We start from the raw sequence: 57,671 nt of genomic DNA on the forward strand, positions 1-57,671 counted from the left end.
GGGAAGATCTGATTAATTCACGTTTCCACTCGGCAATCTGTTTCTGGGGTGATCACCAGGGTGAATTCGGTGGGCATCCGCTGGCTCGGAAGCCTTTTTATCGGGCGCACCCACCGTCCGATGGCCCGCTGTCCGCCTCCGGACACACGTCTTCTACGTCCCCGCCATGAGCCGCCGTCGCGCTACGTACAGATTCGCCAACCCGCAGCTGATATGCAGCCAATGGGTATTCTTCGCCAACCCGCGATAGCGGACTTTGGCCCAGCCGAAGATGCGCTTGATCACCAAGAACGTATGCTCCACTTTGGCCCGCACTTTCGATTTCGTCCGGTTCCTGGCCCGCTCCTCCTCACTCAGCGGTCGATAGCGGTATGCTTTCGCCTGGATGAAACTCTTGGCCTTAGGCGCATGCTGCCGGATCACCTCGCGTTGCCCACTGTAGGCGGCATCGCCCCACACCCGAGTCTCCTGGCCATGCAGCAACTCCGGTAACATCTGACTGTCATGCACATTGGCAGCGGTCGCCGCGACCGAATGAATCAGTTTCGTCTGGCTGTCCACGCCGATATGGGCCTTCATACCGAAATACCACTGATTGCCCTTCTTGGTCTGATGCATCTCGGGATCCCGCTCCTTTGTCCGGTTCTTCGTCGAACTGGGCGCACTGATGATGGTCGCATCGACGATGGTGCCGCGGCTCACCTGGAGCCCTTGCTTCGTCAGATACGCACCGATCTGTGCAAAGAGCTGCTCACCCAACTGGTGGGCTTCCAGGAGGTGGCGAAACTTGCAGATCGTCGTCTCATCGGGTACGGGCTCACGGCCCAGATCAATCCCGACGAACTGTCGCATGGCCCGTGAGTCATACAGCGCTTCTTCCACAGCTGGGTCCGACAGGTTAAACCACTGTTGCAGGCAATGGAGGCGCAGCATGCGTTCGATCCCGACCGGTGGACGCCCCGGCCCATCGGCCTTGGGATAAACCGGCTCGATCACGGCCACTAATTCCGCCCATGGCACCACGCGATTCATCTCGTCGAGGAACTGCTCACGGCGGGTGGGCTTGCGATATTGCTCAAACGTGACCTCGGCAAACGTCGATTGCTGCATAGATGCGCCTCCTCATCAGGACTGCGTGTCCTTTAGCACATCCCGCGGGAAGAATAAATCAGACCTTCCCTAGGTGCATGGCGAACGAGGTGTGACATTCCCAAGGCGTCATCCACCTCCAGGCCACCGCTAAGGGTTAGTTTGAGATTAGGGCTACTTGGAAACGGTTTGTGGTGCGAGGATCGGCTCCCCGAGGCTGAAATGTGATTTCCGGCCGCAATCCGTTCGCCTCGGTTTTATGGCTGTCCTTACTTGCCGAGTCCGAGGGCCTTCACGGATGCGTATGCGGCTGTGCGAGCTTTGATGGCAGGATTGAGGAGCACTCCGGGATCCGCGTGGACACCGATTTCCGCGACCCGCTTACAGTGGCGGATGACGTCATTCAGGGAAGCGACACCCTCCCCTCGCCCTGGATGCGACGTGGAGAGCTGTTTAATGATCGATTCGGCATACCGCACCGTCTCAGCGCAATGGTGAATGATTGCCTTCGCATCACCCATTCCGCCATGGGCCACCATCACTTCGGCATTCGATCTCAGCCCGTCCGCCGCTTCCTTTAGGCTTTGATCCGGTTCACCGGCGAGCGCGATCGTGTGTGCGATCAGTGAAACAAGGATGGCGACCATGAGCCCGGAGATCATCGATGCGATGCTGGAGTATCCGGTTTGCAACCGTAAAGGCGCCATTAATAGCGCCCCTTGGGGACGATCACGGCAGATGTCAGCTCGTGATAAAGACGATGAAATGCTTCCGTCGTCAACTCAGGGTTCTGCAACCTCGTCAAGGTTGCTTGATCAATCGGATATTCCACGGTGTCATCATAATTTGACGACGCGATCGTGATAAACCTGGGGGGAAACAATCGTTCCGGCAGTAAGATGCCGACTCCTAGGTTGTACTTCAGCGCCAATCGGATCGCTTCCCTGGCCTTATCGGCTGGGACCTCTCGCCCCAATCCGATATTCTGCGGTGGTTGTCCCATCCGAGCAAACTGGAAATGCACGTTCAGAAATCCGGCTTGCGCGAATTCCTGTTTGAGTTCGGCTTCACGAGTTCGATACTGATTGGCAAGCACCACTTCGACACGGCTCACCGACTGCACCGCCGCAACCTCGCCGAACGCGGCCGGCGTCGTTATCTCACTCACCAGAAGGGTGAGGAGCAAACCGACCAATTGCCACCATACACGCATTGCTATTTCGCCTTAAACGTAAATTCCACCGAACTGCTTTCTCCGGCCGCCACGGTGAATTCCCGGTCCTGTTCCCCGAGAGTCGGATGCCAGGCTTTGATCCGGTAGGTGCCGGCCGGGAGGTCTCTGATGTCAAACATCCCCTCGCTCCCCGTCACGGCATAGTACGGATTATCGACAGCGAGACCATGTCCCTGCATATAGGGATGCATCCCGCATTGCATGATAACACCTCGCCGATCCCCGGTAAAACGAACAAAATCCTGGGTTCCCCCTTTGGTCAGCGCGGGACGGTGAAACATAATAAAGATATGTTCCCAATCCCGTTCATACACTTGAAGATCGTGCGCGACGGAATCCAGATTTTTCACGCTCAGAGGATGCTCGTTGCGCATGACCGAAACATAGGGCACGAACTGACAGATATTCGCTTCCAACGTGGTTTCTTCCAATTCGAACGGTTTACCGATTGTCACGCTCTCGATCGTGACAATCACGTCTTTGAGTCCGCCTTGTGGCCCCACCAAGACTTCGCGAAGCAGACGATAGCCGGATCCATCCGAAAGGGCACCGCAATAGCCCTGATCCGGATAGCGATGGAGTTTGAAGACAGCCGGGTCAGGCAAATCGCCGGTGAAGTGCACCATCCCCTTGACCGCGCCTCCGTTCACGACCGTCACTGACTCATAGGCCGATGCGAGTTCCATCGCTCCCGGACTCATCGTGAGTATCGTGAAAGTCAAGCCGATGAAACCAAGAACAAGAGCACGGGTGAAGCGTCTCATCATCACGCCCCTGTCAAAAAAACACTGGGGAGCCGTGGCTCCCCAGCAGTATCCAATCAGATGGATTCGGTAGGATGGCGGCGTTACCCGCTTTAATGCGGGTAACGCCGCCGATGTCCCTGCTTACTTCTTGCCTTTCAGCGAGGTCGGTGAGGCTTTGGCCTTACCGGACGGCTGCTCCGCAGTCCTTGTCGGTGGAACCTGCGGCATCAACGGCTTGATCCGTTGATCATCGACCGGAAGGACCTTGAACAGGCCCCACTGTCCGGCGTTGACAAAGGCCGGCCGTTGGTTCTTCCAGAGGTAGTCGCCCACGATCTTGTTCGGACCGCCGGCGCCTCCGGTGAGATAGGCATTGATGATTTCCGATCCACCGAACTCCATGGTGCTGACTTGGTCGGCGCCCTGCATATAGGGTTCATGCGGCCATTCATGCCCATCAATCGTGAACAGTTGCACCTGCTCACTGAACGCGCCCAACACGTGAACGGCCACGGGATCTCCAACGTGAGCCTGGAGCAACGGGGTCGAAGGCGTATCCCCGGCTTTCACGCAGCTGAAAATCTCGGACATGTCACAGCCCTTTTCCATTCGCCACGCCGTCGGCTCCGTGCGGTAGTTGACCGCCGTGATGCCGGCTACTTGTTGAATGTAGGGCATGAAGCTCACGCCCACGATATTGTCCTCGTCCTGGAACATCAACGAGAAGTCGCGATAGTTCTTCCGGCTTTCATTTCCCGGAAGCGTCCGGTCCACAAGGACATCGGCACGCCAGCTGCTCTTCATCGTAATATCGTCACCCGAGACTGGATCACGATACCGCGATCCCTTCGGACCAACGATGATAGAACCGAACAGGCCGTTTCGCGGATTTTCCACGACGTTCCCCCAATCCTGAATCAAGGCAGCAAGCTCCCCATATTCAGGATGGGCATAGTAGGTGTAGGTCTTGCTCTCGCCGGGACCGACCGTTTGATCACCGGGATTGTTGCCCACATTGGCGCCGAACGAATCCTTCGGGTTAAACGCCATCATGTCGACGTGGAACCCGGCTCGCTCCTTGGCCATCTCGTTTTTCAGATTGATTTTCACGCAATCACCGACGTTGACGTGCAGAGTCAACGGGCTCGGCCTGAGTTCTCCGGCCTTGACCCGTCCTCGATCTCCGTCGAGCACATACATCTTGCCCTGTTCATTGCCGAAGACCATCTTCCGCTCAAGATCGACTTCCATCACACCCGGCGCACCCTCGTGATACCGGATCTGTTGATCGATCGCCGAGACGTTGAACGACTTCACCGGCGCATCAGCCGGACACACCGACGGAGCGGACTTTTGAATCTGCTCACGTCCAGGCAACGGCTTCAGATCGCTTTGCATTTCATCAAACACGCGGAACAAGCCCCAACTGCCTTCCGCGAAATGCGACGCGCGGCCGCTATAGTAGAGATAGTCGCCCGCTTGTTTTTGCGGACCACCAGCCGCTGGAATAGCCGGATCATACCGCTCACCGATCACTAAATGGACCGTACTGCGCGGCATGGCATCCTTCCCGTACCGTTCCATCGGGAACCAATGCCCCGTGACGTGCCAGGTATGCACTTCATTGGCCGACCCAACGAGCGCCCGCACGAGAATGGGGTCGCCGAGGTACGCCCGCAACAACGGAGTGCCTGGATCACCATGGATACCGGAGACAAACAATTTGGACGGATCGGGGTTGTTCGCAAGCCGAACGCTCAACGGCTCCACACGCATGCTGTAGCCGCTACCCGTGGTGGCTTCGCCTCCGTTCAGGAACCACATCGCAGACTTGTTGATACGTTCAGGGAACTGATGCGACGGCGGCCCATCCACCGTCACCGCATTCATCTTCGCCTGAGGATTGTCCGTCGTGATCAGCTCCGCAGATCTGGCGTTGCTGTCCATGATATGCATCATGACTTCACGGAAACTGCCTCGGATGTGGGCCGAAACCGGCTCCAAGGTATGGATGTCCGCGATGGGACCGCTCCGGATTTCTTTGCCGGTTACCGGATCATGATAGGTCGACCGTGGTGGCTCCGTGATAAACGCTGAGAAGAGGCCATGCCCCCACGTGTCCGTACCGAACACGTGATCATGCCAGTACACCGTGCCGAGGTCCACGTCCACATACCAGCGCTCTCGGATGAATTCCACGCTGGCAATATCGTTCTTCTTGTGTCCGTACTTCAACGGAGCATCGAACGTGACGGTCTTGCCGTTAATAGACTTGATCCGCGCGACTTCGAAGAACTTCGGATCATCCATGCCCACGCCGAGTTCCGTATTCACATGGAACTTGGACGTGTCCGCCAGCGTGATACTCCTGGCGCCGGCTTTCGAATCCGCCGTCAACAGCGTATTGGCCGGTAACGGCATGCCCTTCGTCGGCTCGGGATCCTTCAACATCGTGAAGGCGCGCAACGACATATCATAAGAGAACCCGATCGTCGGACCATCCGACGCACTGGTGTCGAACTGGAAGAAATGCGGATGGAGGTTGATCTTGTTCGACCACCCGGTCCGCGCATCATCAGGAATTTCGTTCTTGAAGATGACATCCACGCAATCATACACGTTGCCGCGAATAACGAGCGGCACCTGCTTTTTAGGATCCTTACGAACTTCCGCCTCTTCCTCGTGCAACACATAGATCATGCCGATCGGATCAACGACCGCCGCCGTCTTTTCCGTCGCCGGTTTCAGTGTGATCGGCAGAATGATGGAGTGAGTGGTAAAGAACTTTCGTGGAGCATTTTCAGGACACAGACTCCATGGGCCTTGTTCTCCAGGCCTGGGCGGCTCGGTACTCTTGGTGCCGTCCTCCCTCACATGGAACGGTTCCAACCAGGGCGCACCGCCATGATTCGGCGCGAAGGGCGGCCGCTTCCCGAGATGCGGACGCAGCCATGGGAACGCCAACTTGCCCGTCTGAGGATCGAACGTGATGGGGAGACGTTTCAGTGGAGCAGGCGACACATAGTCGGCCCACTTGTGCGGGGTTTCCGGCTCATTGAGTGCCAATGCCCCTTCCCATTTCCAATTCACCACGGTTGCGTCATTTGCCTTGGCTTGCTGGACTTGATCCTCTGTTTTACCAGGCAATCCTTGCGGAGGCAGCATGTACTCCACCCAATCCTTGATGGAGACCTTCACCGGGTTGGCTTTCCAATCGGTCTTATCCTTCGTAATTTCATACTTCTTCCCGCCATACCAATCAACCGTGGTACCGACCAGCTTGTCGGAACTGATGGCGGCTTTGATCTTGCCTGCCCGATCCGGCAACTCCACAAGCGGCTTCATGACGTCGGTTTGGAAGCCCGGTTGCTGCAGTGTGTTGTAGACCCGCCAGAATCCCCACATGCCTGTGACATAGTGCTGCGGAATGTGGCAGTGAAAGACAAATTCTCCGGCCAACGCTTGCAACCCGCCTGATCCGCCCTCGATCACTTCATCATAAATCTCGGACGGTCCGATCGACTGCACATCCAACCGGTCAGAGGTATCATTGATCATCGGAAACTTGACCGGACCGTTCTTAGACAGAGTCGGATCCAGCTTGCTGGTCCCCGGCTGTCTCGCCCAACGGATCGATCCACCATGGAGGTGGTGAGAATGGACGATCTCTGATCCGCCGACCATCCGGAACTTCGCCGGGTCGCCCAGATAGGAACGTGGGATCGTCGTGGCAGGGTCACCGAATGTATAGGAGCCATAGCCCTGTGATTCATCGGCAAACCCAACCAGGTGCTCTTGCATCTCCAAACGCGTGCCATGCGGCTCGCTCCGGTAGTTGAGCAACCGGGCTGCCGGACGATAGGTGTCCGTATGGGCGTCGCGTTGAGGCAACATGTCACCCTTGCGGTTGAGCAGGCGGAATGTTTCATCGCCGGCCTCGTGATAGAAAATCACGAACTCACGGAAGTCAGATCCTTTGTCAAGATCGATCATAGCTTCCCAGCCGCTCTTCATCTCCTCGCCGGTAAACGGGCTGAGATACCGAGATCCGCGTGGCTCAACCACGAGCGACCCCAACAGACCCAGCGAGTACTGCTCTCTGGATGCGTGACTATGAAATGCATGTCCGCCTTCTTGTGTATCCGGCTGGATGTACCATTCGAACTCACCGGTCTTTCCTGACGCCACCAAGGCCTCAGGGTTATTGGCCGTCGCCGGCTTTCCGCTGTTGGCGACCAACATTTGCGAGCCATTGATGATCATGTTCGTGGGCTCGCCTTCGATCTGATTGCGCAGCGTGATCCTGAGACAATCACCCTGGTTGGCCCGAATGACCAGCGGCTGGATCAGATCCCCTTGCAACCCATTAGAGATAGCGCCCTCGGCGAAGGTCGGATCTTCACTCTCCCGCGCGGTCCTATTTTTTGTCTCTTCTTCCCGTACTCCGGCGACATTCTCCGTGAGGGCATACATGAAGCCCGGATAGAAGTCCCCGAACCGATTGACCGTAATCTCAATGTTCATCGCGGTCACGTCATAGGCACGCACCGGCGCACTTGCCGGGCATCGTCCGCCCTGCGTGACCTTCACCTTGTCCATATCATCCGCAACGAGCAGAACACCCTGCTGCATCGCGTGGGCACTCGCGCCCTGGAACGGTCCTTTTGAGTGGACCTGTCGCTCCACCTGCTCGACGGCTTTCGACATCTTGTCCATCAGCGCCGGACCTGCTTGTGCGTGGACTGGCTTCGCCAGATCCTGCGTCGCACCCTGCGCAACATGCCCATCGTGCGACATAATCGCACCAGCCGGCAGCGCCCCAGCCAATACCAGGCTGGCTGCGAACCCCCAAATTCCCGGCCCCATCCATTTCGTTAAATCACTCATACGTTCACCCTCCTCCAGAAAAATATTTCTCCGCACTAGCTGTGAACAGCGTCAGACAGATTTTCGTTCAAAAGAATACTCTCGTAGAGGTCACACTGAGTCGGAAGGATTGTTGCCACTGAATCACAACGCACACACAGCTATATAGCAGACAAACTTCGTACCATGATGACATATATATAGATTCCAAAGACCTTTTGCAACAGGCGCAACAGGGAATTTTAATCTCGCCGCCTCAACAGATGATATGAATGTTGTCGGTGGGACCAGCCGAGACGCTCGACGAATTTCGATAGCCCGTCGCACATATCACGGAACGCTACAGGAAGATCGAGTACCACGTCATGTCCCACGGTCGGAACGAAGGATGAGGGATCAGGATCAAAGTCTCGATTTGCGGGAGAGAACCAACTCATGCCAATGATTGAACAGATACTCGCGACCTACCAACCTGGACGAGATCAGAAGGCGGTCAGCCCGCTCGTACCGAACCTAAGCTACCAGTTGCGCTGCGATGAATATCAGGTAACGCCTCCCACCCTGTCCCATCATTTGGCTTCAAACGACAGATCGAATGACACCGTCTCATTGGGTTTTACGGTAAGGTCCCGCTCTTGGCTGCCGAGGATCGGATGCCAGGCCTTGATGTGATAGGTCCCGGCCGGGAGATCACCGATCGTAAACGAGCCGTTGAGATCGGTCACGGCATAATAGGGATTGTCGATCGCATAGCCCCAGTTCTGCATGTAAGGGTGCATGCCGCACTGCATGGTAAACACTTTCCGCCCTTTGACCAGCTGTACGACATCGGTGGTCCCGCTCACGTGCAGCGCGGGCCGATGGAGGACGATATCGACGCCGGCTTGGTCATATGCATAGCCTTGAATGTCGTGCGACACCGGATCCCGATTAAACACCGTGACGCGGCGCTTGTCGCTGACCACCGTGACGAAGGGTAGGAACTGGCAGAGACTCGCTTCCACTTCGGCATCGGTGAACGTGAACGGCTTGCCTTTCTGGATGCCTTCCACCACCACGACCACATCCTTGAGTCCCCCCTCAGGCCCGAGATTGACTTCCTTCAGGAGCCGATGCCCTTTGCCGTCCGATACCGTGCCGCAATACTCACGGTCATAATAGCGACGCAGCTCGAATTCTTTGGGTTCCGGAACAGTTCCGGTAAACGTGACTTTCCCCCGCACCGTCCCTCCGTCCACCACCGGTGCCGACTCATAGGCCCCGGCATCGGTTCGCAGCCCCGTTGTCAGGAAGACCGATACACAGCCCGCCGCCCATAATGCGCCCAATATCGCCGTTCTCATGTTTCCTCCGGTCATGCGACTACTGTTGCGTATCGGCGGATGGATTCGCGTTATCCAGCCGTCGTGGAAGCTCGAAGAGGAACGGAGATTGCTCCGTGAAGATCACCCGACGAAACTCCTCCGACCACTTCCCCTGCTTGCTCACCGTCTTCAGTGGAAACCGCTCGGCCTTGGTCACCCACCGATAATATTGACGCGTTTCACCCCGTTCGGCAACCGTCACTTCAAACAGTTCCGTGGGGTGACCATTCAGCGTCTCGTCGCCCACCAACTCGCGCGAGACCTCTCCGTCCATATTCTCGGCCACCGTCAATGCATGGTCGGCCGCGATCGGAACCTCGAGATACTGCCGCCGTTTCGAAAGGATGAGCCACGAATGCTGCTTATCCTTCCGAACGATCATGATATTGGCCCCTCGCTGGGGGTACGTGTATTCGAACCGCCAGCGATCGCCCTTGGCGTTGACATGGGCTGTGACGATCGACTCTCCGTTTTTTACGATCCGCTCAGCCGAAAAATCAAGTGCTGTAGCCGGCGCTGAGACACTCCCGGTGACCGCCGACACGAGCCCGATCAAGAGCAAACGAATCGAGAGAGGAAGATCTTGCGGTTCCATCAGTCTTTGTACCGTATGTTTGAGTTGGGTTCAAGACATCGTTCACCGTTCAAAAACAAACGGGGGAACCCGGCTCTCACATCGCCGGATTCCCCCGTCGGTTCGGTCTCCCGTGGGTCTACTTAGCCTTCGCCTTCGTCGACACCGGGAGAGATTTTGCCGGCGATGAACCCCCGGCCTGTTGTGTGGCCGGAGCTTTGCCGCTCAGCGGAAGGATCGCACGGTTGTCGCGATCCAAGACCTTCAGCATCCCCCAGTGCCCGGCATCGAGATAGCCCGGACGCTGATTGAGCCAGAGATAGTCACCAGGAATCCCGTTCGGTCCGCCGGCTCCGCCGTGCAACCAGGCATTGATGACTTCGGACCCACCGAATTCCATGGTGCTCACGAGGTCGGCCCCGCTCATGTACGGTTCGTGCTTCCATTCATGGCCCGACACGCTGAAGAGCTGCACCTGTTCGCTGAACGCCCCGAGAACGTGGATGACGACCAAATCGCCGACGTGCGCGGCGATGGTCGGCGTCACGGGGGTCTCACCCGCCTTCACGCAGGCGAACACTTCGCTGTAGGCGCAGCCTTTCTCCGTGCGGTAATCGGTCGGCTCCGACCGATAGTTCACCGCCGTCACGCCGGCCACCTTTTGGATGTACGGCATGAAGCTGGTTCCGATTTGGTTGTCTTCGTCCTGGAACAGAAGCGTGAACGAGCGGTAGTTCTGCCGTTTTTCGTTTCCTGATACGGTCTGATCGACAATCACATCCGCCCTCCACGAGCTCTTCTGGCCCAAGTCCTCGCCGGTCACCGGATCGCGATACTGCGATCCCTTCGGACCGATGATGACGGCACCAAAGAGTCCGTTCCGTGGATTCTCGATCACGTTCCCCCAGTCCTGAATGAGAGCCGAGTTCTCTCCGAACTCCGGATGGGCGTAGAACGTATAGGTCTTACTCTGGCCCGGCGCGATCGTCTGATCGCCGGGATTGTTGCCGGCGTTGATACCCATGGACTCTTTTGGATCATACGCCAGGTTGTCCACGTGGAACCCGGCTCGGTCCTTGGCCATCTCGTTCTTCAGATTGACCTTGATGCAGTCACCGACATTGACGTGCAACGTCAACGGGCTCGGCTCAAGGTTGCCCGACGCGACTTTGGTCTTCTCGCCTTCGAGCACATATATCTTACCCGTCTCATTGCCCAGCACCATTTTGCGCTCCAGGTCGACCTCCATCGTCCCAGGCGTCCCCTTGTTGTAGCGAATCGCCTTGTCGATGGCCGAGACGTTGAAGCTCTTCAGCGGCGCGCCGGCCGGACACACCGACTTGGCCGACTGTGGAATCTCGCTGCGCCCAGGGAGCGGCTTCAGCGTGGTCTCCGGTTTGTCAAGGACTCGGAAAATTCCCCAGCTGCCTTCGACGAAGTGCGACGCCCGACCACTATAGTACAGGTAGTCGCCGGCCATTTGCTGCGGTCCGCCGGCGGCCGGAATAGCCGCATCGTACCGTTCCCCGATCACCACGTGCAGCGAGCTCCGTGGAATGGAGTTCTTGCTGTAGCGCTCCATCGGGAACCAGTGCCCACTGATGTGCCAGGAATGCACTTCGTTTGCCGACGTTTCAAGCAGCCTGACCACCACCGGATCGCCCAGGTAGGCCCGCAACATCAGCGTGTCCGGATCTCCATGAACCCGGCTGCTGAACAACTGCGACGGATCGGGGTTGTTGGCTAAGCGGACAGACAAAGGCTCTATCCGCATGTTGTACCCGCCGCCGGTCGTGGCCTCGCCGCCGTTTAAGAACTTCATCGGCGAGAGGTTCAATCTGGCCGGATAGACCGCCGAAGGCGTCCCATCCACAGATATGGCATTGACCCTCGCCTGCGGATTGTCGGCCGTAATCAATTCCGCCGCCCGAGGGTTGGAATCCATGACATGTGTCACGATCTCACGGAAAGATCCCTTGATATGGGCGGACACCGGTTCGGTCGTGTGAATGTCTGCGACGGGGCCGCTCCTGATTTCCTTACCCGTGACCGGATCATGATAGGTCGATCGCGGCGGCTCCGTGATGAATGAGGCATATTGCCCGTGTCCCCACGAGTCGAGTCCATACACATGGTCATGCCAGAACGTGGTGCCGAAATCGGCGTCCACATACCAGCGCTCGCGGATCCACTCGACCGAGGCAATCTCACCCTTCTTATGGGCGTGCTGCAACGGCCGCTCAAAGGTGATCGTATTGCCGTCGATCTTGCTGATACGGGCTGACTCGAATCCATTCACTTCATCCATCCCCACGCCCAGCTCTGTCTTGACGTGGAACTTCGACGCATCCTTGACCTTGATGCTGGTCGCCCCCTTGGCGGCATCCGCCTCGATCGTGGTGTTCATCGGGACCGGCATGCCCTTGCCGGGATGCTCGTCTTTCAGAATCGTGAACGGCCGGAGCGACATCTCATACGAGAAGCCGATGATCGGACCGTCGGAGGCTTGCGTGTCGAACTGGAACATGTGCGGATGCAGGTTCGTCTTGCTGGAGAACCCTTGCCGTGCATCATCCTTCAGCTCGCTCTTATAGACCACGTCAACGCAGTCCTGCACGTTTCCGCGAATGACCAGCGGAAACTGCTTCGCTCGATTCTTTCGAACCTCAGCTTCCTCTTCATGCAACACATAGAGCAAGCCGTCCGGATCGACGATCGCCGGCGTCTTGGCCGTCGCCCCCTTCAAGGTAATCGGCAAGGTGATCGCATGGATATTGAATTTCTTGAGCGGCGCGCCTTCCGGACAGAGACTCCAGGGTCCGTTCTCGCCCGGCTTGGCAGGCTCGGTTGAATTGCTGCCGTCGTCACGCCGATGGATCGGCTCCAACCACGGCGCCCCGCTATGGCTCGGAGAGAAGGGCACCCGCCGCCCCAAATGCGGCCGTAACCACGGCCACGACAGTTTTCCGCTGCGAGGGTCGAAGAGAATCTCCTGCCGCTTGCCAGGAGTCGCCGACTTGTAGTTCACCCATTCGTACGAGGTTTCCGGCTCGGTCAGCGCCTTCGCCCCGTCCCACGCCCAATCATTGACCGTCGAGTCATAGGCCAGGGTCTGTTCCTTTTCCGTGTTCTTGTGCCCTGGCTTGCCCTGCGGCGGCACCTGCATCTCGACCCAATCCTTGATGGAGACCTTGGCCGGATTGGCTTTCCAATCCGTCTTGTCCTTGGTGATCTCGAATTTTTTGCCGCCGTACCAATCGACCATCGTGCCCACGAGCTTATCGCTTGCGACACCGGTCCTCATGCGGCCGGCGCGATCCGGCAACTCAACCAGGGGTTTCATCACATCGGTCTGGAACCCTGGCGCTTGCAGGGTGTTGTACACCCGCCAGAATCCCCACATGCCCGTCACATAGTGCTGCGGGATGTGGCAGTGGAACACGAACTCGCCGGCCAATGCCTGCAATCCTCCTGAACCGCCCTCGATCACTTGATCGTAGATCTCTGTCGGCCCAATGGACTGCACATCGAGACGATCTGAAGTATCGCTGATGAGCGGAAACTTCACCGGTCCATTGCTGGAAGCCGCGAAGTCCAGGTTGCTGATCCCCGGCTGGCGTGCCCAGCGAATGGACCCCCCATGGAGGTGATGCGAATGCACGATCTCCGATCCACCTGCCATCCGGAACTTGGCCGGATCGCCGAGATACGAGCGGGGGATGGTCGTGGCCGGATCGCCGAACGTATAGGACCCATAGGCCATGGACTCATCACCGTAGAACCCCATGTGTGCTTGAAGTTCGATGCGGGTACCGTGCGGCTCGCTGCGATAGTTCAGCAACCGTGCCCCAGGGCGATAGGAATCGGTATGCGGGTCGCGCTGCGGCAGCATCTCACCCTTCTTGTTCAAAATCCGGAAGGCCTCATCTCCTGCCTCATGATAAAAGATCGCGAATTCGCGGAAATCCGCCCCCTTCGGATCTTCAATCATGGCTTCCCAGCCGCTCGCCATCGGCTTGCCGTCGAAGGGGCTCAGATAGCGCGAGCCGCTCGGCTCCACCACGAGCATGCCGATCAGGCCCTGATTGAATTGCTCGCGCGAGGCGTGTGAGCGGAAAAACCGCGCGCCTTCCTGCGTGTCGGGTTTGATGTACCATTCAAAGTTTTGCTGCTTGCCCATCGCCACGGTCGTATCCGGATTCGACGGGGTTGCCGGCTTCCCGGTCGATGAGACCACCATCGACGACCCATTGATGACGAGGTTGGTCGGCTCATCGGTGATCTGGTTATGGAGTGTCATCTTGAGGCAGTCACCCTGATTCGCCCGGATGACGAGCGGTTGGATCACATCACCCTGCAGACCGTTCGACAGGGCACCGGGATCGTTTTCTTTTTCCCGCGCGTCCTTGTTCGCGGTCTCCTCGGCTCGTGCTTTATCCAGATTTTCGTTCAGGACGTACATATACCCGGGGAAGTAATCGAGAAAACGGCTCAGGGTAATTTCAATGTTGATCGCGGTGACATGATATTCCTTGACGGGTGCATTCGCCGGACACCGCTGCCCGCCGGTGACCGAGACTTTGTCCGAATCCTCCGCCACCAGCAACACGCCCTGTTGCATCATGTGGCTGTCGGCGCCCGTGCTGTACCCTCCCTTCTTCCCGATGAATTCCTGCTGCCGCTTGATCTCTTCCATCATGCGGTCGTGAAGGACTGACCCGCCTTCACGATAAATCACCTTTTTGGCGGACGCCGGCTCCACGCTACCGTGGTGACCATGTTGCTCCGCGGCCCACGCCATCGGCGTCACGGCGAGCCCGCTCGCCATGACCAGGCTCAGGAATCGCCGCATGATGCCGCCTCTCCTCGGCCTCCGGTGCTGTTTGGAAATGTTAACCTGCGTAGATCTCATAACTCGGCCTCCCCTCTAATGATTATTGATCGCCTAGTTACAGTAAGAACCTCTCCTCACATGATCTGAATCTGATCATCGCGTAATCGATGGAACGAGAACCGGCCTCCGAACCGCCCCTCGGCCTTGTCTCTCAGGAGGGATAAGAGCTGGTGAAGGGTTCCTTCTTACGAAGGAATGGGTCATTCGGAGGCCGGTCCAAAATCACCCAAACCTTCACCAGCACTTTCTTGAACAGCAATGACTGTGCCGAAAAACGGCAGCGAGCCCCTTCACTCAGAATATCTCGTCATAACGGATCGTTAGCGCGATTCAGGTGAAACATAATTCATCGTTCACTTTTGTCGTGTTTTTCTACACGCCAAGTCACGAGCGCACCGCATCCATCTCAATCTCAAGAAATAAGCCACGTTACGCTGTCTACTTACTTAGACAGCGCTGATCATGAAATTGGGGCACGAAGGGGCAATCGGAGCGCCATGTAGCGCCGAGGGCTTGTGTCTTTTGTATTTCGCGAGGAGGATCGCCGAAGGCTCGTCGCAGCAGCGAATTCGCGGTTGCAGCGGACCGTTCATGAAGAATGCGGCTAGCCACAAGAGACGAGGCACTGATCGGAGTCGATTGCACGAGATTCGAACGACATCGATCGTTGCTTACATGGCGGGGAACCGGTTGGACTTTTCTCGGGAGCGCAACCAGCTTCACAAGGACATTCAACGAATACGGTTAGAAGAACACGAGGCTGGCGTAGGTGACGGTGGAATTGTACTGATCGGTGATACCCCGATCGTAGCGAAGGACTTGGCCTTTTTCTGCTTGGACCAATCTCAGCAGACTGTAGATGGGTGAGAAGCCGGAGATACGCCGTTGATCGTTTTCCTTCTGGATGAATCGGGCGAATTCATCCGGCTTCAGCTCCTCGACCGGTTTTAACATTTCCAAATCGCGCTGCATGGAGCGATGAAAGGAAAAATCGGTCGGTGGCGCGCTGTCGCCATAGCGAAGACCAAGATGTGACAACTCCCCCGCCGCAATCACACATACGGTTTTTCCTGAATCTGTTATCGCTTCGCGGAGCACGGTAAGAAATCGGTCCACGGCGTTCCACACGGTTGAATCACTCAAACTTGTGGCGGCGAACGACGACAGAATCGGGACGATTGTGAAAGGCTTGTTGACGACGGTCTGAAGAAACGGCAGCTGAAACTCAATGGCATGTTCTGTTTGGTGAGCGATCTCTTCGTCAAAGAATTCCGGCACCGGCCCCTTCAGCCGATCCAAGATCGTTCGATCGGCCGGCACGACTCCCAACGGTGTTTCAAAATCCTTGTCGGTGATCGCAAAGAAGTTTTCCAGCCCCGCATGAGCGGTGCCGATGATCACATAGACATCCGGCTGTCGACATTCTTGTAGCTCTTTATATCCCCACGCATAGACCGGCCCTGCTTGTTTGAGATCATACGTGGGGGCGACCAGTCCCTTGATCAACTTGCTCCGGTTCTCCGACGGCTTAAAGTCAGGCCCCTCGCCAGATGTAAAAAACCCATCGATCTGCTTCCTCAGCTTGACACCGTCCGCCTCGTAACTCCGGCCTGCGATCGCCGCCCGCCGGATCGGCTGCTGCCGATACGCAATCCGCGCCTGTTGCCGAGCGGCCTCGGTGCGCTCCCCCTCCAGAAAGAGTTTCTGCTCCAGATCCGTCACAAGCTGTTCCACTTTATTCGGCATCAGAAACTCGCCGAACCGTTTCAGATACAGCGCGCCGATATCCTGAAGGGAATGCTCTCCATCGAAATGTTGCACAATGAAGAAGAAATTGAGCGGCAGGACCAGTTTCTCTTTGCTCAAGCCGCTGGGGTCCCACAGCACAATGAGCTGATCTTCTCCCTGTTTAATGGGAGAAAACTGCAGATGGCGCAGGACCGGGTATTGAGCAGAGTCTTTTGCGATACCAGAGGTCATCGTGGAGGCCATTGTAGGGGACGGACCGGAGCCGCTGCAAGCCGGACCATGACGAGTTTACTGTGTAGTCGGGGGATGTTCCTTGCCTCGCCACGCAAGCACAACCAACGCTCCGATGATGACAATGACCAACCAGATGGTAGGCCGACCGTACGAGGCATCGGAGAATTCGATCAAGTCCGTCAAGCGTCCGATCAACAGCGACATGCGCGCCATGACCGTGTAGCCGAACCCGGCGCCGAACGAAATCATCAGGAAGAGAATGCCGGTTCGCGCCACCGCCTTCCCCTCTCCGCTATGCTCGATCGAGAAAAAGAAGTAGAACAGCACCGAGCTCACCCCGATCAAGATGATGATCGCGTTGAGGTGGCTGGCTGGATTGAGCAGATTCATCGAGAACGTGAGGCCGTCCGGTCCGGTCACCGACAACAACGGTCGAATGGTATCCTCGACCTGTTTGAGGATGAAGGATGACACCGTTCTCGGAATCGCCAAGCCGGCGCCCATGCCGACAATGAAGGCGAACGCATACCGAGACATCCAAGCCGCCTTCGGCACATACCGAGCCAGCATCATCATCCCGATGGCGACGGGAATCAGCAGGGAGATTTCACCGTTCTCAACGATCGGCTTGACGACCAAATGCACGATGACCGTGTCGTAGGTCTTCACGATCACGTAGCCGACCGACACGCCGACATAGAGATGCTCCGCGAGTTTGAACAGCGGGTTGTCTTTGTAGAGAAAAGAAAAGATGAGCAGCGTCAACCCTGTCGCGACCCACGCGCCTACGATCATGTCAAACGGCATCGTCGTCACTCATGCCTTACCCTCGTTGTCGACGTAGTGAAAAATAGAACAAGTTGCACATGATCACCAGCACGATGATGGCAAGATGCGTGGCCGACTGGGCGTCCATCCCGGCCACGGCCTTGCCTTTCTGGCCGATCAAGCTTTCGTATTCCGCCGCGCCACGGAGACCCCCGATGAGGCCATTGATCTGCCCGCTTCGTAGCAACGGATATAAGCCGGGAGCCATGACTCCGGTACAACCGCCACCGAGCTCGAACTTATATTTATCCTTTCCAAAGACATACCACTCTTCCACCCCCGGCCGCCCGGCGCCCAAACTGACCATATATCCGACATCCTTCAAGCTCCGCACACCGTCCAACACCGGCAAGTCTTTCGTGGCCTTTCCACCATAATCGCTGGGAAAGGCTGAATAGAGATCCTGGCCCATATTGATGATCACAGCTTGCCCGCCCGGACTCCAACCGAGAAAGGCGTAGTCCGTGCCGTATTCCTTCCCCATCTCCTTGGCGACTTGTGTGACCAATTGGTCCGCCATGCCGGTGCCCGACACCCAGAGAGTCATCGTGACGACACGAAGGTGTTTCCGGAAGGCATGGCGCAACAGAGCGATCGCTTGCGGATAGAGCTCCGGTTTGGACGCCGGATCGAAATCGATCGAGAGAAGGAACACCGACCGTTCCGGCAACGATTCAATATGGTCATACACACCACGCACTTCCGATGAAATCTTGATCGGCAAGCCGACCGGATAGAGCAACGGCAAAAGTGTGCAGAGACCGATCACCAGGAAGATGATCCGCCGATCGATCTTGAGCATGCGCTCCGAGAGACTCATAGCCCGTTCCTCGTGAAGCGTGAAACGTATCGGCCGACGGTTTCAAGTTTCATATTTCAGGTTTGAGGTTTTGGCACAACGTGACACTGGGAACGTGAAACTTGGACTCATGAGCGAGATACGAGCGACGCTTCACGTTATTCCTTCCCGCCGCCGAGATACGACCGTTCCACACCGAAAATGATCTTGAACGACAACGCCACGGCCCCGAGACTCACCCCGATCAGAATGGCCCGGCGCACGGATGAATTCAGTACGTTCAAAATCCATGACGACACATCACCGCTGACGGGAATCAAATATTCACCCAGCGGCACACGCCCCATCATGACGATGACGGCCGCCACCAAGAGCACCGCCGCTTCACGACTCTTGGCCCTGAACGAGCGATAGGCCGCGGAGGCGATGAAGAAGGCCAGGATGGCAAACATCGTCCCTTGCAGCGGCACCATCATGTAGTTGTAGACCCAGCCGAATGCCGTCATGGCTCCTTCGACACTTTCCTTGCCGTTGGCCCAGAGCCCCACCGCGATGGTGCCGAGCATCCCGACGTACAGCACGAGACTATAACCCCAGCCCGCTTCTTGGCGTCTGATCTTCACCGCATGTTGATGGAACAGGCTGGTCACTCCCAGGATCAACGCGAACCCACCGATGATCTGCAGCCATTTCGTCGCGGAGGTGAGCATCTGTTCCGAAGCAGGATGCGGGACATAATACTGGCCGGCAAAGAGGAGACCGGTGACCAGGGTGATCAAGAGGGGCAGCTGTCGGCGGAGAAAGATCATTTTAAATCCCTCAAGAGATCGAGAAAGAGCTGGGGCCATTGCGCGCCGGTGACGGCTCCCAGCGTCGCCAACAGGATGCCGATACCGATGGCGCTCAAGACGACCGCCTTCCCGATATCCTGACCGCGCAGCGTCCCGATCTGCACCGGTTCTTTGGAGAGGTAGGCGCTGGCGGCATAGAGCTCCTCGCCGATCAGGGTATAGTCGCAGGTCGTCACAAAGAACGGAAGTTGGTGGTCCGAGTCGGTACCGGCGATCTGAATGGCTCCGGTACTCGCACCGGTCTCCGTCAACAGCAATGATTCGGCGAAGTACGCGCCCATGAAGAAGTTCGCGGCCGGCTTCTTCCGCAACATGATGCCGTCCACCGCCGCCGTGTAGCTGAACTGATCGGCCGTGATAAAAAAGTTGGCGTCTTCTTTGAAAAGATCCGGCTTGCCCGCTTCCAAATAGGCCTGCTTGGTAATTTCCTGGCAGACCGCCATCGTGATCGGCTCGCGATGCGGCACCAGCAGTTCCGTTTCGTAGAGCGCGGCCCGTTTGGCAACTTTCCCTAAAATGACTGCGGCGGCGATCGTCGAGGGATCATGCAGATCATGCGCGCCGGTCAGATAGAGGATCGGCTTGCCCAGCTCCGTCGCACGTCCGATCGCTTCATCAACCGCATCAAGACCTGGAATCCGCCGTAGGAAGATCTCGTGTTGCTTCGCGTAACCGATCGTATAGAAGACCAGTCCCCCGAACGACAACGCGATGATGAGATTATTGAGTTGATTCCAATTAAACCAGTCCGGTGAAGGACTGGCCACTAGGACTGGGCTGAAGACCCGCTGATCGCTTTGAACGGCTGCCACAACAACGGCATAGGATGTCCCATCCTTGACCTCGAATCCCTTCGCGCTTCTGATGAGGACGTGGTGCCACGTCTTGTCTACCTTCCTGGTCCACCAGGCTGTTTTTGCGTCTTTGACGTATTTCGTGTTCGCTGGGATTTCCGCGATAATCGTCAGTGCTGCCGGGTCAGTCACAGCCGCATCACCGGCCAAGACTTGATACCGTGCATCAGGACCATCCCATGACGAAGGAGCCCACTGCACCGTGAGGCTGCCTCCACCATCACTCGGCGTATCAAAGACCCGAACGTCTTGCGGTGCGCTGATCGATGTCTGTGCCAGCGTATCCAGTGGCACGAGGTTTGAGGCACACACGATCAACTGCAAGAAGAACCAGCCGAAACCGATGTAGAATCGTCTCAACCTGCTCCTCACACCTTCCCCCTTACGCCACTCATGCCCCTTCGATCACCTCGATGTTCGTCCGCGGGATAACGGCTTTCTTTCCATCGGCAAATTTCACTTCTAAGACTCGCACCTCACTCTCTGTGGGGATCTTGGTGAGCCCTGATGGAAGCGCCGATACTTCACCGATACGCCCAAACATCGGATCGCGGATGATCCGGACCGGGTCGCCGAGACGAATGCCCTCGCGTTGTGACTGAGCCGCCCCCTTTGTGCTGGTGTGTTCCTGAGGAACAATAATCTCAGGACGAATCACCCCGGCCCTGATCTGGGTGGCACCGGAAATCGACGCCTTCTGGCCAACATGGGAAGAGAGTAGCTTGAAGGTCTTGGCCGCCATCGGAATCGTCCCGAACCCCTCGGTCAGAATCAGCGTAAACCCCACCTGTTCGGTTCCGGTAATGGCCACACCGAGGTCATAGCCTAGCAAGGCGCGCAAATCTTCATCGTGAATCCCGCCGACCACCAAACCAGCGACACCCACCGCCTTGGCCTGCTTCATCGCCTCGGCTGAAAGGAAGGATCCTCCGACCACGACTTTGTCCTTCATGGCGCTAGTGAAGTGTCCCGGTGTCAACGCTTCATCAGGCCCCTTCACCGCCATGACAATCTCCCCGGACGTTTCTCCACCGATGCCGAAGATCCCCTGGACCAGGCTACAAGTCGTTTCGACCACAACACCCTGTTGTGGAATAGTTTCGATGATCGTGCCATTCACATAGGCGAGCAGCTGAAGCACGCGTGGCGGTTCGCGCAAGAGCACTTGTCCTGTCACGCTCGATACTGACTCGATCGTCCCCGCGACCGGCGAGCGAATCTCCGTCTTAAACCACTTGATCAACGGCTTGTTCTCAGCGATGATGTCGTCCTTTCCGACCACATCGCCTTCTTTTTTGATCAGATAGTCTTTGATCTCACCCGGAGCCACGCTGAGCTGATTGGCAAGATTGACCGGAAACACTTTCCCCGGCAACTCTGCACGCGCCACAACTTGATCGGAACGGACCAGATCGCTGATAGAGACCACGACCGTCCCCGGCAGCGGCAACATGCGCCGACGGTGGATGACCGTATGATCCGTGACAGTTAAGCCGGGGGTGTACGAATGAGCCATAGATCAGTTTTGAGTTGTACGTTTCACGTGACTGCCACCCACAACAAATCCACCGCTAGCCATTCGCCGTCGGGTACAACCCGACGGCATTGAACCATTTCGTCAGTGCCATGACACGGCCTGGTTGATCAGCTGGAAGTCGGAGCGGTCGCCCACGGCCATCGAGCAAGAGCCCGACGACACCCCCATGAACTTCCTTGGTCACGGCCACACCCACGCCTGACCCCATGTTGACTCCCTTGGCAGGTTGCACCTTGATCGTGGCCTGCTTACCGGACTCCAATGGAAACAATCTCAACTCGCCGAACTTCAATGGCTCCTTCGTAGTCTTCCCATCAGGCCAGGTGATTTCATAGTCGGCACAGAGATCGCCGTCCTTTCCCTGCCCAATTGGCGCCACACACGTCCCAAGATAGACCATGCAATCTCTAACGAACACGTCGGTCGCTGCCTTCTCATTGATCGTGGAGAGCACTCCAAGGTGGGGCATCATGAAGATGCTGTCGACGGACAATCGCGTACAGCCCATCGGCTCATAGGCATCGACCATCATCAACATCGATTGGATCCGGCGTGGAGCGTGCGAGAGAATTCCCCCGCTTCCGACGATCAAATCCAGCTTCAACATATCGATCAGCGTCTTGCCTGAGGTCTGTTGTTCGAAGACATCCGAAATCGTCCGTTCCTGCTGCACACCCTTCAGCCCTGTGGCTAACGATTTGTGATGGATCAAGGCCAGCCGCAACGCTTCCCGTGCGATCGCCTGTTCGATTTGCAGTTCATCGAGTGTCTGCGGAATGGTGGTGGGTCGGATCATTTTGTTTTTGATCCGGTTGCGCAACGTCTGCTCATCGATCGTAAACGGGACCCACCGCATGATATTGGCCAGTCCCGCTTCCGCGAGCACATTCGACACACTGTACGACATGCCGAGATTGGCGCTGACCGTCCGGTTGAAGAGGCCGTCGAAGACGGAAAATACGTCCGTGGTGGCCCCCCCGATATCCACACCGATCAGATTCAGATGTTCCCGTTTGGCGATCGCCTCCATGATGAGGCCGACCGCGGCGGGAGTCGGCATGATCGGCGCCCCGGCCATTTCCATGAGCTTCTTGTACCCAGGCGCCTGCTGCATCACATGCTCGAGAAACAGGTCGTGAATCTTGTTGCGCGCCGGCGCCAAGTTCTCTCGCTCCAGCACCGGCCTGATGTTCTCGGTGACGACCAGCGCCGACTTCTCTTCCAGGATTTTTCTCACTTGCGGTTGGGCTTCCTTGTTGCCCGCATAGATCAGCGGCAACTTGTAGGTCACGCCGAATCGTGGGCGTGGTTCCGCCGCGGCGATATATTCCGCCATCTCCACGACGTGGGTGACCGCCCCTCCATCGGTTCCGCCCGACATCAAGATCATGTCCGGCCTCATGGAACGGATCCGTTCGATCTTTTCATGCGGCAACCGGCCGTCGTTGGCGGCCAAGACATCGATGACGATGGCGCCGGCCCCCAGCGCCGCGCGCTGCGCGCTTTCACCCGTCATATTCTGCACCACACCGGTCACCATCATCTGCAACCCACCGCCGGCGCTGCTGGTCGAGATGTAGATATCGACGCCGGTCTTGTCGCCCCGGCAAGGCGCAATGATCTTGTCGCCGTTTAAAATCTTCCGCCCGGAGAGCTCTTCGATTTCCGCAATGGCATTCAATACTCCGCGCGTCACATCCTCAAACGGCGCTTCGACCGTCGTCGGGGCTTCCCCCCGATAGGTCTGTCGATATTCATCACCGACTTTTTCGATGAGAATGGCTTTCGTCGTGGTGCTGCCGCAATCGGTGGCGACGATCACGTTGAGGGGGTGGGCACTCTTAGCCGATTCGTCATATGCCATTAGCAACCACTCCGACTAAGAGTGAGTCGCTCGTCATACGTGAAGTGTGAAGCGCTAGAAATCTGAAACGTGACACGCTTCACGAGAGACGTTTCACGAGGATAGGTCATTGAGCCGTTGCTCCCTGTGGAGCAGACTTGGCTTCAATCATGGCAATCAGGCGAGTGACCGTATCCCGGCGCTCGAGCAATCGCGCGACCTGCTCAACTTCTTTGGCGCTCAACACGCAGTCAATGATCGGCGTGATGAAATGCAGGGCCTGACTGCCCAGAAAATTCATCGGCCCCATGGATTCCAAAAACATCGTCGCCGGAGCCGCCATGCCTCGTTTGACAACCATCTCGGCTATTCGTTCAAGCAATTGGACATCTTCAATGGCGAGGGACTCAGTCTCAGGTCGAACGGCAAACGCATGGCGCAGGCCGGTTCGCAAGTGAGCCAGTTTTTTGATGATGTGTTTCTTGGGGAGTGCCGGCATAAGTAATTGTCGGACAAGGAAAGTCACAAGCGAGTCGCATTATATGAATGGGACGGAGGCGAGTCAATTCAATGAGGCTATTGGAGGCTCTGGCATTATTTTGACTCAGGCGCAGATTCTATGTCCCGCTTGTACTGTTCGTAGGAGATAGACGAGTTGGACAGACATCGATTTCGTACTTGCATGTCATCGATCCTGAAACATTCGTTTTCCTGCCAGGCTTGACCAGTCTTATACAGCTGTTTCGACGAGCAGCCGGCTAACGCTGCCGTGCCAAGCATGAGAAACGAGATGAAGATTGTTCGCGTCACGCGCGCTATTCTTCTTGAACGTCCACACTGCGGCGGAGCTTTGGGTGATCGGTCCATCAATCACACATCTTCCATGGCAAGAGATTGCCAGTCTCAGGCCGACCGGCAAACGCATGGCACAGACCAGCTCGAACTTTTACCAGTTTGTCAGCAGCGTTTCGCTTGAAGAGTGATCGCATAAGTGCAGGACGGATAAGGCAAACCAAGAACGGATCGCATTATATGAAGGGGGTGAAGGAGAGTCAATTCGATGGCGTTTCCTTTTTAGATTTCTTGCAAGCCCGTTGCTGTTATGCGAGCATGGCACTAACTGGAGCGTAGCGACTGTCATGACCTGGCGCGATCACATTGTAGTAGACCCTGCAATCTGCCATGGCAAACCTTGCATCAAAGGAACGCGGGTGATGGTATCGGTTGTTTTGGACAATATTGCAGCGGGAGAAACTCCCGATCAGATCGCAACCGCCTATCATTTGGCGAAGGATGACGTTCAAGCTGCGTTGCGATATGCCGCAGAATTGACACGCGAACGGATTGTCCCTCTGGAATCCGGTGCAGCTTAGTGCGTTTCAAGCTTGACGAAAATCTCCCACCTGACGCCTCTACCCTTCTCATCAATAATGGGCATGATGCGTTGACCATCTGGGATCAGGGGCTTCAAGGCCGTCCCGATTCCCAGATTGCCTCAGTATGCCAGGAAGAACGGCGGACGCTCATTACACTCGACCTCGACTTCGCAGACATTCGCGCCTATCCGCCAGATCGATATGCGGGGATCGTCGTCATGCGCCTCAGCAATCAAAGTCGTGCGCACGTTTTAAGCACCTTGCAGCGTCTCTTACCCATTCTAAATAAAGAACGCATCGAAAACCGGTTGTGGATCATCGATGAAGCTACTGTCCGAATTCATGGTGAGGGCGAGGGGGGCATGTAAGGAACAACGAGAAACAGGTTTTATGGAACTTATTACTCGCGGAATTGTTGCTGGAAAATTCTCCGCATACCTGCACCATGAGTTGTCGCTGGACAGCCTGGTAGCCTGGGCAGAATCACCTTTGATGGACGGCGAATTCGACCCAGCTCATCTTCCGACCATTCGCGATGTCGTGGCCAGGATCGGCCTCGCCGATGTACGCGCCTTCAGCCTCACGTGGGACGACTGTGAGCAACTCCTCACCCAGCTCGGCTATTCCGCGCAAGTCAGCATCGTCGCCAGATGACAAGATTGCCGTTCAGGGAATGTCCCTTTTCTATCCCCATTATTTGCGAATCACAGCGCGTCGCTTTCTTAGCCTTGTTGGTCTATATGGTGCTGCCCGTACAACAGGATTTCGATCGAGAACATCAAGAGCTGATTTTGCCTGACTTAGATTCATCTCGATCAGTGACTCAAACAGCTTGAGTCCGGCCGCACGAAACTTTTCCTGCCGATGAAGAGTTAAAGCGATGCTCGTCAGATTTTCAGGGACTGTAGACCAGGCATATCGTTTGATCTCATTGCCGCCGAATCTCAAAAGAGCATTACTGATTTGAGCAAGGAGTTTCGGTTCCTGTGCTGTAACTGAGGTTAAAATGTCGAGTAAATCCTCTGCCGCTTCGAGAACAGCCAGCCGGTTATTTGTTAATCGTAAGATTAACAGTCGCATGGACTGATCTAACTCGACTTCGTCCCTGAGCAGTCGGAACAGATTGGTAACTGCCCGTACTATCAATGGATCATTTGACCAAACGAGATTCGAAAGTACCCTATTTGCGTGGACACGGCAGTCTGCATGCTTCACAGGTGACTTGCTCCATGAGCTAATCCCAGCAGAGTACGATTAGGTCTTTTCGTTCGAAGCAGTTTCCTGCATCTGGCTATTGACCAGGAGTCATGGTAGCAACAGTGATATAGAAAAAGGAATTCTCCGTATGCCTGCTGCGAAAAGTCAGTCCCCCGCAATCTGAGTATACTCATCCATTTCTGCGCGGTCGCCTTTGGCTCACACACCCGTATGACGTTAGCAATGGAGTAAAGCGCAAACGCGTGGTCAAGAACACTTGGAGAATCCTTGATCACCGAATCGAACAAGGCCGTTGCTCGCACTCTATCCCAATTGAAAAGTGAGGGCATTAGCATGAGAGTCTTCACCCACATCGCAGGATGCTTTTCTATCCCTATCCGTGATTCAATCACATTGACCCATCCCGCATAATTTGGAGGTCTCTGCTGCAGATAGCCTTCAGCAAGAGCCTCCAATATAGGCCCTCTCCCGTGAGGTGGGCTCCATGTCGAACTATGACCGAACAGTATCTCTTGTCCTTTCTTCACGTCGCCGTCATGCTGCCTTTCCTTGTACTCTCTTACATCTGGCTCCAGATGAATTGTGAGCCAACCTTTCAAGATCTCTAGAACGTTTTCCGGCAACCCATTCTCACGACTGGCCCTCAACTTTAGTGATGCAGCCGCGCCTTCACGGAATCTTCCGGACGAGAACCCTCTCTTGTCCAAAGAATTGATACCTGCAATGAGGGTTGCTGTTGGGACATTCGTGTCGGCAACTCCTTCCAACGCCTCCCCAGCATATGTTTCCTGATTCCCAGGATTAAGCTTGTCCAACAACTTGAGCACGCGCTCTGGCGCTTGTTTTGCTAGCGTTCCGAACTCCCTTGCCAACTGCCATGCACCACCAGCTCTACCAAAATCAAGCGACCATCGCATTTTAGGGTTATGGCTGCCGGTCTCATCAGGTAACTCGTTGAGCAGGTTCAACAGGTCATCATCAGAAGTCACGAAGTGCGCGCAATGATTCGGAGGTGCGATCAGGACGAAAAGCACGGAGGAGCCTAAGTCGATCTGCCCGTGCCCACATCGCTCGATCGCGTCGGTCCTTCACAGTCTAATCAGGCATGATCTTCTTATATTGCTTGAAATTGATAACCGCTTCTTCCAATGGTTTCAGCTCTGCTTTGCTTAGACGAGAGGATAATTGAGTGATAAGTGCTTTGGACTCCCTGTGACTGTCCGAATGGTCTCCTATCTCTAGTCGACGTGGATCTCCTAACAGGTATTCCAAAATGAACATTGGCTTATCGGTCGCGAGTATCACAAGGCCTCGTGACAGCAGCCGATGAACGATTAGCAAATCAGAATTCCAGTGAGCCTTGGCAAAGTCAGTAAACTGGTCTGGAATTTGTTGTGCATGCCGCGTCACAGCAACGAGAAGTGCTTTGACTATAGGCCCCTGGGATAGTTCACCGTCGAACTCATTGTAGGTTGCAGGATCATTGCGGTATCCAAGTAAAAACTCATGTTCATCATATGCGACTAGTGCGATTACCTTGATAAACCACGGCCAAATTTGGTCAAGGAAACTTTTTGGGCTCTCTTCAGCAAGCGCCTCTGCGTTATACCAATCTTCTTCCTTTTCAATGAGGTTGATCAGACTCCCCTGTTCGCCATTTAGACTCGATCCCTGCACTAGCCTCTCCTCAGGAGAAAGGTGACGTTTTTTCTTTATCTTGTCGACGATGGCTTCTGCCTGCAGCAGGCGTCCTTCCAAGGCAGCTCGTAGAAGCATCATTGCATGCTCTGGAGAGCATTTAGTAGCTTGATCCACTATGAGAGAAGCCGACCCATCTGCTTTTCTTCTCAGTACGATCGATGCCAAATCCACCGCACGAGTATTCCAATTGGAAATGTAGGAAAACACCCGCAAACTCAAGTCGTCATGGCTTTTCCGTGGAAGCCAATGTCGCTCAATCAGATTAAGCACACTATCCAAATCAAACTGCGAGGCCTGGCATAGAGCATTGAGGGCGTGCACTGCCTCATCGTGAGGTTTGCGCATCCAGTCCTGAAATGCTGAAGCCGTGCTCATGCGCCTGAACCAGCCAGGGCTTCCCACAATGGCAGCCAAAATACGAGGCCCCCTTTTTGCAGGTTTTAGTAGCGAAACAATAAGGGAAAACTCCTCATCGTCTGGCTCCTTTTGGCCACAAAGAAACTCAATAAGCAGAGCATGAATATGCAACCGAATGCTTCTCCCTAACAGCGCCTTAAGCTGACGATGATACTCGCTGGAATCCGTATCCCGCAGATACTGAAGTCCGTTCAGCAAGACTGGGCGAACAAAGAGGCCATCCTGTCTTTCTTTCACATAACGCGTGAGCGACAGTGAGCCTTTTGCGAATGCTCTGGCCAATGTGTAATCGTAATAAGTCTGATGTCGGAATCCATTCCTGAACGAGTCCTTGCAGTGCTTTTGGCCACCTATCTCCAAATGATGAAGGTACCCATAGAACTTCATCCTTGGACATCTTATTCGCTACAAATTCGAGCAGCTTCACCCGATCCTCTGCTTCTTCACCCACCAACACTTTCTTGGACCACAATGCTTCTAGCAGCGACTGAAGCGTCGAGAACACTGCGCCTGATTTGCCAACATCGAGAAAGACCTTCAAACATAAAGGAGACCTCAACAACTCTCGCGTCGAATCTCCAATCAAACCTGGGTCGCAACCTGCATTTGAGAGAATAGAAACAATTTTATCCCAAGAAGGTAGTGCTAAATCTAAACGATCGGCATCTAGACTATTGAGGCGAATATCATGGTGACATTCGAAAGCGCGTGAGCTTGCCACGATGTGCACATTCGGATGTCCAGAAAGACTTTGAATAAGATCCAGGAGGACATTGAGGCGGTCTGAATATCTGTCCACTAACTCTGAGACTGCATCAAGCTGGTCAAGAAGTAGGACAACGGGCTTTTCTGACGCTAGACGTTTGACGGCCTCCCGCGTGACCACCGTAAGTTGCAGGTGCTTGCGAAGAGCCTCGGCACTATCTATCCCCCTTCCAAGACGATCGGCCTTAATTCCTAAGACAGAAAATCCGTTACTTAGACAAACGTTCCCCAATGCAGCTAATAGGGCCGATTTTCCAGATCCAGGGGCACCAAGGATTAGAGTAGTAGACGCATTTGACGCTTGAATCTTCTCGATGATCTCCAAAAGCTCTGGCCTTTGGATTTCTTCCCCATTTCTAAGAGTCCTCGGCCAAGATAGCAATCCCTCAGAACACCATCTAAATTCTTGTTCCAGATCCAAGGCATTTTTACCTTTGGCAATTTCTACTAACCTCGCTGACAAATCAGAATGAAACTGCTCAGAAAATGTGCGACACCCTTTAAATGTGGTAGCAAAAGCCTGATACTCGCCAAAGACTGATGTTTTGAACTTCTTAAGCGCCTCTTCTTGAACGGAGTCCACATCGTATGGGTTACCTTCTGCTTCATTGAAGTACAAGCTAACCCGTGGATGCCCTCTTCCTTGTTTATTGAGGCTGATAGCGCGGTTCCATTCCTCCTCCATTCCTGTCATTCCTAAGCCTGCATTGCTGCCCATCCGTCGCCAAAAGATAAAGATAAACCAATCCGGCTTCCATCGATCCGCTGCTGAGTTAATCAGGGATTGTGGGCGACCAGCGTCGGAAGGAACGTCCTTAAAAATCAAAACAATCTAGGTTGACTTCGAGTTCTCTGCGGAGAGTTCTTATCGACTTGTCAGACTGGCATGTTTTGCGAATGATTTGCCGTTCACCTCCACAGTCGCTAGCGAAGGCGATGAATATTCGAAGTTGCTTCACAGAATTTTCCCTGAAAGCAGATCCGCAGCCTCACCTATCACTAACGCAATAACGGAAAAGTTACGTCTCCTGACAAGATACGTTAACCCAAGGAACAGATAAATTCTTGGACCTTGTAGGTGGCACGGCGAACGGGTGGATTGCACGGTGGAGCTCTTCGTCACGGGGGCCCATGATCTACACCTTTCGCTCCCCCATCTTACTCTCCGTCCCCTTCCACAATCGTTCAATATTCCCCTTGTGCTTGATCAGGATAAGGCCAGTCACCAGTACAGAAAATAAGATGAAGGCCGTACTTGGTCTAAGCAGCGCGGCGATGATGGGGAAAAGTCCAAAGGCGGTCAACGCACCACCAGAGGAGTAACGCCAGAGCGCGACCGCTCCCATCCAGGCCAGAAGAAGCAACAGCCCAATCAATGGCGCGACACCAAGGACGGACCCAAGCGCCGTCGCGACACCCTTGCCACCCTTGAATCCGAGAAACGGCGAAAAGAGATGGCCCAGAAATGGAGCGAGCGCGACGGCCAGAATCGCCCATTCGTCTTGCAGCAGCTGCGTCGCCGCAAACCCCAGCACCCAGCCTTTGCCCATATCCCCGACCAAGGTCAGGATGCCGGCCTTCTTGCCTGAGACCCGCAGGACATTCGTAAATCCGACGTTCTTGCTCCCGACCGTGCGCGGATCTGGCAGGCCCATCGCCTTCGAGATGATGACGCCAAATGGGACAGCGCCCAGGAGATATCCGATGATCGCGAGCCCGGCGATGAGTCCTTGATGGTCCATCCAAATAGAGTCCGAGAATTACAAGTCTACGCTGAGCCGATCGAAGGACTCAGGGCGAACGAATTATCATAGGAACGAAAGGGACACAAGACTAGATCCGAGTGATGAGAGCCTGCCGCACAGGCTTCACTGAAACTTTTCCGGATGCGCGAAGAACTCCAGCATCACTCGATTCAGATTCGGCCAATCGCGATGGCTGCCGATTCCTTCGCAGTAGAGCGTTGCACCGCCTGAAGCACAGCCTTGATACGCGCGACAGCCTCCCTCGACTGGTTTCGTCTTCGACACATCACAGTGATTACAGCTCGCCCACCAGGCCGACGTTTGGGCTCCCCAGCCGGGAAACAGCTTGTCGTTCTTGCCGTGCATGATCATGACCGGAATAGGCTCGCGGCATTGATAGGTTTCAAGATCTTTGCCGGTCACCCCAGCAGCGCTCGGCGCGACTGCGGCTGGAACCTTCTTCGTCTTGTCGAGTACGGTCAGCATCAAGGACGCGGTGCCCCCGTCTGAATGGCCGGTGACATAGACTCTGTGCTCATCGATGCACCACTCCTTTGCCACTAGACCAGGAATGGCTCCAAGCTGTTCAATGGTCGAAATATTCAACGGCTTGTGATCGGCATAGACGACGACAAACCCCGCGCCGGTCGCTGATGTCGTGATGCCTGTCAGACGCTCGGACATCCAGCGACTCTGCCCGGCCGGAGCGTAGACCATCACGAGCGGGTGTGCGAATGTGGGATCGTAGTTCGAAGGCGTCCGAACCATATACTGAATGCCGGACACAGAAACTTTTCCATCCGTTGCCCCTGCGGAACCTGGACGTGAGCCAGCAGGACAATGGCCTGTTGCATTTGAATAGGCGAAGGCTTCGAGCCGTGGGGGCGTCGTGTTTTCGCCGCAAGCGGTCAATGTGATGTGGATAGAGAGAACGGCGCAGGCGAGAATAAGAAATCTTGGGTTCCGTAGCACGCCGTGGTCGAACGAATTAGGTGTTTGGTTAGAGTCCCTTGGCGACGACTTGCCTCCAAAAACTCCACACATACTGCCCACCGGAGAGATAGCCCAATACCAGCGAGAGATACAACGTGACGGTGCCGGCCAAATGCATGTTGCCAAGTTCAGCGAGCCCGGTTCCTTCCAGGATCAGGAGAATGATCGCGACGACCTGCAGCGCCATCTTATACTTGCCGGTCGTCTCGGCGGCAATGATCATGCCTTCTCCCGCCGCTATGGCTCGGATTCCCGTCACCGCCACTTCCCGCCCGATGATCAGCAGCGCGACCAATGCGCTGACCCGATCCACGTTCATCAGGAGTATCAGCGCCGACAACACCAGGAGTTTGTCCGCGATCGGATCGAGCAGTTTGCCGAGCTTCGTCACCTGGCCGGTTCGGCGAGCGATGTAGCCGTCCAACATATCCGTCACCGCCGCGACCGTAAAGACAATCGCCGCCGCCAGCGACTGATCAGGCGTGGGATTGACGAAAAGAATGATGAAGACGGGAATCAAGAGAATGCGGACGAGCGTCAAGAGATTGGGCAGGTTGAGCGACTCCGCTCCTATCTCTCGCCACATTTCCAGCACGCGGTTCATGGCTCGATTCGTCTCCTACGCAGGCGACTAAAACACTGCTTTGACCTGATGGCACCCACAGGATGGTCAAAAAGGCCGTCCAGCAAGGCCGCAGCGAGCGAGGAGGCGAGGCGTACGCTTCGGTACGTTGAGCCTCTGAGCGATGCGAGAACGCCGCTGGCGGACTTTTTCAGCATCCTGCTACACGATACCGTTCTTTAACAAGTCATGTAAATGAATCACCCCGCGGATGTTCCGCCCATCCTCGGTGACCACCAACGTCGTGATCGAAAATCGCTCCATCATCTCCACGGCCTTGGCGGCGAGTTCGTCCGGCCCGATGGACTTGGGATTCGCGGTAGCCAGCTCTTGCGCCGTGGTATTGACCAGATCGATTCCCCGTTGGATAAACCGCCGCAAGTCGCCGTCGGTAATCACTCCGACGAGCAGCCCCTCCTGATCCACGACCGTGGTCATGCCGAGCTTTTTCGCCGTCATTTCCAGCATGGCTGCCATCCCGCCGACGGTGGCGTGAACCACCGGGATCTCGGACTCGGCATGCATGAGGTCCTTCACCTTCACCAATAACCGCCGCCCGAGCGTACCGCCTGGATGAAACCGGGCAAAATCCTCTTCCTTGAACTCCCGTTTCTGTAGCAGGGCCACGGCCAGCGCATCGCCCAACGCCAATGTGGCGGTGGTGCTGGCGGTCGGAGCCAATCCCATCGGGCAGGCCTCTTCCTGTACCGACACATCGAGCGCGACATCGGCATTTTTTGCCAGGGTCGAAGTCATCCGTCCCGTGAACGCAATCACCGGAATGCCGAGCCGTTTCACAAACGGCAGCAACTGTAGGAGTTCCTGCGTTTCGCCGCTGTTGGAAATCGCGATCAGCGCATCACGTCGCGCCAACATGCCCAGATCTCCGTGCACCCCTTCGGCGGGATGCAGAAAGAACGACGAGGTGCCGGTACTGGCGAGCGTCGCGGCGATTTTTTGACCGATCAAGCCGGACTTCCCCATGCCCGACACGACAACCTTTCCCTTGCACTGAACAAGGAGCTGCACGGCCTTTCCGAACTTGGCATCCAGCCGGTCCACAAGCGATTGGACGGCTCGCGCTTCGATTTCGAGCACACGCCGACCGTCGGCAAGGCTTTCTTCTATTTTTGTGGTTTTCGAATCTCGACCGGATGGCTTCATCGTCATCGTTTCGCTTCGCCTCTTCGCAACCTTCGCTACTCGACCAGCGACCTTCACCTTCGTGGACGGACCGCGCCGCGCGGAAGGTTTCAGCTCCTCGGCTTGGCTGCGTCGCATATGCGCAGGACCCGTTCCAGCAAGGACTTCAATTGATGCAACGGGACCATATTCGGCCCATCGGACAGCGCCTCGTCCGGATTCGGATGGACTTCCATGAAGAATCCATCGACGCCAGCTCCGGCCGCGGCGCAGGCCAACGGTTCGACAAATTCGCGCTGACCGCTGGATTTCGTCCCTCCACCGCCGGGCAACTGAACGCTGTGCGTCGCATCGAAGACGACAGGATACCCGAAACTTCTCATGAGAGGGAAGGATCTCATGTCCACGACAAGATTGTTGTAGCCGAATGACGACCCGCGCTCGGTGAGCAGAAGCCGGCGGCTTCCGCATTCTTCGACTTTTTTGACCGCATTGCCCATTTCTACCGGCGAGAGAAACTGCCCCTTCTTCACGTTCACGACTTTTCCTGTTTTTGCGGCGGCAATCAGCAAATCCGTCTGCCTGCAAAGAAAAGCCGGAATCTGCAGAACATCCACCACCTTCCCGGCTTCGGTCGCCTGCTCCTCCGTATGCACGTCGGTCAAGATAGGCAGAGCGAATCGGTCCTTTACCTGCTTTAGTATCGCCAGGCCCTTTTCAATCCCAGGACCACGAAACGAGGTAATCGATGTTCGGTTGGCCTTATCGAAGGATGACTTGAAGATATACGGGATTCCCAGTGACTTCGCAATGTCCGCGACATGGCCGGCCGTGTCCATCACGAGCTGCTCGCTCTCGATCACACAAGGCCCGGCAATCAGAAACGGACGCTGTCCCTGGCCGACCTTGAAGGAACCGATTTCGACGAGTTGTGCCATAGTTTTCAGGTTCGGTTCACGTGAAATGCTCAAACCGGCCTTCCAACAAGGCCGCAGGCAAATCAAAACCGGAGGCGTACCCTCGGGGGTACGTTGAGGATTTTGATGAGCCGAGAACGCAGTTGGAAGTCGGTTTCAGCATTTCACCTAGTGCCCAAGCTTTTTGCGGAGTGCCGCTCCCACGAATCCGCTGAACAAGGGATGTGGACGGTGCGGACGGGAACTGTACTCAGGATGAAACTGCGTCCCCAAGAACCAGGGATGATCCTTCAACTCGATGATTTCGACCAATCGCCCGTCCGGAGAGACGCCGCTCAGAACCAATCCCTTCGCAGTCAGTCGCTCCCGATAGGCATTGTTGAATTCGTAGCGATGGCGATGGCGTTCACGCACTTCGCTCACCCCGTACATTTTCTGCGCCAACGTCCCCTCGCCCAACTTGCAGAGATACGACCCCAGCCGCATGGTCCCACCCTTGTCGCTCACGCCATGCTGATCGAGCATGAGATTGATCACCGGGTGGGGCGTGCGCTCGTCAAACTCGGCGCTGTTGGCGCCGGCCAAGCCGGCTACATTTCTCGCAAACTCGATCGCGGCACATTGCATCCCTAAACACAGACCGAGGAACGGGACCTGACGTTCCCGCGCATACTTGATGGTCGTCACTTTCCCCTCGATCCCTCTTGTCCCAAATCCACCGGGGATCAAGATGCCGTCGGCCTCGCGCAGAATACGTTCCGTACCCTGCCGTTCGATATCTTCGGACTCGATCCAATTGATGTTGACCTTGGTTTCATGATCGATTCCGCCGTGAACCAGCGCCTCCCCCAGGCTCTTGTAACATTCCTTCAGCCCCACATACTTGCCCACCAGGGCGACGGAGATTTCATGCTTCGGCCGCTTGATCTTCTGGACCATGGCATCCCACTCGCGAAGATTGGGCTGGCCGGTCTCCACATGGAGCTGACGGACGATCAATTCGTCCAACCCTTCCTTTCGAAACACGATGGGCACTTCGTAGATGGTCTCGACATCTTTGGCCGTGATGACCGCATCCTTATCCACATTACAGAACATGGCGATCTTGCCCTTGAGCTCCGGGGGAATGTAGCGGTCGGTTCGACACAAGAGAATGTGGGGCTGAATACCGATCTCACGGAGCTTGTTGACTGAATGTTGCGTCGGCTTGGTCTTCAATTCACCGGCCGCCCCGATGTAGGGCACGAGGGTCAAGTGGACATACAACACGTTGTCGCGCCCGACGTCGTACGGCATCTGCCGAATGGCCTCGAGAAACGGCAAGCTTTCAATGTCGCCGACCGTACCGCCGATCTCGACGATCGTCACATCGACCCCTTTGGAGATGCGCATGATCGCCTGTTTGATCTCATCCGTCACATGCGGGACGACCTGGACCGTGCCACCAAGATAATCCCCGCGACGCTCTTTCGTAATGACCGAGTGATAGATTCGACCGGTCGTGTAATTGCTCTCTTTCGTCAGCGATAACGAGGTGAATCGCTCGTAATGCCCGAGGTCAAGATCCGTCTCGGCTCCGTCGTCCGTGACAAAGACCTCTCCGTGTTGATAGGGATTCATCGTGCCGGGGTCGACGTTGATGTAGGGATCCAACTTCAGAAAGGTGATTTTCAAGCCTCGACTTTCCAACAGATTTCCGATGGACGCCGAAGCCAGTCCTTTTCCAAGCGATGAGACCACGCCGCCGGTCACAAAAATAAACTTGCTCATGGCTGTCCCCTCTCGTGGACGTCAAACCGATCCGCTCTCGACAGGAATCTCATGACTTGAAAAACACCCCGCTGTTCCGTAACTCACGCCTGACGACCTCGTACTGCCGCAGGCGATCCGCGACATCGGGCACATCTTCAGGACGATCCACCCGTAACGAGGCATGTGTGGTTTCCCACACCCGGATGCGAATCCCCTGATCCAACGCGCGGAGTTGTTCAAGCTTTTCGGCGTCCTCCAAACGACTTGTCGGCAAGGCCGCGAGTCGCAGCAACGTGTCCTTCGTATACATGTACAAGCCCAGATGGACGTAGTGGAGTCCTCCGATCACCTGCCTTCCCGGCGCATCACGGACGAATGGGATCGGAGCTCGGGAAAAGTACAGGGCATCGCCTCGGGCATCGGTCACCACTTTGACCACGGCGGAATTGAGCAGGTCTTCCGTGGGGTCCATCACGCGCTTGAGCGTCCCCATGCCGACCCCGCTTTCCAGAAACGGCTCGATCAGGTCGGTCAATAACTCAGGATTCAAGGGAATTTCGTCCCCCTGCAAGTTCAAGAAGTAGTCCCCCGCAAACATCCGGGCCACGGCCGCGACCCGGTCCGTTCCCGTCCGATAATCACCGGTAACCATGATCACGCGCCCACCGAACCGCTCGACCGCTTGCTTGATGCGCTCATCATCGGTTGCGACCAACACCTCGGAAACAGCACGGCAAGCCCCCGCCTGTTCATAGACATGTTGAACCATCGGCTTCCCGTTCAGCTCGATGAGCGGCTTGCCCGGGAACCGCGACGAGCCATATCGGGCTGGAATCACAACCGTGACGGACCGTGAACCCTTATTCATCTCCAAACGCCTCGGACAACTGTTTCGGCGAGACCGTGGCGGTGCCGACCATGCCCACCACGATCCCGGCCGCATAGTTCGCCATGACCGCTCCGGTCTTGATACTGGCTCCGGCCGCCAGCGCCAGCGCCAAGGTTCCGATGACCGTATCTCCGGCGCCGGTGACGTCGTAGACCTGCCGCGCCTTCGTCGGCAAATGCCACGAGGCGCCGTTGCGCTCATACAAGCTCATGCCTTTTTCACCGCGCGTAATCAGGACGGACTGGCACCCAAGACGCTGCCGAATCATCGCGCCGGCTTCATCGATCGTCTGGTCACCGTCGCCGTGCAACCCTGAGGCTTGCGCCGCTTCCAGATGATTCGGCGTCAACACGGTGACGCCTTTGTAGTAGCTGAAATGTTCGACCTTCGGATCGACAATGACCGGAACCTTCCGCAACGCGGCCAGTCGTATAAGGTCCGACATAAGCGCCGACGACACGACTCCCTTGGCATAGTCCGACACCACGATGCAGGACAGTTCCCGCATCCGTAATTCCACATACCGGAGCAGTTTTTGCCGCAGCGCGACTTTCAGTTCGCTCCGCCCCTCGATGTCATACCGCACAATCTGCTGGTTATGCGCGATCACCCGACTTTTCCTGGTCGTCGGACGATCATGATCGATCACCACCCCCCCGCGGCTTGATCGTTTGTTGCCGAGTTCCTTCATCAACAGACGCCCGCTTTCATCCGATCCGATCACCCCGCAGAGATCGGGTTTTCCTCCGAGCGCCAGGATATTGTTGAAGACGTTCGCCGCCCCGCCAAGCCGGAGGGATTCCGACTCCACATGCACCACCGGAACCGGGGCTTCCGGGGAAATCCGGCTGACCCGTCCCATTACATAATGGTCGAGAATGAGGTCGCCGACGACAAGGATCGATGCTTGTGGAAATCGCTGAAGATACTGCCGGAGCGCTTTGGGCGACAACGCATCACCTTTCCCGTTCGAGTCTTCACTCGGAAGAGAAGCGGCGCCGCGTTTCGTTATTGAATCGCCTTTCCGAATCGTTCCCATCTGACCCACTCCGTCCAATTTCCCTGCCCGCTCCAGGACCAATAGATACGGAACGCTTTGCCGCGGATCTTTTCTTCGCGCACATAGCCCCAAAACCGACTGTCGAGACTTTGGTCGCGATTATCGCCCATCACGAAATACGACCCTTCAGGGACCGTCACCGGTCCGAAATTGTCGCGAGGATTGATCGTGCCGTCGATGACGCCGGGATCGATTCGTTGCGTAAAGGCTTTATCATCGAGCGGCTGGCCGTTCACGATCACGACCTTGTTTCGAAGCTGGACGGTATCCCCCGGCAGCCCGACGATGCGCTTGATGAAATCTTTCTCTTCATCCTCGGGAAACCGAAACACGATGATGTCGCCCCGCTGCGGCTTGCCGAACGCCACGACCGTTTCGGACGTGTAACAATTGATCGGGGGGAAACTCCATTGCAGCTTGCAGTCCGTCGGCCACTGCACGCCGTAGGAGAGCTTGCTGACCAAAATATGATCGCCGATCTGCAAGGTCGGAATCATCGATCCCGATGGAATTTTGAATGCTTGCACGACGAACACGCGAATGGCGAATGCCAGGAGCATCGCCACGATGATCGCTTCCGCATATTCCCGGACGAGAGACTTCCGTCCCGATCGGTCCGTGCTGTCCGTGAGCTTGGCCCCCGTGAGCGAGTCCCCTCCCCCACGCGACGCGCCCGACAACTTATCCACATTTCTCGGATTCTGATCGAGGCTCATTCGTCTCCAACCTTCAAGATCGCCAAGAACGCTTCCTGCGGGACCTCGACGCTGCCGACCGCTTTCATGCGCTTCTTCCCTTCCTTCTGTTTTTCCAGCAACTTCCGCTTCCGCGTGATGTCGCCGCCATAGCATTTCGCGAGCACGTTCTTCTTCATCGCGCCGATAGTCTCGCGGGCAACGATCTTACTGCCGATCGCCGCCTGAATGGCAATCTCGTACATCTGCCGTGGGATCAGCTCCTTCATTTTCTCGGCAAGCTGCCGTCCCCGCTGAACGGAACGATCTTTATGCGTGATAAACGACAAGGCATCGACCGCTTCCCCGTTCAAGAGAATATCCAGCCTGACAAGATCGGAGTTGCGGTAGCCGAGCACCTCATAGTCGAGCGACGCATACCCCTGTGTGCGCGACTTGAGCTTATCGTAAAAATCGAGGATGACCTCGTTGAGAGGCAGTTCGTAACTGATCACGACCCTGGTCGGGTCGAGAAAATGCAGGCCTTTCTGGATGCCTCGGCGTTCCTGACAGAGCTGGAGGATGGCCCCCATATACCGTTCGGGCGTGATGATCGAGGCCAAAATAAACGGCTCTTCGAATGAATCGATGCTGCTGGGAGGCGGGAGCTGCGACGGATTATTGACCTCCAGTACCTCGCCCTTGGTGGTGAGGACACGATAGACGACGGTCGGAGCGGTCGTAAGGAGCGTCAGATTGTATTCACGCTCGAGCCGTTCCTGAATGATTTCCATATGCAGGAGGCCCAAAAACCCGCAGCGAAAGCCGAATCCCAACGCGAGCGACGTCTCCGGCTCGTAGACGAACGAAGAGTCGTTCAATCGCAATTTGATCAATGCATCGCGTAAATCTTCATATCGACCGGTGTCGGTGGGATAGAGCCCGCAGAAAACCAGCGGCTTCACCTCTTTATAGCCGGGGAAAGGCGCGCTCGTGGGGAGGGCCGCATCCGTGAGGGTATCGCCGATTTTGACGTCGGCCACCTCTCTCATGTTGGCGCAGAGATAGCCGACCTCGCCCGTCAACAGCTCGGTCTTTTTTGTCCGTTTCGGGGTGAATTGGCCCACTTCCATGACTTCAAACGTCCGATTATTCGACATGACTTTGATCTTCATCCCTGGTCGGATGGACCCATCCACCAGTCTCGCCAGCACGATGACACCTTGGTAATTGTCGAACCACGAGTCGAAAATGAGCGCCTTGAACGGGGCTTGCGGATCGCCGGACGGAGGAGGAATCCGCGCGATGATCGCCTCCAATACTTCGGGAACGCCTTTGCCTTCTTTCGCGCTGATCGGCAGGGCATCGGCGGCATCAAGCTGCAGCACCTCCGAAATCGAATATTTCGTTCCCTCGATATCCGAACTCGCCAGATCGATCTTATTGATGACCGGGATAATGGTGAGGTTGTTGGCCATCGCCAAATTTACATTGGCGATCGTCTGCGCTTGCACCCCTTGCGTGGCATCGACCAGCAAGAGTGCCCCTTCGCAGGCCGCCAGACTCCTCGACACTTCATAGGTGAAATCGACGTGTCCCGGCGTATCGATCAAATGCAAGGCATACGTCTTCCCGTCCTGAGCCTTGTACCGGATGGCCACTGCATGGGCCTTGATCGTAATGCCACGTTCCCGTTCGAGGTCCATGGCATCAAGGATCTGGTCTTTCGCCTCTCGTGCAGTGACTGCGCCAGTAGCTTCCAGGAACCGGTCAGCGAGGGTTGATTTGCCGTGATCGATGTGAGCAATTATGGAAAAATTGCGTATAAGGCTTTGCAAATCCTAGCTCATTGGTAAAAATCGGTTCATTATAGTAACTGCTCCCTGGGTTGTCAAAGAGATCGCCTCCACCTATAATCACGCGCCTCGCGCAAGCGGTCATGAGTCGCTGGTCATCAGCCGATAGGCTAGAAATTTTTACCGACATGCATCATCAAGCATCGACCATTGACCATTGACTTCATGGCCCAGGGATATGGCCCGACAACCTTCTACCAAGCAACTCAGGGACTGGGACCATCGCTACCTCTGGCATCCGTTTACCCAGATGCAGGAGTGGGTACAGGAAGATCCGCTGATTATCGAGCGCGGGAAAGGTTCCTACCTCATCGATACGGAAGGAACACGCTATCTCGATGGCACATCGTCCATCTGGGTGAATCTCCACGGACATCGCCACCCTATCCTCAACCGCGCCTTAAAGCGACAACTCGACAACATCGCCCACTCCACCTTCCTTGGTCTCTCCAATCCACCGGCTATTGAGCTGGCCCGCGACTTGATCCGGATCGCGCCGAAGGGGCTCACGCGCGTCTTCTATTCGGACAACGGTTCTACCGCCGTGGAGATCGCGCTCAAAATGGCCGTCCAATACTGGCAGCAGCGTCGTCCTGAAGCCGGTCGAAAGAACACCTTTCTCCATCTCAAACTGGCCTATCATGGAGACACACTGGGCGCCGTGAGCGTCGGCAACATCGAGCTGTTCCACTCGAAATTCAAGCCGTTGCTGTTTCCGACCTTGGAGGCTGAACCGCCCCACTGCTATCGCTGTCCCTTGAACCTGACTCACCCCTCGTGTCGCCTGGCATGCATCGAGCCGATCGAACGGATCTTCAAGAGCCGCCATCGGGATCTCGCCGGATTCATTATCGAACCGGTGATGCAGGCGGCCGCCGGCATGATTCCTCAGCCGACCGGTTACCTGACGCGTATCCGCGAACTTTGCACGAAATACAAGGTTCTCTTGATCACCGATGAAGTCGCGACGGGTTTCGGGCGAACCGGCAAGATGTTCGCGTGCGAGCATGAAAAGATAACGCCGGATCTGATGGCCATCAGCAAGGGTCTCACAGGCGGGTATATGCCGCTCGCGGCGACCCTCGCGACCGATGAGATCTATCGAGGATTTTTGGGCGCCTACGCCGAGTTCAAGACCTTCTTTCATGGGCACAGTTTTACCGGAAACCCCATGGGCTGCGCCGTGGCCCTGGCCAATCTCCAAGTTTTCCGCCGGGAGAAAACACTGTCCCGACTGTCCTCAAAGATCAAGAGGTTGACCCAATGGCTGAAGTCGATGACTGATACTCCCCATGTCGGCGACGTGCGACAACGCGGGTTGATGGTTGGAATCGAGTTGGTCCGAGACAAGACAACCAAAGAGCCTTACCCGCTCAGCGTCAAAGCTGGTCACCGCGTGGCAGCCATGGCTCGATCGAAGGGGCTGATCTTAAGGCCCATCGGCAACGTGATTGTGCTCATGCCGCCCCTCTCGACAACCGCCGAGGAATTGAGCACAATGGTGAACATCATCAAGGAATCCATCGAGACGCTGCCCATCGATTGAGTATCACTGAGATGCTTCACGCCGGCGCCGGGAGAGCCACGACACGATATGCAAACCTGTGATTTTCTCGTCATCGGAGGCGGAGTCATCGGCCTCAGCATCGCGCGCGAACTCCGCAAACGCCGGACAGACGCCCGCGTGCTGTTGATCGAAAAGGAGCCTTCCTGCGGAGCCCATGCGAGCGGGCGCAACAGCGGAGTGCTCCACGCGGGATTCTACTATTCACCCGACAGCCTGAAAGCGAAGTTTACCCGTCTGGGGAACGAACGCCTGGCCGCGTACTGCGAGGAGAAACGAATCCCCCTCAATAAATGCGGCAAACTCGTCGTGGCGAAAGATGCGACGGACCTCCTCTCGCTGGACGAATTGCTCCGTCGCGGTCAAGCCAATAGGATCGAACTTCAGGCCATTACGGAAACAGACGCCAAGTCCATTGAGCCCCGAGTCAAGACCTATCAACGGGCGTTGTTTTCACCGCGCACCTCGACCGTAAGTCCGCTCCACGTCGTCAACGCGATGCAACAAGATGCGCTCCGCGAGGGGATTCAGATCCGGTGCGGCACCGCCTATCGACGGCGAGACGACACAAGAATTCACACGAACGGCGACAGCATCGAGGCCGGCTATGTCGTGAACGCCGCCGGTCTCTATGCCGACAAGATCGCGATGGACTACGGATTCTCGGAGACATATCGAATTCTGCCCTTCAAGGGTCTCTACCTGTATTCCGATGAGCCGCCTGGTTCGATTCGCACCAACATTTACCCTGTTCCGGATCTCAGAAACCCTTTCCTCGGCGTTCACTTTACGATCACGGCGGATGGAAAGGCCAAGATCGGTCCGACCGCCATTCCAGCCTTGTGGCGTGAGAATTATGCTGGGCTCGGCAACTTCAACTTCAGCGAGCTGATCGAAGTCGCCAGCCGAGGACTCGGGCTCTTGACCGGCGCCGGATTTGATTTCCGGCGCTTGGCGGTGGAGGAGATCGCCAAATACTCGCGGAGCAAGATGGTGGCGCTTGCCTCGGTCCTCGCCGAGGGCGTGGTCGAGCGGCACTACCGACAATGGGGCCGTCCCGGAATCAGAGCCCAGTTGCTCGACATCAAAAAGAAGAAGCTTGAGATGGATTTCGTGTTGGAAGGCGATCACCGCTCCATGCATGTCCTGAACGCGGTGTCTCCGGCCTTTACCTGTTCGCTCCCCTTCGCCGGCTATGTGTGCGATCACATCGACAAAACGATGGGCTGAGACGACTCAGCATAGACGGACCTCTTCCCCCACACCGACTTGCAGGCAGCGCGCTGCGCTGTCTTCCTGCAAAAAGATTTCCAAATTCTCACTGCTGTTGATCAACGCGGACGGGCTTTGCCGATTTCCTTGGCTGTAGCTCCCGACCAAATCATTGATGACATAGGCTCCGATATGGATCTCGAGCGATTGGCTCCCGATTGCCCGAAATTCCCGCACCTGCCTCGCGGTGATGTTGGAGATAAGATTTCCGAAACGATCGACGGAGACGATCCTGCCGATCAGCACTTCTTCATGCCATACCGGGGTCGCCACGGAACGATGAATCGGATCCCGGACCACCGGCCCGAAAAATGCCGGCGGCACGCCCTTGCTCAGCCATGCAGCGGCCGGCGCGAACACATCTCGCCCATCGAAAGTCGACCCTGCCGTTTCAAGACGATATTCCTGATTGGCGATCTGCCAGATCTTCGCCCCCTGCTCTTGCTCCAGAAGTTCACTGAATAACCCATTATCCGGTCCGACAAAAAATGAGCCGGCTGCGGAAACGAGCAACGCCCGTCGCTCGGTTCCGACTCCGGGATCGACCACGGCGACATGGATGGTTCCTGCCGGAAAATAGCGATAGCAGGACTTGAGAAAGTACCCGGCTTCCTGGATCTGATGGGAGGCGATTTGATGGGAGAGATCGACGACGGCAGCGGTGGAATTGATCGACAGAATCACCCCTTTCATGCTTGCCACGAAGCAATCCCGCTCGCCGAAATCGGTCAGCAGCGTGATGAGGGGGCGTGCATCCTGCACCTCAGAGTTCCTCGAATTTGATCTCCATGACCTCGTATTCGACCATCTTGACGGGTGTCTTCACTTCCACGAAATCTCCGACACGCTTGCCGATCAGCGCCCGTCCGACAGGGGACTGCACGGAGATCTTGTTGAATTTCATATCGGCTTCGTCCTGTCCCACCAGCGTATACTGTTTCTTGGCTTGAGACTCCTGTTCGACGACCAAGACCGTCGCACCGAAGACGACCGTCTCGCTGACGCGCCCTGCGATTTCCACCACGCGGGCATCGGCCAGCTTGGTTTCGAGTTCAGCGATGCGCGATTCGATGAAACCCTGGCGCTCTTTGGCGGCGTCATACTCGGCATTCTCGCTGAGATCGCCATGGGCTCTCGCTTCCGCGATGGCTTCGATGACTTTGAGCCGCTCGATCTTGCGCAAACGATCCAATTCTGCCTTTAACGCCTCGTAGCCTTTCTTCGTAATCGGTGTCGGCATGCTTCGGTCGCTCCTGAACTGTTTATGGCCGATGATACTCCTGCAAGGTGCGAATTGCTAAGCCCTTTTTGACGATCGCTTCGATGCCCATTACCGCGGCATGGGCTCCCCTCATCGTCGTGAAATAGGGAATGCTGCGATGAAGCGCTTCCCGCCGGATGGCCGACGAGTCCAGGTGGGCCGAGGCCGTTCGTACGGTATTCACGACGAGAGCGATCGAGCCATTCTTGATGTGATCGACGATGTGCGGCCTCCCCTCCGTCACCTTGTTCACCACTTCCACGGGAAGCCCATGTTCGCGCAAATACCCCGCTGTCCCGCTCGTTCCCTGGATACGCATGCCCAACCTGTTCAACGCCCTGCCCACTTCCAGCGCAGCGGGACGGTCGGAAGCTTTCACGCTGATAAAAGCGGTTCCGGACGTCGGCAACACCGCCCCCGCCCCGGCTTGCGATTTCGCGAACGCCCATCCGAAATCTCCGTCGATGCCCATCACTTCACCGGTTGATTTCATCTCCGGCCCCAGAAGCACATCGACACCGGGAAATTTATTGAATGGAAACACCGCTTCTTTGACCGAAAAATGCCGAGGGAGCGGAGCGCTCGTAAAGCCCAGTTCCTTCAGCGTTTTCCCCATCATCACTTTCATGGCCAACTTTGCGAGCGGGACGCCGATCGCCTTACTGACGAACGGCACGGTCCGAGATCCGCGTGGATTGACCTCGAGGACAAAGATCGTCTGCCCTTTGACGGCAAACTGCGCATTCATGAGTCCCACCACCCCCAACTCCAGCGCCAACATGCGCATTTGCCGCTCGATATCGCGCACAATGGCCTTGTCGAGCGTATAGGGGGGAAGCGAGCAGGCGGAATCGCCTGAATGGACACCGGCTTCCTCGATATGCTCCATGACGCCCGCTACGACCACGGTTTCGCCGTCCGAAATCGCATCGGCATCGACTTCGATGGCATCGGCGAGATACTTATCGATCAAGACCGGATGATCGGGCGATGCCTTGACCGCGGAGTGCATGTACTCCAGCAAGCCCGCTTCATCATAGACAATCTGCATCGACCGGCCACCCAACACATACGACGGACGGACCATGACCGGATAGCTGACCCGTCCGGCGATCTGCACCGCTTCCTCGATGGATCGCGCGATGCCGCTTTCCGCCTGCCGTAAGCCCAACCGATCAAGGAGTTCCCGGAACCGCTCCCGGTCTTCCGCCAAATCGATCGCATCGGGACTGGTTCCAAGAATCTTCACACCGGCTTTCGAGAGCGAAAGGGCGAGTTTCAACGGCGTCTGCCCCCCAAACTGCAAGACCACACCGAGCGGCTGCTCGCGATGCACGATATTGAGAACATCTTCGTGCGTCAGAGGCTCAAAGTACAGCCGATCAGAGGTATCGTAATCCGTGCTCACGGTTTCCGGATTGCAATTCACCATGATCGTGTCGATCGCTTCTTCTCGAAGCGCCATGGCCGCATGGACACAGCAGTAATCGAACTCAATCCCCTGCCCGATTCGATTCGGGCCTCCGCCAAGAATCACGACCTTTTGGCGATCCGACGGCCTGGCTTCGCACTCCATGCCGTAAGTGGAATAGAGATACGGCGTCTGCGCCTCGAACTCCGCGGCGCAGGTATCAACCCGTTTATAGGTAACCCCCCGTCCTCCTGGTTGCATACGCGCTTGCTGGACCGCGATCGTCTCGCATCCGAGCAATTGCGCGATCCGATCATCGGAAAACCCAAGCTCTTTTGCGTCCCAGAGCAATCCACCGGCCAAAACGGCCGCCGGGTTCGCGGCATGACCGGCAAGCATTCGTTCAACGTCCATCAGTTGCCTGACTTGTCCTAAAAACCAGGGATCTATTTGAGTCGTTACAAACAGTTCCTCGTCCGTGAATCCCAGGCGCATGGCGTCGGCTACATACCACAATCGTTCCGCCAACGGTGTCCGCAGCAGCCGGTTGAGCTTCTCGATCGCTTCAGGCCGGTTAAATTCGGCTGGAACACCACGATCAAGCCCAAACCGGGACGCCAAGCCATTGAGGTTTAACTCCAGCGAGCGAATGGCCTTCTGGAGAGACTCCTTGAAGGTGCGTCCGATCGCCATCACCTCTCCGACCGACTTCATCTGCGTCGTCAAGGTCGGATCGGCTCCCTTGAACTTCTGAAAAGCAAATCTCGGGATCTTCACCACCACGTAATCGATCGCCGGTTCAAAAGAAGCCTTCGTCACACCGGTGATGTCATTGGAGATCTCGTCCAGCGTGTATCCGACGGCCAGCTTGGCCGCGATCTTGGCGATCGGGAACCCTGTGGCCTTGGACGCCAACGCGGAGCTTCGAGAGACGCGAGGATTCATTTCAATGACGACCATCTCTCCGTCGACAGGGTTGATACCGAACTGAATATTTGACCCTCCCGTATCGACCCCGATCTCTCGGATGATACGAAGCGCCGCGTTCCGCATCCGTTGGTATTCTTTGTCGCTCAACGTCATGGCCGGCGCGACCGTGATACTGTCTCCTGTATGCACGCCCATCGGATCGAAATTTTCGATGGGGCAAACGATCACAACATTGTCCTTCAGATCGCGCATGACCTCCAATTCATATTCTTTCCATCCGATGACTGATTCTTCGATCAGCACTTGACCAACCGGACTCATCGCCAATGCCCATTCGATCAAGCGCTCGAACTCCTCGCGATTGTAAGCGATGTTCCCGCCGGTGCCCCCCATGGTAAACGATGGACGAATGATCGCGGGGAATCCGACGGTATCGAGAACGGTCAGTGCTTCCTGTCGCGTGTGCACCGTGCCGCTCTTCGGCACCCGCAAGCCGATGCGATGCATCGCCTGTTTGAACGCGTCCCGATCCTCCGCTTTGTGAATCGCTTCCGCGGAAGCGCCGATGAGAGCGACCCCGTATTTCTCGAGAACCCCTCGCTTCACCAATCCCATGGTGGTGTTCAGCGCCGTTTGTCCGCCCATGGTCGGAAGCAAGGCATCCGGGCGCTCTCGCTCGATCACCTTCTCAACCACATCCAGGGTAATCGGCTCGACATACGTCCGATCAGCCATCTCCGGATCCGTCATGATCGTCGCCGGATTGCTGTTGATGAGGATGACTTTGTATCCCTCCGCTTTCAGGGCTTTGCAGGCCTGTGTGCCGGAATAATCGAATTCACAGGCCTGGCCGATGACGATCGGACCGGAACCGATCATGAGAATGGACTGAATGTCTGTACGTTTTGGCATCGTGACGTGACGATCGATCAGCTGGACGGAAGCGCGGGACCGATCCGTGGGTGATAGGGGACCGGCGGCACGGACGGAGCATCGCCCTGCGCCGCATGATAATACCTCATGGCCTCCGGCAGCCATGTTTCAATCTGGTTGATCCGCGCCAGATCGGAAGGGTGCGTGGACAAAAACTCCGGGATGTTATGTTTCGATCGAAAACAAACCTTGTCGATCATTTGCCTGGGACACCCGCTCATGCGCTCCCAAAAGGGCACGGCCTCACGAGGGTCGTAGCCGGCCTGCGCCATCAACTTCAGCCCGATATAGTCGGCCTCCGATTCCTGCTTTCTTCCGAAGGGCAGCGAGACGCCGACCCCATAGGCACTCATCGCGGCCATCGCCGCATCCGGGCGTCCGACAGCAGCTCCTGCTGCCAACGCACCGACCTGCCCGATTGTTTCAAGGATGCTTCGGCTATAACGCTCCGCCCCATGGCGCTGGAGCGCGTGCGCCACTTCGTGGCCAATGACGGTCGCCAACCCGTCTTCGTTCTTCGTCAGCGTGAGAATGCCCGTGAACACGGCAACCTTCCCGCCCGGAAGCGCGAACGCGTTGATCATGCGGTCGTCCCTAATAATGGCGAACTCCCACTCGTACTCCGGCTTATTCGCCACCGCCGCAATCCGCTGACCGACTCGGTTGACCATCTCAGTTAGCTCGGGATCGTCACTGACGGGAGCTTTGCGCAGCAACTCACGATAGGCACCGACACCCATCGCGATTTCTTTCTCCTCAGAGATGTAGATGAATTGATCTCGCGCCGTTCCCGGCGCGCGGACACATCCCCCCAGAGTCGCAATCACGGCGGCCGCTGTTCCAAGACACGAAAGATACGTCAATCCCACCATCCCGCGAGCTCCGCTCACAAGCAAGTCACGACGCCGAACGGGCATTGAGAAGAGCAGGTCGATCTTCTGATTTTCCGGCTGTGTCATCTCGAATCTCACGATCAAAGCCGATCATCATGATCTTACCAGTCTCGATGCTCCCCGTCATGCAATAGGCGCCGTCGCCGACTACGGCATCCACATGTACATGAACTGGGGAGTTCCCCCACGCACAACCGTCATGAGATCGAGATCGGCAAGACCGGCGAGCCCGCTCGGCGCCACCAGCTTGGAATAGACGTTGTTCGAATATTCCCCGGGCCGTTGGTACGTCACGACTCGGGCTTCCGTCAGGCCGGCTTTTTTCTTGGCTAATTCAACCGCGTCTTCGAGATAGCCGATCTCGTCGACCAAGCCGGCCTCCTTCGCCTGTTCTCCCGTATAGATTCGTCCATCAGCCAAACGTTTGATCTGTTCCATCTGCAAATTGGAACGCCCTTCCTGCACGATATTCAAAAACCGCTGATAAAACGAATCGATCAGTCCTTGGAAGATGGCCCGTTCTTCGGTCGTCATGGTCCGAAACGGCGAACCCATATCTTTACGTGGCCCCGACGTCACAGCCGTCGCCTCCACGCCCACTTTCTCCAACAGCCCTCGCGCGTTCATGGTGAGCATGATCACACCGATACTGCCGGTCACGGATGAAGGATGCGCCAGCACCCTGTCCGCGGCGGCGGCGATATAGTAGCCCCCTGATGTGCCCAGGTCCATGATGGATGCCACGATGGGGACCTTGCGACTGGCTTTGAACGTTTTCAGTTCGTGATAAATAATGTCCGACGCCGTCACCGTTCCTCCCGGTGTATTGATGCGAAGCACGACCGCTTTGACGTTCTCATCCTTTGCCGCCCGGGTCAGCTGTTCTTTCACGCTTGCAATCATACTGGGCGCGGACCGAAGTCCCTCTTTTTCCTGAGAGCTGATCATCCCGGAAATTTCGATCAGCAGCACTTTTGCTTTGCCGGTCCCGTCGACCTGCGCTTCTTGCAGAGGCCCAGGCCCCGGAAACAGAGGAAAGTTAAACGTGCATCCAGACAGCGCCAGCCCGATTACCCCGATGAGAACACGATTATGCATGATGAGTCTCCATAAGATGCACGAATTCATCGAACAAATAGGCGGCATCATGAGGCCCCGGCGCAGCCTCCGGGTGGTACTGGACCGAGAAAACCGGATGATCCAAACTAGCCATCCCCTCAATCGAGTGGTCATTCAAGCTGACATGGGTGAGGGACAATTTTCCATAGCGCGTATCGATCATGGGCGCGACCTTCGGCACGTCATGAAAAAGCGTGGGACCCTGCACGGCGAAATTATGGTTCTGCGATGTCATTTCAACTTTTCTCGTCCGAAGATCCATCACGGGATGATTCGCTCCATGATGACCGAACTTCAGCTTATAGGTCTTGAGGCCGAAGGCCAAGCCGAGAATCTGATGGCCTAAACAGATGCCAAAGATCGGATAGCGTCCGATCAGTCGTTCCATTGCCTGTGCGGCATAGGGAAGGCCCTCCGGATCGCCAGGTCCATTCGAAAGGAAAATGCCGTCGGGCTTGAGCGCCTCGACTTCAGCAGCTGATGTCGCAGCAGGCACCACCGTAACCCGGCAACCGACATCCACTAATCGTCTCAGAATGTTGTGCTTGATGCCGAAATCATAGGCCACGACCCGCCAAGGCTTGGACGGTCTACGTTCCTTGCCGTTTGCCGACGGCGCCCAATCTCCGGTTCCCGTTGTCCAGTCATATGGATGTGCGCAAGTCACCTCGGCGGCCAAATCTCGACCGATGATGGCGGGAGCTTGCCGAGCTTGCCCCACAGCCCGATCGGGGTCGAGATCTAGATGGGTGATGGTTCCCTGTTGTGACCCATGCTCGCGCAAGTGCCTGGTCAAGGCTCTCGTATCGATACCCTCGATCGCCACAACCCTTGCTTCCACGAGTGATTCCTGAAGAGTCTGCCGGCTTCGCCAGTTACTGGCGAGACGGCTGGCTTCCATCACGACGAACCCTTCCGCCCATGACCGACCGGATTCCACATCTTCAGGTGTCGTCCCATAGTTCCCGATCTGGGGACAGGTCATCGTGATGATCTGCCCCTTATAGGAGGGATCGGTCAGAATTTCCTGATAACCGGTCATGGCCGTATTAAAGACAACTTCTCCAACCGTTTCACCCTCATAACCAAGGGCGCGGCCCTCGAACACAGTTCCGTCTGCCAATGCCAGCAATGCCTTTTTCACGACTGCCTTTTCTTCTGATCGAGTGAATGGGTCACCTTGATTCCGACAAGCACGATCCCCAGGACCAGGTTCGCCATGTACAACGACCGGGTCGGCAACAACACGCGAAAGAATGCCTCCAACGCCGCTTTCCTGGCCGTTTCATCTTTCGTCGCAAACGCCTGAGCCTGGAGCGCCACGGCATTCGGGTGCAAAACCATGATGATGAGCCCGGCTATGAGCACCATGACGGCCAGGACGATCATTTCACTCCGACCGACCTCCACCGCGGGATCCCCGCTCCACCGACGATACCACATGGCGGCGCTGAGGATCACACAAGCTCCAATGACGAAACGGTGGTAGCTTTCAAACGCTCGGGTCAAGAGCATTCCTCCGGCATCCTGCCCTCCAAATGTATTGAACACTGCCGGAATCACCGCTCCACTCAGCACGACCATGCCTCCGACCCAGACAGCCAGCGCGATCCACTCAAGCGTAAGACACCCGACCATCCTCCAACGGAGCAGCCGTCGCACAGCACTACCGCTCCGCCGAGGCGGTCTCGAACACGACCCTGCCACCTACGATGGTGGTATTCACTCGCCCTTTCACCTTCCATCCCACAAACGGTGTGTTACGGCTCTTGGATTGGAACTTGGACGGGTCAACTTCCCACGGTTCTTGCGGATCGATGAGGACGACATCGGCATCCGCGCCGACTGCCAACGTCCCTTTCTTGAGTCCGAATGCCGCAGCCGGAGCCGAGGTCAACTTCTGAATCGCTTGCTCCAGCGACAGGACCCCTTCCTCGACCAATCCCAAGGTCAGCGGCAGTGCCGTCTCGAGGCCGACGATTCCGAACGGGGCCTCGGTGAAATCCTGCTGTTTCTCCTGCGTCGCATGGGGAGCATGGTCGGTCGCAATCACATCGATCGTACCGTCCCGCAAGCCCTCCTTGATCGCCTGGACATCGGCCCAGGTACGCAGCGGGGGATTCATCTTGGCGTGGGTGTTATAGCCGCGCACCAGGTCTTCCGTAAGCGTAAAGTGATGGGGGCAGGCTTCGGCCGTCACGCGGATGCCCCTGGCTTTCGCCTCCCGCACCATGCGAACTGACCCGGTGGTGCTGATGTGGGCGAGATGTAGACGGGCTCCCGTCAGTTCCGAAAGGGAGAGGTTACGGGCCACCATCACATCTTCGGCCGCCGACGGGATCCCCGGCAACCCCAGTTCGGTCGAGATCAAGCCCTCATTCATGCAGCCGCCTTCCGCCAGATGCAGGTCCTCGCAATGGTCGACGACCGTCAGATCAAATGCCAAGGCATATTCCATCGCTCGCCGCATCACCAGGCTGTTCATGACCGGCTTGCCGTCGTCGGAAATCGCCACGCAGCCGGAGCGTCGTAAATCACCGATCTCCGCGAGTTCCTTCCCTTCCGATCCTTTGGTAATAGCCCCGATCGGCAACACATTGGCGAGGCCGGCCAACCTGGCTCGCTCCAGGATAAACTCCGTGACGGCTTGGTTGTCATTCACCGGGTTCGTATTCGGCATGCAACAGACCGTCGTAAATCCACCGGCAACCGCCGCGGCGCTGCCGCTCTGAATCGTTTCCTTATACTCGAATCCCGGTTCCCGAAAGTGGACGTGCACGTCAACGAATCCCGGCACCACCAGCTTTCCCTGGGCTTGAATGGTCCGGCCGCCGACCGGGGCTGAAAGATTCGATCCCAGCGCGGCAATCGTATCGTTCTCAATCAGGACATCAGCGATACCGTCAAACCTACCTGGGTCGATGACGCGACCACCCTTAATCAGAATCGACACGCAACGCTCCTCTCTCCTGAATCGTCGGATTACGAATTCGCTCCGGACATGAGGTACAGGATTCCCATACGCACCGCGACGCCGTTGGCCACCTGATCGAGAATCACCGAGGACAAACTATCGGCGACATCCGGCGCGATCTCCACTCCTCGGTTGATCGGTCCCGGATGCATCACGATCGCGCCGGCGTCGGCCAAACGTACCCGTTCAGCGGTCAAGCCGTAGAGCCGTGAGTACTCCCGGATCGTCGGAAACTGCGCGCGTCCCTGCCGCTCCAGCTGCAGCCGAAGCATCATGATGACGTGCACGCCGCGCAGACCCTCATCCATGTTGTAGTAGACTTTCGCGCCCAGTTTTTCCACATGGCTCGGCATCATCGTCGGCGGTCCCACCAGGTGCACCTCGGCGCCCAGCTTGATGAGCGCATAGATGTTCGATCGGGCTACGCGGCTATGCGACACATCTCCCACGATCGCGACGCGCAGCCCATTGAAATTCATCCCTCGTTGCCGAATCGTGTAGAGATCGAGCAACGCCTGCGTCGGGTGCTCATGCCATCCGTCGCCCGCGTTGATGACGGCTGACTTGACGCCATGCGCCAGCGTTTCGGCGGCACCGGCCGAGGAGTGGCGGAGGACGATGATGTCCGCTTGCATGGCTTCGATGTTCCGGGCGGTATCGAGCAGTGTTTCTCCCTTCACCACGCTGCTGGAGGAGGGAGAAAAGTTGATCACGTCGGCACTGAGCCGCTTGGCCGCCAATTCGAAGGACGTGCGCGTTCTGGTGCTCGGCTCAAAGAAGAGATTCACGACGGTCTTGCCTCGGAGAGCCGGCACTTTTTTGATTTCTCGCCCGGTCACTTCCTTGAAGGAATCCGCCGTCTCCAGGACGAGCATGATCTCATCCACAGACAACGGCGCGAGACTCAGCAGATCTTTGCGCTTGAGGCTCATGGGATCCTCCGCTTCAGGATTTCAAGATGACCACCCGGTCATCTTCCCCATCTTCGTCCAACAGCACCTGCACCTGCTCCTCTCGGGAGGTCGGGAGATTTTTCCCGATGTAATTCGCTTTAATCGGCAGCTGCCGATGACCACGATCGACCAGCACCGCCAGCTGGATCTCCTCCGGACGTCCCAGGTCCATCAGTCCATCCATCGCCGCCCGTATCGTTCGTCCGGTGAATAAGACATCGTCGACCAGCACGACGACTTTATTCGTCATATCGAACGGCACGGAGGTTCTTCTCAAGATCGGTTGATTTTTTCGCAACGCCAAATCGTCACGGTACAAGGTAATATCCAATTCACCGATGGGAACCTGCGCCCCCTCGATGCTCTGGATGCGCTTCACAAGCCGATGCGCGAGATACACGCCACCTGTCCGTATTCCCACCAGGGCCAGATCCCTCACGCCTTTATTCCGCTCCAAAATCTCGTGCGCGATACGCATCATGGCGCGGGAGATATCCCCGGCATCCATGATCAGCTTTTCATCTTTTCGCTCGGTCGGTTTGTTCGTAGGAGTCGTCATGCTCAGGCGATCTATGCGATCAGGTTCTTGTCGAGTCCGGGCATAAAAAAACCTCCTCACAGTACCAGTGTGAGAAGGTCAATTGATCACCGGCCGTGGCCGGACCGAAATTCATGATTGGCTCCTTGCTCACCTCACTGGATGAGCGTTAAAGGTTGTGTCATCCTACTGGAAGACCAAAAACCTGTCAAGGCATTCGAAGCCGGCGCAAGGCGTTTACGAGATCACATCCGAGTTATAGTTCACGAGCCCATGATCTCACTTGCCTATGCCATAGGCGGATGACTTTTGCCTTAGGAAGAACTCAACAACCATATCCAAATGGACGGCCTCACCCACTGGCACTGCAAGATTCTCCTCCTTGGCTTCTTGCTTGCGCTATCCGCCTGCACGCAAGCGGCATTCACAGCGGCCAATCTTCCCACCCGTTTGGTCGAGATGGCCGTCGAGCATGATCAGGTATATGGCCCTGAGCCATCGCAGAAGCTCGACATCTATGTTCCTGCCGATCCCAAGAACAAGCTCATGGATGTCATCGTCTTTTTTTATGGTGGGCGCTGGACCTATGGGGCCAAGGAAGATTATCGGTTTGTCGCTGCGACATTCGTACAGGAGGGCTTTGTTGTCGTCATTCCCGATTACAGAAAGTATCCCCAGGTACGCTTTCCGGTATTCGTCGAAGACGGAGCGAAGACTCTTGCCTGGGTTTCCGATCACATCGGCCGGTGGCACGGCAATCCCGCGCGGATCCATGTAGTGGGGCATTCCGCCGGGGCTCATATCAGCGCGTTGCTCGCGGCTGATCCTCACTACCTTGCCGACGTGGGAAAAGACCGCTCGCTCACCATTCGTTGTTTTGCCGGTCTCGCCGGTCCCTACGCCTTTACTCCGGATGAGCCGGATCTGGAAGATATGTTCGGCCCGCCGTCACATTATCCGAACATGCAGGTCACCACCTTCGTTGACGGCACACAACCACCGATGCTGCTCCTATACGGCGACCAGGATCGCGCGGTGAAGTACGCGAATCTCCAGAAGCTGGAGCAACGCATCATGCAACGAGGCGGCTGTGTGCGATCACGCGTCTATCCGGATACCGATCACACCGATCTAATCGGAGCCCTGTCATGGTGGAATCGACGGAGGATCCCGGTCGTGGATGACATCATACAATTCTTTGATTCATGTCACTCGGCGAGGTGAACACCGGATGGTTTACATTGAAACAGGTGGATTGATCTATCTGTCTATCGCGCAATGGAAATAGTTCTGGGAGCCTGAAGCAGGCTGATGCAGTCCGGCCAGAGTGTGGTTGGGTCCTTGTCGAAGATGTTGAGCGTGCCGGGCCGCAAGACAGCCCATGACCCCTGACGCATCTCATAATCGAGTTGCCCCGGAGCCCACCCGGCAAATCCGGCAAATGCGCGGAAGGCCTCGTTCGGTGTGGGGTTATTCATCACACGTTCCAACACTCTCGGTGTGCCCACATAGATTCCATCGACGATCGGTCGTGTATCGGGCAGGAGCTGCGCGAGTCGGAACAATAGGATCAGCTGTGTTGGCTCGACCGGCCCACCGACAAAGAGTCGATGGGTGGTTCCCTTGAGAATGACGAGATCCGGCAAGGCCTCCGACAAGAGCACATTCGTTGAACGGTTCAGCATGAGGCCGACTGTCCCGCCTCGCCCATGTTCGACAATGAGCAAGACGGTTTGATGGAAATTGGGGTCGTCCAACGAGGGACTCGCAACCAGAAGCACTCCCTTTTCGACCGACGTAACCGAAAACTCTTGCTGGGCCGAAGCCGACACCGCATGGAGGAGGAAGAGGAAGCAGGTCCCCACCAGGAAGGCAGTTCTCATGACGCTCCGCACAACAATAAGAGCCAAGGCTTCACTTAGTGCGCAGGCTAACAAATATCTTTTCTCTTTCGATGAAAGCAACCGGGAATGGAAGGACACAATCGTGATCGTGCGCCGGGTAGCTTTCTCGAGAACGAGATGTGCTAAAGTAGGCGGCTACTTGTCGGGTGGGAACCACCACAATCAGCTGCGGGGTCGTCTCGAAGGAGAAAGGATCATGAAGACCTGCTTGCGATCTATCGTTATAATGACCGCCCTCTGCGCCCTGCCCGGATGCATTGATCCGCCCAAATCTCCCTACGTCAATGTGCACGACACAGTGTCACGGATCGATGAGTTACAGGCGACTGCCGAACAGGGGAGCGCCGAGGATCAGTACCACCTGGGGCTGCGCTATGAGAACGCCTTGCCGAAAGACCACAGAGAAGCCGTTCGGTGGTACCGCATGGCGGCGGCCCAGCGACATGCCGGTGCCTTCTATCGGCTCTGCGTGCTGTCTGACATCGGTCGTGGAATGCCCCAGGATTATCAGGAAGCTCTGCGGTGGTGCCACCTTGCCGCGGACCAGGGGCATGGACCGGCGATGTTCCTAATCGCCACCTATCATGAAAAGGCGCGGGGCGTTCCCAAGGATGTCGTCCAAGCCTACCAGTGGTACAACTTGGCGGCGGCTAACGGGCAGGAAGATGGAGCGAAGTGGCGAGATCGTCTGGCCACGAACATGACACCGACCCAAATAGCCCAAGCACAATTCCTCGCACGGAACTGGAAGCCCAAGGTCCACCACTCAGTTCAGGAACAGTAAACCACGGGCGTCTCCAGCCTGCTCTCCGTATCTGAGACATTCGACCGAGCGGCACGTATTGAAGCTTTCTTATTCCTGCGGCAACGCTGCAATAGGCCACAGGGACGCCATCTGAACGCGTGATCGCCTTCAAGGCTCTCCATCAATCTACCCCTTGCCCATGAGCGGCCCCCTTGAAGTTGCGCCCTGCCGCTGCGTAGGATGTCGGCTTACGGTTCGTTAACCGGCCAGCAGATTGATCATATTCACCATCATTCAGAATGGCTCATCGGCTCCCCTACCAGTGCGTGACTCTCGTAGGATTTCTCTTGGTGTCCTTTCTGACATCAAGTTGCGCCGCCCCCCCCCTTCATCCGCCACAAGCACTCATTGCCGGACCGGCCGTCGGCGAAGTTCTCAAGCAGGCTCAAGCCGGTGATCCCAACGCTCAAAATGAAGTGGGCATACTGTACAGCGAAGGGCGAGGCCTTCCACAAAACTACCTTGAGGCAAAGGATTGGTTCAAAAAGGCCGCTGATCAGGGACATGCAGGCGCTCAAGTCAAC

General features: G+C 56.4%; 49 protein-coding genes (1 of these 49 running past the window's edge). 8 read left to right on the top strand and 41 right to left on the bottom strand.

Annotation, left to right across the window (positions count from 1 at the left end):
• Positions 1–153: 153 nt before the first annotated feature.
• The 16 genes from COMA2_RS04290 to COMA2_RS04365 form a co-directional block, all read right to left on the bottom strand.
• Positions 154–1,110, bottom strand: coding sequence for an IS5 family transposase (locus COMA2_RS04290; protein WP_090894682.1), 957 nt, complete (start codon positions 1,108–1,110; stop codon positions 154–156).
• Between the two features lie 248 nt (positions 1,111–1,358).
• Positions 1,359–1,796: a hypothetical protein gene (locus COMA2_RS04295; protein ID WP_090894994.1), complete on the bottom strand. Its 438-nt coding sequence runs from the start codon at positions 1,794–1,796 to the stop codon at positions 1,359–1,361.
• On the bottom strand, positions 1,796–2,302 hold the full coding sequence (locus tag COMA2_RS04300; RefSeq protein ID WP_090894996.1) for a hypothetical protein: 507 nt from the start codon (positions 2,300–2,302) through the stop codon (positions 1,796–1,798). Before COMA2_RS04300 ends, COMA2_RS04295 begins: the two co-directional genes overlap by 1 nt.
• 2 nt (positions 2,303–2,304) lie before the next feature.
• Entirely contained in the window at positions 2,305–3,009 is a 705-nt protein-coding gene (locus tag COMA2_RS04305; protein ID WP_090894997.1) for a carboxypeptidase-like regulatory domain-containing protein, read from the bottom strand.
• Between the two features lie 201 nt (positions 3,010–3,210).
• The gene (locus COMA2_RS04310) at positions 3,211–7,956 is read right to left on the bottom strand and encodes a multicopper oxidase domain-containing protein (RefSeq protein ID WP_090894999.1); all 4,746 of its coding nucleotides are present in this window, start codon (positions 7,954–7,956) and stop codon (positions 3,211–3,213) included.
• A gap of 548 nt (positions 7,957–8,504) precedes the next feature.
• Positions 8,505–9,278 carry a carboxypeptidase regulatory-like domain-containing protein gene (locus tag COMA2_RS04315; RefSeq protein WP_090895000.1) on the bottom strand — a complete coding sequence of 258 codons (774 nt, stop codon included), beginning with the start codon at positions 9,276–9,278 and terminating at the stop codon, positions 8,505–8,507.
• A 19-nt stretch (positions 9,279–9,297) separates the two neighbouring features.
• Positions 9,298–9,894, bottom strand: coding sequence for a hypothetical protein (locus COMA2_RS04320; RefSeq protein WP_090895002.1), 597 nt, complete (start codon positions 9,892–9,894; stop codon positions 9,298–9,300).
• Between the two features lie 118 nt (positions 9,895–10,012).
• Entirely contained in the window at positions 10,013–14,725 is a 4,713-nt protein-coding gene (locus COMA2_RS04325) for a multicopper oxidase domain-containing protein (RefSeq protein ID WP_175304386.1), read from the bottom strand.
• Positions 14,726–15,511: 786 nt separating this feature from the next.
• The gene (gene amrB / locus COMA2_RS04330) at positions 15,512–16,747 is read right to left on the bottom strand and encodes an AmmeMemoRadiSam system protein B (protein ID WP_175304387.1); all 1,236 of its coding nucleotides are present in this window, start codon (positions 16,745–16,747) and stop codon (positions 15,512–15,514) included.
• 57 nt (positions 16,748–16,804) lie between these two features.
• On the bottom strand, positions 16,805–17,557 hold the full coding sequence (locus COMA2_RS04335; RefSeq protein WP_090895007.1) for a hypothetical protein: 753 nt from the start codon (positions 17,555–17,557) through the stop codon (positions 16,805–16,807).
• 16 nt (positions 17,558–17,573) lie between these two features.
• Positions 17,574–18,398 carry a hypothetical protein gene (locus COMA2_RS04340; RefSeq protein ID WP_090895009.1) on the bottom strand — a complete coding sequence of 275 codons (825 nt, stop codon included), beginning with the start codon at positions 18,396–18,398 and terminating at the stop codon, positions 17,574–17,576.
• A 137-nt stretch (positions 18,399–18,535) separates the two neighbouring features.
• Entirely contained in the window at positions 18,536–19,186 is a 651-nt protein-coding gene (locus COMA2_RS04345; RefSeq protein ID WP_090895011.1) for a hypothetical protein, read from the bottom strand.
• Positions 19,183–20,442 carry a DUF6754 domain-containing protein gene (locus tag COMA2_RS04350; RefSeq protein WP_175304388.1) on the bottom strand — a complete coding sequence of 420 codons (1,260 nt, stop codon included), beginning with the start codon at positions 20,440–20,442 and terminating at the stop codon, positions 19,183–19,185. The genes COMA2_RS04345 and COMA2_RS04350 overlap by 4 nt, the downstream gene beginning before the upstream one ends.
• Positions 20,443–20,473: 31 nt before the next feature.
• Positions 20,474–21,598 (bottom strand): hypothetical protein, encoded by a 1,125-nt coding sequence (locus COMA2_RS04355; protein ID WP_090895013.1) that lies wholly within the window; start codon positions 21,596–21,598, stop codon positions 20,474–20,476.
• 55 nt (positions 21,599–21,653) lie between these two features.
• On the bottom strand, positions 21,654–23,483 hold the full coding sequence (locus COMA2_RS04360; protein ID WP_090895015.1) for a glutamate mutase L: 1,830 nt from the start codon (positions 23,481–23,483) through the stop codon (positions 21,654–21,656).
• Positions 23,484–23,589: 106 nt separating this feature from the next.
• Positions 23,590–23,988, bottom strand: a complete 399-nt coding sequence (locus COMA2_RS04365) for a hypothetical protein (RefSeq protein WP_139077060.1) — start codon at positions 23,986–23,988, stop codon at positions 23,590–23,592.
• 613 nt (positions 23,989–24,601) lie between these two features.
• Between COMA2_RS04365 and COMA2_RS04375 the strand changes: the two genes are divergently transcribed.
• Genes COMA2_RS04375 through COMA2_RS04385 form a run of 3 tightly spaced genes read left to right on the top strand, consistent with a single transcriptional unit; the run spans position 24,602 to position 25,492 of the window.
• The gene (locus COMA2_RS04375) at positions 24,602–24,835 is read left to right on the top strand and encodes a DUF433 domain-containing protein (RefSeq protein ID WP_090895018.1); all 234 of its coding nucleotides are present in this window, start codon (positions 24,602–24,604) and stop codon (positions 24,833–24,835) included.
• Entirely contained in the window at positions 24,835–25,206 is a 372-nt protein-coding gene (locus tag COMA2_RS04380; RefSeq protein WP_090895020.1) for a DUF5615 family PIN-like protein, read from the top strand. Before COMA2_RS04375 ends, COMA2_RS04380 begins: the two co-directional genes overlap by 1 nt.
• Before the next feature lie 22 nt (positions 25,207–25,228).
• Complete coding sequence (locus COMA2_RS04385; RefSeq protein ID WP_090895022.1) at positions 25,229–25,492, top strand: hypothetical protein; 264 nt, start codon at positions 25,229–25,231, stop codon at positions 25,490–25,492.
• Between the two features lie 39 nt (positions 25,493–25,531).
• On the opposite strand, the gene COMA2_RS04390 is transcribed toward COMA2_RS04385, so the two are convergent.
• From COMA2_RS04390 to lepA, 14 genes are all read right to left on the bottom strand, one after another.
• Complete coding sequence (locus COMA2_RS04390) at positions 25,532–25,918, bottom strand: hypothetical protein (protein WP_139077062.1); 387 nt, start codon at positions 25,916–25,918, stop codon at positions 25,532–25,534.
• Between the two features lie 131 nt (positions 25,919–26,049).
• Positions 26,050–27,045: a hypothetical protein gene (locus COMA2_RS04395; RefSeq protein ID WP_139077064.1), complete on the bottom strand. Its 996-nt coding sequence runs from the start codon at positions 27,043–27,045 to the stop codon at positions 26,050–26,052.
• 106 nt (positions 27,046–27,151) lie between these two features.
• Positions 27,152–28,411 (bottom strand): hypothetical protein, encoded by a 1,260-nt coding sequence (locus tag COMA2_RS04400; RefSeq protein ID WP_139077066.1) that lies wholly within the window; start codon positions 28,409–28,411, stop codon positions 27,152–27,154.
• Entirely contained in the window at positions 28,311–29,765 is a 1,455-nt protein-coding gene (locus COMA2_RS04405; protein WP_139077068.1) for an ATP-binding protein, read from the bottom strand. Before COMA2_RS04405 ends, COMA2_RS04400 begins: the two co-directional genes overlap by 101 nt.
• Positions 29,766–30,075: 310 nt before the next feature.
• A complete protein-coding gene (gene plsY / locus COMA2_RS04410) occupies positions 30,076–30,681 on the bottom strand; it encodes a glycerol-3-phosphate 1-O-acyltransferase PlsY (RefSeq protein WP_090895030.1) in 606 nt (201 codons plus the stop codon).
• A gap of 126 nt (positions 30,682–30,807) precedes the next feature.
• A complete protein-coding gene (locus COMA2_RS04415; protein WP_090895032.1) occupies positions 30,808–31,470 on the bottom strand; it encodes an alpha/beta hydrolase family protein in 663 nt (220 codons plus the stop codon).
• A 214-nt stretch (positions 31,471–31,684) separates the two neighbouring features.
• Complete coding sequence (pgsA, locus tag COMA2_RS04420) at positions 31,685–32,281, bottom strand: CDP-diacylglycerol--glycerol-3-phosphate 3-phosphatidyltransferase (protein WP_217490620.1); 597 nt, start codon at positions 32,279–32,281, stop codon at positions 31,685–31,687.
• A 180-nt stretch (positions 32,282–32,461) separates the two neighbouring features.
• The gene (locus COMA2_RS04425; RefSeq protein ID WP_090895211.1) at positions 32,462–33,463 is read right to left on the bottom strand and encodes a KpsF/GutQ family sugar-phosphate isomerase; all 1,002 of its coding nucleotides are present in this window, start codon (positions 33,461–33,463) and stop codon (positions 32,462–32,464) included.
• A gap of 89 nt (positions 33,464–33,552) precedes the next feature.
• Positions 33,553–34,380 carry a 3-deoxy-8-phosphooctulonate synthase gene (gene kdsA, locus COMA2_RS04430; RefSeq protein ID WP_090895033.1) on the bottom strand — a complete coding sequence of 276 codons (828 nt, stop codon included), beginning with the start codon at positions 34,378–34,380 and terminating at the stop codon, positions 33,553–33,555.
• Between the two features lie 147 nt (positions 34,381–34,527).
• Positions 34,528–36,129: a CTP synthase gene (locus COMA2_RS04435; protein WP_090895035.1), complete on the bottom strand. Its 1,602-nt coding sequence runs from the start codon at positions 36,127–36,129 to the stop codon at positions 34,528–34,530.
• Positions 36,130–36,178: 49 nt separating this feature from the next.
• Positions 36,179–36,979 carry a 3-deoxy-manno-octulosonate cytidylyltransferase gene (gene kdsB / locus COMA2_RS04440; RefSeq protein WP_090895037.1) on the bottom strand — a complete coding sequence of 267 codons (801 nt, stop codon included), beginning with the start codon at positions 36,977–36,979 and terminating at the stop codon, positions 36,179–36,181.
• Positions 36,972–38,039: a D-glycero-beta-D-manno-heptose-7-phosphate kinase gene (rfaE1, locus tag COMA2_RS04445; RefSeq protein WP_090895039.1), complete on the bottom strand. Its 1,068-nt coding sequence runs from the start codon at positions 38,037–38,039 to the stop codon at positions 36,972–36,974. The genes kdsB and rfaE1 overlap by 8 nt, the downstream gene beginning before the upstream one ends.
• Positions 38,009–38,620 (bottom strand): signal peptidase I, encoded by a 612-nt coding sequence (gene lepB / locus COMA2_RS04450; RefSeq protein ID WP_407919005.1) that lies wholly within the window; start codon positions 38,618–38,620, stop codon positions 38,009–38,011. Before lepB ends, rfaE1 begins: the two co-directional genes overlap by 31 nt.
• Positions 38,621–38,772: 152 nt before the next feature.
• Positions 38,773–40,572, bottom strand: coding sequence for a translation elongation factor 4 (gene lepA / locus COMA2_RS04455; RefSeq protein ID WP_090895042.1), 1,800 nt, complete (start codon positions 40,570–40,572; stop codon positions 38,773–38,775).
• Between the two features lie 196 nt (positions 40,573–40,768).
• Between lepA and bioA the strand changes: the two genes are divergently transcribed.
• Both bioA and lhgO read left to right on the top strand, forming a co-directional pair.
• Positions 40,769–42,136, top strand: a complete 1,368-nt coding sequence (gene bioA / locus COMA2_RS04460) for an adenosylmethionine--8-amino-7-oxononanoate transaminase (protein ID WP_090895043.1) — start codon at positions 40,769–40,771, stop codon at positions 42,134–42,136.
• Between the two features lie 48 nt (positions 42,137–42,184).
• Positions 42,185–43,384 (top strand): L-2-hydroxyglutarate oxidase, encoded by a 1,200-nt coding sequence (lhgO, locus tag COMA2_RS04465; RefSeq protein WP_090895045.1) that lies wholly within the window; start codon positions 42,185–42,187, stop codon positions 43,382–43,384.
• Between the two features lie 6 nt (positions 43,385–43,390).
• Here the strand turns inward: lhgO and COMA2_RS04470 are convergent, their stop codons facing one another.
• The 10 genes from COMA2_RS04470 to pyrR form a co-directional block, all read right to left on the bottom strand.
• Complete coding sequence (locus COMA2_RS04470; RefSeq protein ID WP_090895047.1) at positions 43,391–44,188, bottom strand: SAM hydrolase/SAM-dependent halogenase family protein; 798 nt, start codon at positions 44,186–44,188, stop codon at positions 43,391–43,393.
• Between the two features lies 1 nt (position 44,189).
• Positions 44,190–44,666 (bottom strand): transcription elongation factor GreA, encoded by a 477-nt coding sequence (gene greA / locus COMA2_RS04475; protein ID WP_090895049.1) that lies wholly within the window; start codon positions 44,664–44,666, stop codon positions 44,190–44,192.
• 22 nt (positions 44,667–44,688) lie between these two features.
• The gene (gene carB / locus COMA2_RS04480) at positions 44,689–47,940 is read right to left on the bottom strand and encodes a carbamoyl-phosphate synthase large subunit (protein ID WP_090895051.1); all 3,252 of its coding nucleotides are present in this window, start codon (positions 47,938–47,940) and stop codon (positions 44,689–44,691) included.
• A 17-nt stretch (positions 47,941–47,957) separates the two neighbouring features.
• Positions 47,958–48,920 (bottom strand): M48 family metallopeptidase, encoded by a 963-nt coding sequence (locus COMA2_RS04485; RefSeq protein WP_217490621.1) that lies wholly within the window; start codon positions 48,918–48,920, stop codon positions 47,958–47,960.
• Between the two features lie 81 nt (positions 48,921–49,001).
• Positions 49,002–49,952, bottom strand: coding sequence for a signal peptide peptidase SppA (gene sppA, locus COMA2_RS04490; protein ID WP_090895053.1), 951 nt, complete (start codon positions 49,950–49,952; stop codon positions 49,002–49,004).
• Entirely contained in the window at positions 49,945–51,117 is a 1,173-nt protein-coding gene (gene carA, locus COMA2_RS04495; protein WP_090895054.1) for a glutamine-hydrolyzing carbamoyl-phosphate synthase small subunit, read from the bottom strand. Before carA ends, sppA begins: the two co-directional genes overlap by 8 nt.
• Positions 51,114–51,635, bottom strand: a complete 522-nt coding sequence (locus tag COMA2_RS04500; RefSeq protein WP_139077070.1) for a DUF4149 domain-containing protein — start codon at positions 51,633–51,635, stop codon at positions 51,114–51,116. The genes carA and COMA2_RS04500 overlap by 4 nt, the downstream gene beginning before the upstream one ends.
• Before the next feature lie 4 nt (positions 51,636–51,639).
• The gene (locus COMA2_RS04505) at positions 51,640–52,926 is read right to left on the bottom strand and encodes a dihydroorotase (RefSeq protein ID WP_090895058.1); all 1,287 of its coding nucleotides are present in this window, start codon (positions 52,924–52,926) and stop codon (positions 51,640–51,642) included.
• A gap of 29 nt (positions 52,927–52,955) precedes the next feature.
• Positions 52,956–53,879 carry an aspartate carbamoyltransferase catalytic subunit gene (locus COMA2_RS04510; protein ID WP_090895059.1) on the bottom strand — a complete coding sequence of 308 codons (924 nt, stop codon included), beginning with the start codon at positions 53,877–53,879 and terminating at the stop codon, positions 52,956–52,958.
• Positions 53,880–53,892: 13 nt separating this feature from the next.
• Positions 53,893–54,459, bottom strand: a complete 567-nt coding sequence (gene pyrR / locus COMA2_RS04515; protein WP_090895061.1) for a bifunctional pyr operon transcriptional regulator/uracil phosphoribosyltransferase PyrR — start codon at positions 54,457–54,459, stop codon at positions 53,893–53,895.
• Positions 54,460–54,780: 321 nt separating this feature from the next.
• On the opposite strand from pyrR, the gene COMA2_RS04520 reads away from it, so the two are divergent.
• Positions 54,781–55,662, top strand: coding sequence for an alpha/beta hydrolase (locus tag COMA2_RS04520; RefSeq protein ID WP_090895063.1), 882 nt, complete (start codon positions 54,781–54,783; stop codon positions 55,660–55,662).
• Between the two features lie 44 nt (positions 55,663–55,706).
• On the opposite strand, the gene COMA2_RS04525 is transcribed toward COMA2_RS04520, so the two are convergent.
• Positions 55,707–56,321 carry a YqgE/AlgH family protein gene (locus COMA2_RS04525; RefSeq protein ID WP_090895065.1) on the bottom strand — a complete coding sequence of 205 codons (615 nt, stop codon included), beginning with the start codon at positions 56,319–56,321 and terminating at the stop codon, positions 55,707–55,709.
• Positions 56,322–56,538: 217 nt separating this feature from the next.
• Here COMA2_RS04525 and COMA2_RS04530 point away from each other — a divergent pair, with 217 nt between their 5' ends.
• Entirely contained in the window at positions 56,539–57,126 is a 588-nt protein-coding gene (locus tag COMA2_RS04530; protein ID WP_175304389.1) for a tetratricopeptide repeat protein, read from the top strand.
• A gap of 311 nt (positions 57,127–57,437) precedes the next feature.
• Positions 57,438–57,671, top strand: the beginning of a protein-coding gene (locus tag COMA2_RS04535) for a tetratricopeptide repeat protein (protein WP_175304390.1). 303 nt of this gene lie beyond the right edge of the window; 234 of the gene's 537 nt are visible here — the first part of the coding sequence; the start codon lies at positions 57,438–57,440; its stop codon lies beyond the right edge, outside the window.

Origin of the sequence: Candidatus Nitrospira nitrificans (assembly GCF_001458775.1) — a bacterium.
GTDB classification, from domain to species: domain Bacteria; phylum Nitrospirota; class Nitrospiria; order Nitrospirales; family Nitrospiraceae; genus Nitrospira_D; species Nitrospira_D nitrificans.

What these genes read in the sequence shown, in the direction of transcription:
- sppA (WP_090895053.1), bottom strand. Translation starts at nt 49,952, where the DNA reads ATGCATAATCGTGTTCTCATCGGGGTAATCGGGCTGGCGCTGTCTGGA.
- plsY (WP_090895030.1), bottom strand. Translation starts at nt 30,681, where the DNA reads ATGGACCATCAAGGACTCATCGCCGGGCTCGCGATCATCGGATATCTC.
- COMA2_RS04520 (WP_090895063.1), top strand. Translation starts at nt 54,781, where the DNA reads ATGGACGGCCTCACCCACTGGCACTGCAAGATTCTCCTCCTTGGCTTC.
- amrB (WP_175304387.1), bottom strand. Translation starts at nt 16,747, where the DNA reads ATGACCTCTGGTATCGCAAAAGACTCTGCTCAATACCCGGTCCTGCGC.
- COMA2_RS04530 (WP_175304389.1), top strand. Translation starts at nt 56,539, where the DNA reads ATGAAGACCTGCTTGCGATCTATCGTTATAATGACCGCCCTCTGCGCC.
- COMA2_RS04375 (WP_090895018.1), top strand. Translation starts at nt 24,602, where the DNA reads ATGACCTGGCGCGATCACATTGTAGTAGACCCTGCAATCTGCCATGGC.
- COMA2_RS04385 (WP_090895022.1), top strand. Translation starts at nt 25,229, where the DNA reads ATGGAACTTATTACTCGCGGAATTGTTGCTGGAAAATTCTCCGCATAC.
- COMA2_RS04295 (WP_090894994.1), bottom strand. Translation starts at nt 1,796, where the DNA reads ATGGCGCCTTTACGGTTGCAAACCGGATACTCCAGCATCGCATCGATG.
- COMA2_RS04315 (WP_090895000.1), bottom strand. Translation starts at nt 9,278, where the DNA reads ATGAGAACGGCGATATTGGGCGCATTATGGGCGGCGGGCTGTGTATCG.
- COMA2_RS04320 (WP_090895002.1), bottom strand. Translation starts at nt 9,894, where the DNA reads ATGGAACCGCAAGATCTTCCTCTCTCGATTCGTTTGCTCTTGATCGGG.
- COMA2_RS04340 (WP_090895009.1), bottom strand. Translation starts at nt 18,398, where the DNA reads ATGAGTCTCTCGGAGCGCATGCTCAAGATCGATCGGCGGATCATCTTC.
- carB (WP_090895051.1), bottom strand. Translation starts at nt 47,940, where the DNA reads ATGCCAAAACGTACAGACATTCAGTCCATTCTCATGATCGGTTCCGGT.
- COMA2_RS04310 (WP_090894999.1), bottom strand. Translation starts at nt 7,956, where the DNA reads ATGAGTGATTTAACGAAATGGATGGGGCCGGGAATTTGGGGGTTCGCA.
- greA (WP_090895049.1), bottom strand. Translation starts at nt 44,666, where the DNA reads ATGCCGACACCGATTACGAAGAAAGGCTACGAGGCGTTAAAGGCAGAA.
- COMA2_RS04300 (WP_090894996.1), bottom strand. Translation starts at nt 2,302, where the DNA reads ATGCGTGTATGGTGGCAATTGGTCGGTTTGCTCCTCACCCTTCTGGTG.
- rfaE1 (WP_090895039.1), bottom strand. Translation starts at nt 38,039, where the DNA reads ATGGGAACGATTCGGAAAGGCGATTCAATAACGAAACGCGGCGCCGCT.
- COMA2_RS04345 (WP_090895011.1), bottom strand. Translation starts at nt 19,186, where the DNA reads ATGATCTTTCTCCGCCGACAGCTGCCCCTCTTGATCACCCTGGTCACC.
- COMA2_RS04325 (WP_175304386.1), bottom strand. Translation starts at nt 14,725, where the DNA reads ATGCGGCGATTCCTGAGCCTGGTCATGGCGAGCGGGCTCGCCGTGACG.
- COMA2_RS04355 (WP_090895013.1), bottom strand. Translation starts at nt 21,598, where the DNA reads ATGGCTCATTCGTACACCCCCGGCTTAACTGTCACGGATCATACGGTC.
- bioA (WP_090895043.1), top strand. Translation starts at nt 40,769, where the DNA reads ATGGCCCGACAACCTTCTACCAAGCAACTCAGGGACTGGGACCATCGC.
- kdsB (WP_090895037.1), bottom strand. Translation starts at nt 36,979, where the DNA reads ATGAATAAGGGTTCACGGTCCGTCACGGTTGTGATTCCAGCCCGATAT.
- lepB (WP_407919005.1), bottom strand. Translation starts at nt 38,620, where the DNA reads ATGCTCCTGGCATTCGCCATTCGCGTGTTCGTCGTGCAAGCATTCAAA.
- COMA2_RS04390 (WP_139077062.1), bottom strand. Translation starts at nt 25,918, where the DNA reads ATGCGACTGTTAATCTTACGATTAACAAATAACCGGCTGGCTGTTCTC.
- COMA2_RS04425 (WP_090895211.1), bottom strand. Translation starts at nt 33,463, where the DNA reads ATGAAGCCATCCGGTCGAGATTCGAAAACCACAAAAATAGAAGAAAGC.
- COMA2_RS04290 (WP_090894682.1), bottom strand. Translation starts at nt 1,110, where the DNA reads ATGCAGCAATCGACGTTTGCCGAGGTCACGTTTGAGCAATATCGCAAG.
- COMA2_RS04360 (WP_090895015.1), bottom strand. Translation starts at nt 23,483, where the DNA reads ATGGCATATGACGAATCGGCTAAGAGTGCCCACCCCCTCAACGTGATC.
- COMA2_RS04485 (WP_217490621.1), bottom strand. Translation starts at nt 48,920, where the DNA reads ATGACACAGCCGGAAAATCAGAAGATCGACCTGCTCTTCTCAATGCCC.
- COMA2_RS04525 (WP_090895065.1), bottom strand. Translation starts at nt 56,321, where the DNA reads ATGAGAACTGCCTTCCTGGTGGGGACCTGCTTCCTCTTCCTCCTCCAT.
- pyrR (WP_090895061.1), bottom strand. Translation starts at nt 54,459, where the DNA reads ATGACGACTCCTACGAACAAACCGACCGAGCGAAAAGATGAAAAGCTG.
- pgsA (WP_217490620.1), bottom strand. Translation starts at nt 32,281, where the DNA reads ATGAACCGCGTGCTGGAAATGTGGCGAGAGATAGGAGCGGAGTCGCTC.
- COMA2_RS04510 (WP_090895059.1), bottom strand. Translation starts at nt 53,879, where the DNA reads ATGAGCCTCAAGCGCAAAGATCTGCTGAGTCTCGCGCCGTTGTCTGTG.
- kdsA (WP_090895033.1), bottom strand. Translation starts at nt 34,380, where the DNA reads ATGGCACAACTCGTCGAAATCGGTTCCTTCAAGGTCGGCCAGGGACAG.
- COMA2_RS04335 (WP_090895007.1), bottom strand. Translation starts at nt 17,557, where the DNA reads ATGCCGTTTGACATGATCGTAGGCGCGTGGGTCGCGACAGGGTTGACG.
- COMA2_RS04435 (WP_090895035.1), bottom strand. Translation starts at nt 36,129, where the DNA reads ATGAGCAAGTTTATTTTTGTGACCGGCGGCGTGGTCTCATCGCTTGGA.
- COMA2_RS04305 (WP_090894997.1), bottom strand. Translation starts at nt 3,009, where the DNA reads ATGGAACTCGCATCGGCCTATGAGTCAGTGACGGTCGTGAACGGAGGC.
- lhgO (WP_090895045.1), top strand. Translation starts at nt 42,185, where the DNA reads ATGCAAACCTGTGATTTTCTCGTCATCGGAGGCGGAGTCATCGGCCTC.